Origin of the sequence: Nakamurella sp. UYEF19 (assembly GCF_040546275.1) — a bacterium.
In the GTDB taxonomy this organism is placed as follows: Bacteria; Actinomycetota; Actinomycetes; order Mycobacteriales; family Nakamurellaceae; genus Nakamurella.
This window is the reverse complement of record NZ_JBEPNO010000021.1, coordinates 57,672-100,473: the sequence shown is the minus strand read 5'-3', so window position 1 is coordinate 100,473 and position 42,802 is coordinate 57,672. Positions and strand designations below refer to the sequence as shown.

General features: G+C 67.9%; 40 protein-coding genes (1 of these 40 running past the window's edge). 26 read left to right on the top strand and 14 right to left on the bottom strand.

Features of this window, described 5'->3' with window-relative positions; all coding sequences use genetic code 11:
* Window positions 1–327: 327 nt before the first annotated feature.
* Window positions 328–531, top strand: coding sequence for a hypothetical protein (locus ABIB25_RS22455; RefSeq protein WP_354530750.1), 204 nt, complete (start codon window positions 328–330; stop codon window positions 529–531).
* Window positions 528–1,307: a hypothetical protein gene (locus ABIB25_RS22450; RefSeq protein ID WP_354530749.1), complete on the top strand. Its 780-nt coding sequence runs from the start codon at window positions 528–530 to the stop codon at window positions 1,305–1,307. Before ABIB25_RS22455 ends, ABIB25_RS22450 begins: the two co-directional genes overlap by 4 nt.
* 9 nt (window positions 1,308–1,316) lie before the next feature.
* Here the strand turns inward: ABIB25_RS22450 and ilvA are convergent, their stop codons facing one another.
* Window positions 1,317–2,657 (bottom strand): threonine ammonia-lyase IlvA, encoded by a 1,341-nt coding sequence (gene ilvA, locus ABIB25_RS22445; RefSeq protein ID WP_502919882.1) that lies wholly within the window; start codon window positions 2,655–2,657, stop codon window positions 1,317–1,319.
* 386 nt (window positions 2,658–3,043) lie between these two features.
* Here ilvA and ABIB25_RS22440 point away from each other — a divergent pair, with 386 nt between their 5' ends.
* From ABIB25_RS22440 to ABIB25_RS22415, 6 genes are all read left to right on the top strand, one after another.
* Window positions 3,044–3,859 (top strand): DeoR/GlpR family DNA-binding transcription regulator, encoded by an 816-nt coding sequence (locus ABIB25_RS22440; RefSeq protein ID WP_354530747.1) that lies wholly within the window; start codon window positions 3,044–3,046, stop codon window positions 3,857–3,859.
* 12 nt (window positions 3,860–3,871) lie between these two features.
* Entirely contained in the window at window positions 3,872–4,966 is a 1,095-nt protein-coding gene (galT, locus tag ABIB25_RS22435) for a galactose-1-phosphate uridylyltransferase (RefSeq protein WP_354530757.1), read from the top strand.
* A 16-nt stretch (window positions 4,967–4,982) separates the two neighbouring features.
* Window positions 4,983–5,966 (top strand): UDP-glucose 4-epimerase GalE, encoded by a 984-nt coding sequence (gene galE, locus ABIB25_RS22430; protein WP_354530746.1) that lies wholly within the window; start codon window positions 4,983–4,985, stop codon window positions 5,964–5,966.
* Window positions 5,963–7,105: a galactokinase gene (galK, locus tag ABIB25_RS22425; RefSeq protein ID WP_354530745.1), complete on the top strand. Its 1,143-nt coding sequence runs from the start codon at window positions 5,963–5,965 to the stop codon at window positions 7,103–7,105. The genes galE and galK overlap by 4 nt, the downstream gene beginning before the upstream one ends.
* 130 nt (window positions 7,106–7,235) lie before the next feature.
* Complete coding sequence (locus ABIB25_RS22420) at window positions 7,236–7,571, top strand: PadR family transcriptional regulator (RefSeq protein ID WP_354530744.1); 336 nt, start codon at window positions 7,236–7,238, stop codon at window positions 7,569–7,571.
* Complete coding sequence (locus tag ABIB25_RS22415) at window positions 7,568–7,966, top strand: hypothetical protein (RefSeq protein WP_354530743.1); 399 nt, start codon at window positions 7,568–7,570, stop codon at window positions 7,964–7,966. Before ABIB25_RS22420 ends, ABIB25_RS22415 begins: the two co-directional genes overlap by 4 nt.
* A 70-nt stretch (window positions 7,967–8,036) precedes the next feature.
* On the opposite strand, the gene ABIB25_RS22410 is transcribed toward ABIB25_RS22415, so the two are convergent.
* The 7 genes from ABIB25_RS22410 to deoC form a co-directional block, all read right to left on the bottom strand.
* On the bottom strand, window positions 8,037–8,423 hold the full coding sequence (locus tag ABIB25_RS22410) for a RidA family protein (protein ID WP_502919881.1): 387 nt from the start codon (window positions 8,421–8,423) through the stop codon (window positions 8,037–8,039).
* 130 nt (window positions 8,424–8,553) lie between these two features.
* A complete protein-coding gene (gene xylB, locus ABIB25_RS22405) occupies window positions 8,554–9,942 on the bottom strand; it encodes a xylulokinase (RefSeq protein ID WP_354530741.1) in 1,389 nt (462 codons plus the stop codon).
* Between the two features lie 69 nt (window positions 9,943–10,011).
* Window positions 10,012–11,286, bottom strand: coding sequence for an ROK family transcriptional regulator (locus tag ABIB25_RS22400; RefSeq protein WP_354530740.1), 1,275 nt, complete (start codon window positions 11,284–11,286; stop codon window positions 10,012–10,014).
* Between the two features lie 180 nt (window positions 11,287–11,466).
* The gene (locus ABIB25_RS22395; RefSeq protein WP_354530739.1) at window positions 11,467–12,765 is read right to left on the bottom strand and encodes a sugar ABC transporter permease; all 1,299 of its coding nucleotides are present in this window, start codon (window positions 12,763–12,765) and stop codon (window positions 11,467–11,469) included.
* Window positions 12,762–13,547, bottom strand: a complete 786-nt coding sequence (locus ABIB25_RS22390; RefSeq protein ID WP_354530738.1) for an ATP-binding cassette domain-containing protein — start codon at window positions 13,545–13,547, stop codon at window positions 12,762–12,764. Before ABIB25_RS22390 ends, ABIB25_RS22395 begins: the two co-directional genes overlap by 4 nt.
* Window positions 13,548–13,783: 236 nt before the next feature.
* Window positions 13,784–14,914: a sugar ABC transporter substrate-binding protein gene (locus ABIB25_RS22385; RefSeq protein WP_354530737.1), complete on the bottom strand. Its 1,131-nt coding sequence runs from the start codon at window positions 14,912–14,914 to the stop codon at window positions 13,784–13,786.
* Between the two features lie 520 nt (window positions 14,915–15,434).
* Window positions 15,435–16,214 carry a deoxyribose-phosphate aldolase gene (gene deoC, locus ABIB25_RS22380; RefSeq protein WP_354530736.1) on the bottom strand — a complete coding sequence of 260 codons (780 nt, stop codon included), beginning with the start codon at window positions 16,212–16,214 and terminating at the stop codon, window positions 15,435–15,437.
* 156 nt (window positions 16,215–16,370) lie between these two features.
* On the opposite strand from deoC, the gene pdxY reads away from it, so the two are divergent.
* Window positions 16,371–17,240 (top strand): pyridoxal kinase PdxY, encoded by an 870-nt coding sequence (gene pdxY / locus ABIB25_RS22375; protein WP_354530735.1) that lies wholly within the window; start codon window positions 16,371–16,373, stop codon window positions 17,238–17,240.
* A gap of 220 nt (window positions 17,241–17,460) precedes the next feature.
* Here pdxY and ABIB25_RS22370 read toward each other — a convergent pair whose 3' ends face one another.
* A complete protein-coding gene (locus ABIB25_RS22370; RefSeq protein ID WP_354530734.1) occupies window positions 17,461–18,813 on the bottom strand; it encodes a peptidoglycan-binding domain-containing protein in 1,353 nt (450 codons plus the stop codon).
* Between the two features lie 511 nt (window positions 18,814–19,324).
* On the opposite strand from ABIB25_RS22370, the gene ABIB25_RS22365 reads away from it, so the two are divergent.
* Window positions 19,325–20,782 (top strand): GGDEF domain-containing protein, encoded by a 1,458-nt coding sequence (locus ABIB25_RS22365; RefSeq protein WP_354530733.1) that lies wholly within the window; start codon window positions 19,325–19,327, stop codon window positions 20,780–20,782.
* Between the two features lie 15 nt (window positions 20,783–20,797).
* Entirely contained in the window at window positions 20,798–21,658 is an 861-nt protein-coding gene (locus ABIB25_RS22360; protein WP_354530732.1) for an acyltransferase domain-containing protein, read from the top strand.
* A gap of 17 nt (window positions 21,659–21,675) precedes the next feature.
* Here ABIB25_RS22360 and ABIB25_RS22355 read toward each other — a convergent pair whose 3' ends face one another.
* A complete protein-coding gene (locus tag ABIB25_RS22355; protein WP_354530731.1) occupies window positions 21,676–22,341 on the bottom strand; it encodes an SIMPL domain-containing protein in 666 nt (221 codons plus the stop codon).
* An 81-nt stretch (window positions 22,342–22,422) separates the two neighbouring features.
* Between ABIB25_RS22355 and ABIB25_RS22350 the strand changes: the two genes are divergently transcribed.
* The gene (locus ABIB25_RS22350) at window positions 22,423–23,241 is read left to right on the top strand and encodes a serine hydrolase domain-containing protein (RefSeq protein WP_354530730.1); all 819 of its coding nucleotides are present in this window, start codon (window positions 22,423–22,425) and stop codon (window positions 23,239–23,241) included.
* Window positions 23,242–23,243: 2 nt separating this feature from the next.
* Here the strand turns inward: ABIB25_RS22350 and ABIB25_RS22345 are convergent, their stop codons facing one another.
* Window positions 23,244–24,080, bottom strand: coding sequence for a TIGR03084 family metal-binding protein (locus tag ABIB25_RS22345; protein ID WP_354530729.1), 837 nt, complete (start codon window positions 24,078–24,080; stop codon window positions 23,244–23,246).
* Between the two features lie 226 nt (window positions 24,081–24,306).
* Between ABIB25_RS22345 and ABIB25_RS22340 the strand changes: the two genes are divergently transcribed.
* From ABIB25_RS22340 to ABIB25_RS22300, 9 genes are all read left to right on the top strand, one after another.
* On the top strand, window positions 24,307–24,441 hold the full coding sequence (locus tag ABIB25_RS22340) for a hypothetical protein (RefSeq protein WP_354530728.1): 135 nt from the start codon (window positions 24,307–24,309) through the stop codon (window positions 24,439–24,441).
* A 110-nt stretch (window positions 24,442–24,551) separates the two neighbouring features.
* Window positions 24,552–24,911, top strand: a complete 360-nt coding sequence (locus ABIB25_RS22335; protein WP_354530727.1) for a hypothetical protein — start codon at window positions 24,552–24,554, stop codon at window positions 24,909–24,911.
* A 60-nt stretch (window positions 24,912–24,971) separates the two neighbouring features.
* Window positions 24,972–25,730: a hypothetical protein gene (locus ABIB25_RS22330; RefSeq protein WP_354530726.1), complete on the top strand. Its 759-nt coding sequence runs from the start codon at window positions 24,972–24,974 to the stop codon at window positions 25,728–25,730.
* Complete coding sequence (locus tag ABIB25_RS22325; RefSeq protein WP_354530725.1) at window positions 25,727–26,590, top strand: FAD:protein FMN transferase; 864 nt, start codon at window positions 25,727–25,729, stop codon at window positions 26,588–26,590. The genes ABIB25_RS22330 and ABIB25_RS22325 overlap by 4 nt, the downstream gene beginning before the upstream one ends.
* Entirely contained in the window at window positions 26,587–28,107 is a 1,521-nt protein-coding gene (locus ABIB25_RS22320; protein WP_354530724.1) for an FAD-dependent oxidoreductase, read from the top strand. Before ABIB25_RS22325 ends, ABIB25_RS22320 begins: the two co-directional genes overlap by 4 nt.
* A gap of 92 nt (window positions 28,108–28,199) precedes the next feature.
* Complete coding sequence (locus ABIB25_RS22315) at window positions 28,200–29,585, top strand: FAD-binding oxidoreductase (RefSeq protein WP_354530756.1); 1,386 nt, start codon at window positions 28,200–28,202, stop codon at window positions 29,583–29,585.
* 3 nt (window positions 29,586–29,588) lie between these two features.
* A complete protein-coding gene (locus tag ABIB25_RS22310) occupies window positions 29,589–31,313 on the top strand; it encodes a CocE/NonD family hydrolase (RefSeq protein WP_354530723.1) in 1,725 nt (574 codons plus the stop codon).
* 66 nt (window positions 31,314–31,379) lie between these two features.
* Window positions 31,380–31,913 carry a phosphate-starvation-inducible PsiE family protein gene (locus tag ABIB25_RS22305; protein ID WP_354530722.1) on the top strand — a complete coding sequence of 178 codons (534 nt, stop codon included), beginning with the start codon at window positions 31,380–31,382 and terminating at the stop codon, window positions 31,911–31,913.
* A 161-nt stretch (window positions 31,914–32,074) separates the two neighbouring features.
* Window positions 32,075–34,498: a DUF8508 domain-containing protein gene (locus ABIB25_RS22300; protein ID WP_354530721.1), complete on the top strand. Its 2,424-nt coding sequence runs from the start codon at window positions 32,075–32,077 to the stop codon at window positions 34,496–34,498.
* A gap of 49 nt (window positions 34,499–34,547) precedes the next feature.
* Here ABIB25_RS22300 and ABIB25_RS22295 read toward each other — a convergent pair whose 3' ends face one another.
* From ABIB25_RS22295 to ABIB25_RS22285, 3 genes are all read right to left on the bottom strand, one after another.
* Window positions 34,548–35,303: a class I SAM-dependent methyltransferase gene (locus tag ABIB25_RS22295; RefSeq protein WP_354530720.1), complete on the bottom strand. Its 756-nt coding sequence runs from the start codon at window positions 35,301–35,303 to the stop codon at window positions 34,548–34,550.
* 704 nt (window positions 35,304–36,007) lie between these two features.
* A complete protein-coding gene (locus tag ABIB25_RS22290; protein ID WP_354530719.1) occupies window positions 36,008–36,175 on the bottom strand; it encodes a hypothetical protein in 168 nt (55 codons plus the stop codon).
* A gap of 378 nt (window positions 36,176–36,553) precedes the next feature.
* A complete protein-coding gene (locus ABIB25_RS22285) occupies window positions 36,554–38,125 on the bottom strand; it encodes a diguanylate cyclase domain-containing protein (protein WP_354530718.1) in 1,572 nt (523 codons plus the stop codon).
* Window positions 38,126–38,513: 388 nt separating this feature from the next.
* Here ABIB25_RS22285 and ABIB25_RS22280 point away from each other — a divergent pair, with 388 nt between their 5' ends.
* The 5 genes in view from ABIB25_RS22280 to ABIB25_RS22260 are tightly spaced (at most 31 nt apart) and all read left to right on the top strand, a layout consistent with a single transcriptional unit that may run on beyond the window.
* Window positions 38,514–40,295, top strand: a complete 1,782-nt coding sequence (locus ABIB25_RS22280; protein WP_354530717.1) for an IS1634 family transposase — start codon at window positions 38,514–38,516, stop codon at window positions 40,293–40,295.
* 31 nt (window positions 40,296–40,326) lie between these two features.
* Window positions 40,327–41,823: a circadian clock protein KaiC gene (kaiC, locus tag ABIB25_RS22275; RefSeq protein ID WP_502919884.1), complete on the top strand. Its 1,497-nt coding sequence runs from the start codon at window positions 40,327–40,329 to the stop codon at window positions 41,821–41,823.
* A 2-nt stretch (window positions 41,824–41,825) separates the two neighbouring features.
* On the top strand, window positions 41,826–42,185 hold the full coding sequence (locus ABIB25_RS22270) for a circadian clock KaiB family protein (protein WP_354530754.1): 360 nt from the start codon (window positions 41,826–41,828) through the stop codon (window positions 42,183–42,185).
* Window positions 42,182–42,535 (top strand): circadian clock KaiB family protein, encoded by a 354-nt coding sequence (locus ABIB25_RS22265; protein WP_354530716.1) that lies wholly within the window; start codon window positions 42,182–42,184, stop codon window positions 42,533–42,535. The genes ABIB25_RS22270 and ABIB25_RS22265 overlap by 4 nt, the downstream gene beginning before the upstream one ends.
* On the top strand, window positions 42,532–42,802 hold the 5' end (the start) of the coding sequence (locus tag ABIB25_RS22260) for a putative bifunctional diguanylate cyclase/phosphodiesterase (protein ID WP_354530715.1). 1,676 nt of this gene lie beyond the right edge of the window; 271 of the gene's 1,947 nt are visible here — the first part of the coding sequence; its start codon is at window positions 42,532–42,534; its stop codon lies beyond the right edge, outside the window. The genes ABIB25_RS22265 and ABIB25_RS22260 overlap by 4 nt, the downstream gene beginning before the upstream one ends.

The window sequence follows — 42,802 nt, the reverse complement described above, 5'->3', positions numbered from 1 at the left end:
AATATCGGGCACCATGCGCACCCAGAAAGGAGCCCAACACTTCGCCGATCTGCGCTCCTACCTACAAACATGCGCCAAAAACGGCATCACAGCCCTCGCCGCCCTCACCCAGCTGACCAGCAGAAACCCCTGGCTACCCGGCTACCCCTGACCAGCTACCATTTGTTTTGCATTCCTGTCGCATGGTCGTTCCTGTACCCGATGCCCGGGTACCGATGGTGCCGAGCGGTGCGGGGGGTGCCGCTCGGCACCACTTCTTGGATGCCGTCATCGCAGTTCGCCGATCATGAACTGGAAAGGGATGTCATGCGCTGCAAAGTCGATTCCATGGAGGTTTCGCCCACCGACACCGCGCACCTGAGGAACGTCGGGATGTGGGGCTGGGTGCACTCGATCAAGGGGGGTGACACCGCCACCGATTGGCACACCATCTCCGGCTCTCCACTGTCCGGCACGCTGCCGAATCTGGTGCTGGTCGGTGTCGAGGGCACACCCGCCGTCGTGGGCTTCCGGTTGGACAAGCAGTCATGACGCTGCCAGATCCGTTCACTCCGGCCCGCTATGCGACGGCTCCGGATGTGCCGGCAACGGCGCCCGGTGGGCTCCCGCCGCTCGACGGCGAGCTGTTCAAGGCCAGATACGGCGAACAGCTGGCCGGCTGGCTCGCGGATGTCGCCGCTGAGACCACGCGGAAGGCGGCGGACGTCGCGGCGGAGACGACCCGGAAAGCGGTCGAGACGGCTTTGGCCGCCGCCAGAGAAGATGCCGACCTCACGGCGGAAACCGCTTCCCTGAAAGGGATCGAGGACGCCTACATCGCGACGACCCAGGCCTCTCTCGATCGTTCGTTGACGCGGGTCAACATCGTGACCGCCTCGGTCGCCACGGTGACCACGCTGTACACGGGCCTGCTCGGCCTGGTCTACACAGCGGACTCGTCCAAGGGCAACAACCACCTGGGCGCCATCGCTCTCGTCCCCGGCCTCTTCCTCGGATTGGCTCTGTTTCTGGTGACCATCTACGCAGCGCTGATCAAAGCCAGCGTCACGGTCGGACCGCTTCTACCCACGGGGATCGGCGGTCAGATTCCTGAGCTACGCCTCATCACGTTCATGCGGTGGTGCTTCAGTGGTGTGCTGCAACGGTCTTGGGCGCTGCATGCCGGCATCGTCAGCTTCGGCGTTGGGGTCGTGACGCTGCCCGTGTCGTTCATCGCCCTGACCTCCGCGCAGCAGCAGCTGATCCTGTTCGGCGGGCTGGCGCTGGTCATCGGCACCGGCCTCGCCGGGAAATTCTTGCGGAAATGAGGCCGCCGACTACATCAGGAAGCGGTAGGCGGCGGAGCCGGGTTCGATGCGTTCCACGTCCATCGGCGCCGCGGCCATGCGCTCCAGCAGTCCCGGCAGGGATCCGGCCACCCCGAGCTCGATCCCGACGAGCGCGGCGCCGGTCTCCCGATTGTTGCGCTTGACGTACTCGAACAGCGTGATGTCGTCATCGGGGCCGAGTACGTCGTCCAGGAACCGGCGCAGCGCACCGGGTTCCTGCGGGAAGTCGACGAGGAAGTAGTGCTTGAGCCCGCTGTGCACCAAGGACCGTTCGACGATCTCGCCGTAGCGGGAAACGTCGTTGTTGCCGCCGGAGATCAGGCAGACCACCGTCGACCCGGGAGTCAGATCCAGTAGCGGCAGCGCCGTCACCGACAGGGCACCCGCCGGCTCGGAAATGATCCCCTCGTTCTGGTAGAGCGACAGCATCTCCGTGCAGATCGCGCCGGCCTCGACACTCGTCACCCCGAGAACGCCACCGGGCTGAGCGGACGGCGCCACCAGCGCATAGGTGAGGTCACCGATCCGCCGGACGGCCGCGCCGTCGACGAAGGGATCGAGGGTTTCCAGCCGCACCGGACCACCAGCCACCAGCGCTGCCGTCAGGGACGCCGCCCCGACCGGCTCGACCGCGGCGATGCGGACCTGCGGTGCATGTTCGCGCAGGTAGACGGTGAGTCCGGCGACCAGTCCGCCGCCGCCGACCGGCACCACGATGACGTCCGGCGCGCGCCCGAGATCCTCGAGGATCTCGGCGGCGATGGTGCCCTGGCCGGCGATGGTGCGCAGGTCGTCGAACGGCCGCACCATGATCGCGCCGGTGTCGACGGCGTGCTGGGCCGCAGCCTCCGCCGCGTCGTCGAAGGTATCGCCGACCAGCAGCAATTCGACCTGGTCGCCGCCGTGGGCGCGGATCCGGTCGCGCTTCTGGCGCGGGGTGGTACGGGGGAGATAGATGGTGCCGCTGATCCCGAGCGACCGGCAGGCGAAGGCCACCCCCTGTGCGTGATTGCCGGCGCTGGCACACACCACACCGGCCGCACGTTCGTCTGACGTGAGCTGCGACATCAGGTTGTAGGCGCCGCGCAGCTTGTACGAGCGAACCACCTGCAGGTCCTCGCGCTTGAGGTATACCTGGGTCCCCGTCGCCTGCGACAACCGGTCGCACGGCTGCAGCGGGGTCCGCTCGATGACGCCGGCGATCCGCCGCGCGGCCTGCTCCACATCGGCGGCGGTGAGGCCGCCCGCTGCAGTGGGGCCGCCGGCTGCAGTGGGGCCGCCGGACCCGGCGGGGACGTCGAGCTGTTCGGAGACGGACACGCTCTCCATTGTCTCCTGCTCTCGCTCCCCACCGTTCGCGGTCGGGGATCCGTCATGCGGGGGATTCTTCTGGATGGACCCCCGAGTTGCGGGGATCACATATCCGACAATTCAGACAGATGCGGGCTATTTGCTCCCCGCTCGATCAACGGACTACGCCCCGACCAGCACTCCTGCCTCACCGCAGCCACGCGCCAGTCGCAGCGGTGCCGGCAACGCTACGAGTGCTGCGTACGCGCTACGGGTCGACCCGTGAACGCTGATTCCCACGGTACACACAGAAACTCACACAGGTAGCTGATCTATGGTTGACATTGTGCGAAATTGATCAGAGAATCGACAACAACGAACCGAATGGACCTCGCCCCAACACCCGCTGATCCGGAAGGGATCCTGTGCTTGCTCAAGTCCGCCAGGCTCGCATCCTGGACGAGGTGCGTCGTTCCGGCGGTGTCCGCGTTGCCGACCTGACGGCGATCCTCGGTGTCTCGGACATGACGGTACGGCGTGACCTCGAGGTGCTCGACCGCAAGGGCCTGCTGGCCAAGGTCCACGGCGGTGCGACGGCGGTCGAGACGGCCAGCGCCATCGAGCCCGACTTCGAGGCCAAGAGCGTCCGGGAGCTGCCGGAGAAGGAAGCCATCGCCGAACGGGCCGCCACCCTGGTCCGCCCCGGCATGGCCATCGCGATCACCGCCGGCACCACCACCTGGACCCTGGCCCGGCATCTGGCCAACGTCGCCGACCTCACCGTCGTCACCAACTCCCTCAAGGTGGCCGAGGTGCTCAACCACCAACAACGGCGCGACCTGACGGTGGTGCTCACCGGCGGCCTGCGCACCCCTTCCGACGGCTTGGTCGGACCCATTGCGGTGCAGGCGATCCGGTCGCTGCGGGTGGACATGGTGATCATGGGGGTGCACGGTCTGGACGAGCATGCCGGCCTCACCACCCCGAACCTGATGGAGGCGGAGACCAACCGCGCACTGGTCGAGTCCGCCCGACGGCTGGTCGTCGTCGCCGACCACACCAAGTGGGGCGTAGTCGGTCTCGCCCAGATCGCACCACTTCGCGCAGTGAGCACGTTGATCACCGACGATCGCCTCGACCCGCACGCCGCCGCCGTCCTTGCCGACCAGGTCGGCGAGGTCATCATCATTCCCACGCCGGACGACCAGACCGATGCCGCAGACCACGAAGAGAATGCGTGACGTCCCGTGACCATGCTCCGCACCTCCGCCCGCCTGTCCGATGGACGGGAGATCATCTACTTCGACGAGAGTCCGGATGCAGTCAGGGTTCTCGAGGACCCGCGTGGTCTGGCGCCGGTCGAGTCCACCTCGACCGCACGCTACGACCGGCTGACCGGCGAGTGGGTCGGAATCGCCGGTCACCGTCAGACGCGCATCTACCAGCCGCCCGCCGACCAGTGCCCGCTGTGCCCATCGACGGCGGCCAACCACAGCGAGATCCCCTCCCCGCAATACGATGTCGTCGTCTTCGAGAACCGGTTCCCGTCATTTGCGGGAACCGGTTCGCCGGCTAGGATCGGGCGGTTCTTCACCACCGTCGAGGGCAATGGTCGTTGTGAGGTCGTGTGTTTCACCTCCGACCACAACGCCACCTTCTCCCACCTGACGCCCGAACGGGTCGGCACGGTGATCGAGGCGTGGGCGGATCGCACCGCAGCCCTCTCGGCGCAGCCGGGCATCGAGCAGGTCTTCTGCTTCGAGAACCGAGGCGCTGAAATCGGTGTCACGCTGGCGCACCCGCACGGCCAGATCTACGGCTACCCGTTCGTCACCCCGAATACGGCCGCCATGCTGCGTCAGGTCGCCGAGTACCGCACCGCCACCGGCGGCAACCTGTTCGGCGCAGTGTTGGACGCCGAGATCGCAGAGGGCGTAAGACTTGTCGCGCAGAACGAGCACTGGGTGGCGTTCGTCCCGTTCGCGGCACGCTGGCCGATCGAGGTGCAGCTGTTCCCCCGGAAACGCGTCGCCGACCTCACCGAGCTATCCCCCGAGCAGCGCCTCGCCCTGGCCCCGATCTACCTCGAGGTGCTGCGCCGGATGGAAGGGGTCTTCGACGACAGCCTCCCGGCCATCACCGCCTGGCACCAGGCGCCGGTGCACGAGGGCCGCGACGACTTCTGGCTGCACCTGCAGATCTTCACCATCCGTCGTTCGGTCGGCAAGCTCAAGTACCTGGCCGGGTCGGAGTCGGCCATGGGAGCCTTCGTCAACGACATCCCACCCGAGGTGGCCGCCGAGCGGCTGCGTCAGGTTCCGCTCGATCCGGCACAGTCCGGGCACTGAAGAAGGACTGACAAAGATGAAAACGCTCGTCGTCGGCGGTGCCGGCTACATCGGTTCGGTGGTGACGCGACTCCTGCTGGCCGACGGCCACGAAGTGGTCGTGCTGGACAACTGCTCCACCGGCCACGCCGACTCGATTCCCGAAGGCGTGCAGCACATCCAGGCGGACATCACCACCTCGAGCGAGGTGCTGGCCGGCGCGGGCTATGACGCCGTGCTGCACTTCGCCGCCAAGTCGCTGGTCGGCGAGTCCGTGCTCGAGCCCTCCCTGTACTGGCACACCAACGTACTCGGGTCACGCGCCCTGCTCGACGCGATCACCGAGCACCAGGTGCCGCGCCTCGTCTTCTCCTCCACCGCCGCGGTCTACGGCGAACCGGAGACCTTCCCGATCACCGAGGACTCACCGACCAAGCCGACCAGCACCTACGGCGCCACCAAGCTCGCCGTCGACATGATGATCACCAACGAGTGTGCCGCTAGCGAACTGGCCGCCGTCTCGCTGCGCTACTTCAACGTCGCCGGTGCGGCGTGGGGTGCCGGCGAGAGGCATACCACCGAAACGCATCTCATCCCGATTGCGTTGGACGCAGTGGCCGGCCGCCGCGACAAGCTCGACATCTACGGCGACGACTGGCCCACTCCGGACGGCACCCCGATCCGTGATTACGTGCACGTCGAGGATCTCGCCCGTGCGCATGTCCTCGCCCTGACGGCGGCCAGCCCCGGTGAGCACCTGATCTGCAACCTGGGCAACGGCAACGGTTTCAGCGTCCGCGAGGTGATCGCCGAGGTCGAGCGCGTCACCGGCCTCGAGATGCCCACGGTCACCGGTCCGCGCCGTCCCGGCGATCCGACCAGGCTCGTTGCCTCGGCCGCCCGTGCCAAGGAGCGTCTCGGCTGGGAACCGCAGCTCGACCTCGGGCGCATGGTCGCCGACGCCTGGGAGTTCAGCAACTCCCCGATCGCGCAACACGCGTTGCACACTCAAACCCCATGAGCGCAGGCGATCTGTTCCGTTCCGCGTTCGGATCCGGCGCGTTCTCGGAATTTTCAGCACCCGGCCGGGTCAACCTGATCGGCGAGCACACCGACTACAACAACGGCTTGGTGCTGCCGTTCGCCATCGACGCCCGCACGCACGTCGCTCTGTCGCGCAACGACCTCGGTGAGGTGCGGGTCGTCTCGGCCCAGCGTCCCGAGCAGATCCGGTCCCTGCGGGTCGGCGAGATCCAGCCCAGCGAGGGTGATGTGGACTGGACCGACTACGTCTACGGTGTCTTCTGGGCGCTGACCCAGTCTGGTCGGACCCTCGGCGGTGTCGACCTGGCCGTCGACTCGAACGTGCCGGTCGGGGCCGGGCTCTCGTCGTCTGCGGCTCTGGAATGCGCTGTGGGACTAGCGTTGTCGACGGTGCACGGGTACGACGTGCCGCTGCCCGAGATCGCCCGGCTGGCCCAGCGCGCCGAGAACGTCTACGTGGGCATGCCCTGCGGCCTGATGGACCAGATGGCCTCCGCCACCTGCCAGGCCGGCAGCGTGCTGTTCTTCGACGTCGGCGCCGACACATGCGAGAACATCCCGTTCGACACCGCCGCGAGCGGGCTCTCGGTGCTCGTCATCGACACCAAGGCCCACCACGAACTGGCCGACGGCGAGTACGCCAAGCGCCGTGCCTCGTGCGAGCAGGCGGCAGCGCAGCTGGGTCTGAAGTCGTTGCGGGACATCGAGTTCGACGGCCTGGCCGATGCCCTGTCCCGGCTGGACGACGACGTGCTGATCCGCCGCGTCCGCCACATCGTCACCGAGAACGAACGCGTCCGGACGGTGGTCGGGTACCTGCGTCAGGGCGCGGTGTCCTCGATCGGCCCCGATCTCACCGCCTCGCACGTCTCCTTGCGGGACGACTTCGAGGTGTCTGCCGAGGAACTGGACATCGCTGTCGACGCGGCCCTGTCCTCCGGCGCCCTGGGTGCCCGCATGACGGGCGGAGGTTTCGGCGGGTCGGTGATCGCTCTCGTTCCCGAGTCCGTCGCCGCCGCCGTGACCGACGCCGTGCTCGCCGCCTTCGCCGCCCGGTCGCTGACCACCCCGGTGGTCCGGACCGTCGCCCCCGCCACCGGCGCCCGCGCCGACTGAGCTCGAGCCGGGCCCGACCCGGGTTGCGGGCACTCGTCTGAACGCCCGTCTGCCCGCCTGGTCAGCACCGGCACCCTGTCTCACCCGTTCGGATCTCCCGTTGGCTTCTCTCCCTAGGTAGCGTACGACCATGGTGGACAGATTGCCCCGGCTGACACATTCGACGCAGGCCGTACTCCGCGCGATGGTCGAGAACCCGATGGCGCTCAAGTACGGCCTGGAAGTCGGCGCTGCCACTGGACTCCCGAGTGGGACCATCCACCCGATCCTGGCGCGGTTGGAGAACCTCGGCTGGGTCGAGAGTGACTGGGAAGCCATCGATCCCAAGATCCAAGGGCGTCCGCGGCGACGGTACTACCGGATCAGTGACGACGGCCTTTCCGCCGCCCGACAGGCCTTGGCACAGGCTGACGCCGCCACCAGCCGAATCAGGACGAGGCTGCGGCCCAGCCCAGAACCGACATGAGCGAACCGCCCGCACCACGACGACCAGGAGCACTGGCACAGATCTTGATCATCATCGCTGTCCGGGCCATACCTCGCGACCGCCGTGATCGGTACGAGGACGAATTCCGCGCTGACCTCTGGCTGTTGACGCCTCGTGGCCAGCTGGTGCACGCGGTCAGCGTGCTGGCCGGCATCATCCGACTACGCAGGAGCCTGAAGGAGAATGCCATGCGATCGATCTCGAACTGGCGGTGCCGGATCGGTCTCCACCACTACGTGGTGGTCAGCGACGACAACGCCGAGAACCAGAAGGCCTTCCACCTGGAATGTACGAGGTGCCTCAAGTTGAAGGACACCAAGGAATACGAGCCCTCCGACGGCAAGTACATGTCCGGCGGCACGATTCCCCTGTAGTCCTGCGGTGCTGTACTACCGGCCGCTCTGATATCCGAGGGCCAACCGCAGCGCTCTACAGGCCCAGCGCCTACGGGCGACGAAGCAGCGCGGTCACCTCGATCTCGATGAGCATGGCGGGGTCGAGCAGGCCGCACTGCATCATCGTCGCCGCCGGCGGAGCGTCCCCGAAGTACCGCCGCAACGTCGGCCAGCAGGCTGCGAAGTCATTGCGATCCGGGAGCAGGTAGTGCACCCGGACGACGTCGGCGACCGTCGCTCCAGCTTCGGCGAGCGCCGCGACCACATTCAGCATCGTCTGTTCCGCCTGCGCGACGACGCCCTCCGCCAGCGTCATGCTGGTGTACTCGAAGCCGGTGCAACCGGAGACGAAGACCCACTCCCCGTCGACAACGGCTCGGGCGTAACCGATCTGGGTCTCGAACGTGGACCCGGAGGTGAGGTGGCGTCTGGACATCACCCGACCCTAGCCCGACGGTTCGGTCGGCGGCTCGGATGAGCGCCCGCCCACTCTGATGACGCTCGAGTGTCATACGTCCACCCCGGAAGTCATACCAGCGCCCGCGCACCGCACCGTACCGCAGGCGTTACCAGCCGACAGTGGCGTCGCGCAGTGCGTCGTACTGCGCCCGGACGACCGGCGTCGGCACCCCGGTGAACTCCTGGAACGGGGCGGCGGCCCAGATCGGCGGCTCGGCCGCACCGGACAACGCCCACGCGGCCTGACGAGCGGCGCCCAGCGCCACGTACTCGCCGGGCTCGAGCACCTGCACCGACTGCCCGAAGACGCCCGGCGCGAGCTGCTGCACGGCCGGGTTGCGCGACCCGCCGCCGATCATCAGCACCCGGGTCGGCTTGACGTCCAACGCGTCGACGGCGTCGGCCAGCGAGCAGAGCAGGGACTCGACCGCGGCCCTGGCCAGGTTCTCCCGGGTGGCACCGGACGTCAGCCCGGCGAACACACCGGTCGCCGACGGCCGGTTCGGGGTGCGCTCGCCATCCAGGTACGGCAGCAGGGTCAGGCCGCCGGCACCCACGTCACCGGCGAAGGCGAGCCGGGCGAACTCGTCGTGGTCGACCCCGAGCAGTCCGCCGATGACGCTGAGGATCCGCGAAGCATTGATGGTGCAGACCAACGGTAGGTAGTGTCCGGTGGCATCGGCGAAGCCGGAGACCGAACCGGTCGGGTCGGCGCACTCCGTATCGGCGATGCAGAAGGCCGTCCCCGAGGTACCGATCGACACCACCACTTCACCCGACGCGATGGCCAGACCCAGTGCGGCGGCCATGTTGTCGCCGGTACCGGCGGACAGTGGAACCCCATTCGGGGTGTGGCCGGCGACGGCGCCGGGAGCCACGAGCCGAGGCAGCACCGGGGCGGTCTCGCGGCCGAGTGCCCATGCGGCCAGTTCCGGGATCCAGTCGCGTCGGGCCGGTGAGTAGTACCCGGTGCCGGAGGCATCGCCGTGGTCGGTCGTCATCCCGGTGTTGCCGGTTCCGCCACCGAGCTTCCAGGTCAGCCAGTCGTGCGGGAGCAGTACGGCGGCGGTGCGCGCGGCATTCTCCGGCTCGTGCTCGGCCATCCACCGGAGCTTCGTCACGGTGAAGGACGCTGCCGGCACCGATCCGATCGCGTCGGCGCAGGCCTGCGGCCCGCCGAGGTGCTCGACCACCGTGGAGATCTGCGGCGCGGACCGCAGGTCGTTCCAGAGCAGGGCGTCACGGACGACCTCGCCCGAGGCGTCGAGCGCCACCATGCCGTGCTGCTGCCCGCCGACGCCGATCGCCGACGCCCGCTCCAGGAGGCCGGAACCGGCCTGCTGCAACGCTTCCCACCACGCATCGGGGTGGACGGACGTCCCGTTCGGGTGCGGTGCCGAGGCCTGGTCGACGACCACGCCGTCCGACGCCCGTACCAGCAGCACCTTGGTCGACTGCGTCGAGGAATCGATTCCTGCCACAAGAGTTTCGCTCACGCCCTCATCCTTTCACTCGCCTGCCCGACCCCTCGCCCGCGCTCGCCCACCGCCCCCACGCATCCACCCTCACCCTGGCACCAGCACCAGGGTGGGGTCGTTGATCAGGGTGTCGATCCCGGCGTGGGCGGCGCCCAGGGCCGGCGCCTCGAAGCCGAGGGTCGAGAACTCGAGGCGACAGGCCATCACGGCGCCGCCGAGCACGCGTGACCGCATCTCGGTGTCCACCGCCTCGTGGATGTACTTCTGCAGCGCGGCGAAGTGCCCACCGAAGATGATCACCTCGGGGTCGAGCAGGTTCGCCAGCACGGAGGCGCCGACGCCCAGCAGCCGGCCGGTCTCGGACAGCGCGTGCAGGGTGCGGCCGTCGGCTGCCTCCGCCCGCAGGATGATCTCGTTCAGCCGGGCCGCCATGTCGCCCTTGCGCAGCCCGTCCCCGGCACCGTCGCCGGATCCGGCGCCGTCTCCGGATCCGGATCCGGCGACGGCGTCCACCACCGCGTTCATCCCGACCGCGGTCTCCCAGCAGCCCTGACGCCCGCAGCCGCACAGCACGGTCGGATCACCGATCGGCATGTGTCCGACCTCGCCGGCGAAACCCGTTGCGCCGCGGATGATCCGCCCGTCGACGATCATCCCGGCACCGACCCCGATCTCGCCGACCAGGTAGAGCAGGTTGGACGAGCCGGCGGACGGTCCCGACGCGTACTCGGCCATCGCGCCCAGATTCGCATCGTTGTCGACGGCGATCCGGGTTCCGGTCCACCCGAGACGCCCCATCAGCGTGTGCACCACATCGACCTGACGCCAGTGCAGGTTGGGACCGTAGGCGAGCACACCGGCATCGATGTCGATCAGACCGGGCAGTGACAGATGCAGCGTCTCGACCTGTTCGGGACGGGCGCCGCAGTCGAGCACCAGGGCTGCGGCCAGATCGGCCACCCGGCCCATCGCCCGGGCCGGCCCGAGCTCGAGCATGGGCAGCGAGAGCCGGCGGCGGGCCAGCACCCGGCCGGTCAGATCGGTGATCACGCCCGCGAGGTAGTCGACGTTCAATTCCAGGCCGATGCACCGGACGACCCCGGTGTTGACCTCGATGGTGCGACCAGGGCGGCCGACCCCGCTGCGTTGGGTATTGCCTTCGATGACAAGGCCGCGGTCGACCAGTTCGGTGACCAGGCTGGACACGGTGGCCTTGTTGAGTCCGGTGTCGTCCGCCAGTCGGGCGCGTGATCGCGGCCCGCCCGCAGACAGGCTGCGCATCAGCAGCCCGAGGTTCAACCGTCGGACGGTGGCCTGGTCGGCGGGCGAACCGGCGTCGCCGGTGGCCGGGATGGTACGCATGCCGGCCTCCGTTTCTGCTGCGGGACAATGTTTTCCAGGACAACGGTGCATGTCGGGGTACGGGAAGCAGTGGCCCGGCGACACTGCCGCCGGGCCACTCCTGTTGTTGATCGGAACGTGTGTTGATCGGAACGTGCGTCTGATCGACCGGGCTGATCGGAAGAACGCGGTAACCGAGCGCTAGCGGGCAGAACCGGCCCGGCGACGACGCGACAGCGCGTCCACCGAGGCGGCCAGCAGGAGCACGATGCCGGTGATGATGTAGTTGATCTTCGTCTCGACCCCGAGCAGGCCGAGTCCGTTGTTGATGACGCCGATCACCAGGCCGCCAAGGATGGCATCCCGGGCCTTGCCCTTGCCACCGAACAGCGAGGTACCGCCGATGACGGCCGCCGCGACGGCGAACAGCAGCACATTGCCGCCGCCGGAGCTGGACGACACCGACCCGATGCGCGAGGCATCGATGATGCCGGAGAAGGCGGCCAGCGCCGAACTCAGCACGAAGCAGTAGATCGTCATCCGACCGACCCGGATACCGGCCCGTCGTGCCGCTTCGGCGTTGCCACCGACGGCGTAGACGTACCGTCCGAAGGCGGTGCGGTTCTGCACGAAGGTCAGGATCACCAGCAGCACCCCGACGATCGGCGCGATCCACGGGATCCCGGCGAGGTCGGAGTTGTTCAGCCCGCGGTTGGTGGACAGCGCGATGGTGCCGAGGATCAGCAGGACGGCGATGACGGCGATGCGGATGCTGACCACGACCAGCGGCGTGGTGATCAGATTCTGTGCCGTCCGGCGCTGCCAGACGATGAGGTTGACGGCCGCGTAGGCGACGATCGAGAGGATCACCACGACCCAGCCGACACCGACGGACATGTTGCCGCCGTCGATGGCGACGATGACCGAATCGCCGACCGAGACGGTTCCACTCTGGCCCATGATGACCAGCAGCAGGCCCTGCCAGGCCAGGAAGAAGGCCAGCGTCACGACGAAGCTGGGGATACCGACGACGGTGACCAGCCAGCCGGTGAGCAGACCCATCAGCACGCCGACGACGAGCGCCGCGACAGTCGCGGTGTACCACTGCCAGTTGTGCAGCACGAGCAGCTGAGCCATCACGCCGGCGGCCACACCGCCGATCACACCGGCCGACAGGTCGATGTGGCCGAGCAGCAGCACGAACCCGATCCCCATGGCCAGCACGCAGATGGAACCGCTCTGCTGCAACAGGTTTCCGAGGTTGTAGACCGTCATGAAGTCGCTGGGCTTGGCGATCCAGAAGACGATGATCAGCACGACGAGGCCGAGCACCGCCGGCAATGCCCCGACATCACCTCCCCTGACCTTGTTCACATATCCCTGGAAGTACCCACCAAGGCTCGTCGGGCCGGAACTGTCGCCCGAGAACGACGTCCTGGCCTCCAGACTCGCCTCGTCGGCCGTCTTCTTGCCCAACTTGGGCTTGCTGGGACTCGTCATGCGGACACCTCTGCGACGGCGCGGGGCAGACCGATGTCGCCGGTCCGCCCGGTGGTGATCAGTTCGATGATCTGGGGGGTGGTGACGTCCTTTGCCGCCACGTCGGCCGCGACCCGGCCGAGGTAGAGCGGGGTGATCCGGTCGGAGACCTCTTTGACGTCATTCATGTTGTGGCTGATCAGCATCACGGCAAGACCGTTGTCGGCCAGCCGGCGGACCAGGTCGAGGACCTGGCGCGTCTGCGCGACACCCAGGGCCGCGGTCGGCTCGTCGAGCATGACGACCTTGGAGTTCCACAGCACCGACTTGGCGATGGCCACGGATTGGCGCTGCCCACCGGACAGACTCGAGACGAGTTGGCGGACCGAAGAAATGGTCCGGACGGACAGGGAAGCGAGCGTCTCCTTGGCGCGCTTCTCCATCGTCGCCTCGTCGAGCACCATGCCGGCCTTGGGCTCGCGGCCGAGGAACATGTTCTGCACGATGTCGAGGTTGTCGCAGAGCGCGAGGTCCTGGTAGACGATCTCGATGCCGAGGGCGGCGGCGTCACGGGGACCGCTGACGCTGACGTCGTTGCCCTCGAACAGGTACTGCCCGGAGTCGATCGAGTTGATCCCGGCGACACACTTGACCAGGGTTGACTTCCCGGCGCCGTTGTCACCGACCAGTGCGGTCACCTGGCCGGGATACAGCGACAGGTTGACGTCGTGCAGGACCTGGACGGCGCCGAAACTCTTGTTCACCCCCAGCAACTGGAGGATGGGCGTCTGCGTCTGGGTCATCGGCATCTCGTCTCTGGGCTCGGGATCTAGGTTCGGTGTCGAGCCTCGGGGCTCGGTTGATCTGTCGCGCGAAAGTTGTTGGACCGCTTGCGTTTCAGGATTGCTCGTCCGAGGACACCCGACGCCGACGCAGAACCGGGCGGTGACACAGGATGCCTGCGCCACCGCCCGGTCGATTCAGCTGACTGCGGTCGAGCTCGCCGCGGTTGACATCACAGCGGTTGACATCACAGCGGTCAGGAGGTGATACCGGCAGCCGTGCACTTGGCCACGAAGGCCGCGGTGCACAGATCCTTGTAGGTCACCAGACCACCCTCGAGAACGGTCTTGATGTTCGTCTTGGTGATGGCCTCCGGCGTCAGGAGCACGGCCGGGATGACCTTCTTGGTGGTGCTGTCGGTGACGGTCCCGGTGGTGGCCGGCGTTCCGCCCTTGGCCAGCGCGACAGCGGCAGCGGCGAGTCCGGCCGCTTCCTTGTCGACGGCCTTGTAGACCGTCATGCACTGGGTGCCGTCGAGGATGTTCTGCAGGCCCTGGGCCGTGGCATCCTGCCCGGTGACCGGGATGGTCAGCTTGTTCTTCTTCAGGATCGAGATCGCGGCGTTGCCGAGACCGTCGTTGGCGGCGAGGACGCCGTCGACCTTGCCGCCGGCGGCGGTGAAGAGCTGCTCGAAGACGGTGGCGGCAACGGCGTTGTCCCAGTCCTTGACGGCCTGCTCGCCGACCTTCTTGTAGGTGGTGATCTTGTCGAGCACGGAGTGCGCGCCGGCTGCGAAGAGGGTCGCGTTGTTGTCCGTCGGCGAACCGTTCAAGTAGATGATGTTCTTGGCGCCGGCGCCCATGCAGTCAGCCAGACCCTTGCCCTGCAGCTCGCCGACCTTGGTGTTGTCGAAGGACACGTAGGCAGAGGCGCTGCCGCCGAGGGTCAGCCGATCGTAGTCGAGGGTCTTGACGCCGGACTTGGCTGCCTTCGCCTCGATGGCCGCACCGGACGCGCTGTCCAGGTTGACGATGGCCAGGACCGTGACGCCGCTGGCCAGCATCTGGTCGGCGATGGTCGCCATCTGGGTGGCGCTGCCCTGGGCGTTCTGGATGTCCGAGGCGATCCCGGCCGCGTCGAACGCCTTCTTGAGCAGCGGAGCGTCGAAAGAGGCCCAACGGGCGGAGGACTTCGTATCGGGAAGGATGACGCCGACCTTGCCCTTGCTCGAGCCGCCACCGGACGCAGGCGCCGAGGAAGGAGCGGATCCGCTGGAGGCGGCCGACGTCGTCGGGGCCGCAGCCGTCGTGCTGGAACTACCACATGCTGCAACCACGAGCGTCCCGGCGACCATCAGGCCGAGAGCAGCGGAAGTTTTGAGCCGCATGTACTTTCCTCTCTGTTGAAACACCGGCGGTCGGACGACCGGGCGGCGTGAATGCCGGACCGGGTCGGGGGCGACCGTGGTCCGTCGAGCAGGGGATGGGAATACACCCAGGGGGAGAAGGTGCCGAGCGATCGGCGAAGCGGGCTAGGTGCCCGCAGGGCAGGTGGTGCCGAACACCGAGGCAGCTGGGGACAGACGGGGCCTGTGGAGCGGGTCGGAAAGATACTTCGACTCAGACATCGGTGTCCTTCGCTGTACGGCCACCGCGACGCCATACGTCGGGTGTCAGGGACCGAGGCCGTGATGTAGTTCACGAGCAAGGTCAGCCGTCCAACAAACTATGGACAGGTGTTGGTGCTTGTCAACTAGGCAGAAGGTCACCTTTAGGTCACTGCCCATCCAAATTGGTCACGATTGTGACACCAAGGATGACCAAGTTCCCCCAGCACCTGCGAAGACACTGCCTCGGCGGGTGTCCGGCAGGCGGGCCGTGCCCTGGCCGAGGAGCGAGGACAAAGCGTCAGTACGAGTACAGCGATCCGCGGACCTGACCGCCGCCGGTCACGATTCGGACACCGGCGGACGTACCGACCAGATCGGCGCCGGCCACCAGGACGGCACGGACCTGCTCGATGGTCTTGATGCCGCCGGCCGCCTTGACACCGACCGAGTCGGGGACGGCGGCGCGCAGGTACGAGATGGTCGACGGGTCCGCGATTCCGACGGCGCCTCGTGACGCGTTCTTGACGAAGGCGACCCCGGCGTCGATCGCGGCCTTGACACACCGTTCACGTTGACGGGCGTTCAGCAGCGGCAGTTCGAGCATGACCTTGACGCCGACCGGTGAGGCCGCCTCGACCACAGCCTCGAGGTCCGCGGCGAACTCGTCATACCGACTGGAGAGCAGATAACCGATGTTCACGGTGGAGTCGAGCTCGTCGACCCCGGCGTCCACCAGGGCCTTCGCCTCGGCCACCCGGCCCGCCGTTGTCCCGTTGCCGTGCGGGTAGTCGATGAACGCACCGACCCGCCCGGCAGTCCCGCGCATCTCGTCCTTTGCGGCCCAGATCCAGGAGGGCGGGACGATCGCCGCGTCGAACCCGTAGGTCAGACACTCCTGGACGTGCAGGCGCACCTGGCGTTCGGTGATCGCCTGCCCGACGAGGGTGTGCTGGATGCGCCCGGCCAGCTGGGCCGGCGGCAGCACGAGCGCCGGATGCGGCGCCGATACTGGCTGGTCCTGGAGGTACTGGGTGACATCGAGCGGCTTGAAACCGTGCGGCGCAGTAGGTGCGGCCATGATTGATCTCCCTTGAACCGATCGGCACCAGCGAACTGATCGACCCGGATCCGGTGTGTTCGTGCAACGACATGCGTGAGCATCGTCTCATGACCAGCGGGTCACCGGCCCACGGGTCGTCCCGGGTCGTTCGGGCGTCTCCTAGGCTGAGCGACCATGCGCATCCTGTCGATCCAGTCCTCGGTCGCCTACGGGCACGTCGGCAACAGCGCCGCGACGTTCCCGCTCCAGCGCCTCGGACACGAGGTCTGGCCGGTGCTCACCGTCCACTTCTCCAACCACACGGGGTACGGATCGTGGCGCGGCCAGGTGCTCGATCCCGGAGTGGTGGCCGAGGTGATCGAGGGTATCGCCGACCGCGACGTGCTCGGGACCGTCGACGCGGTGCTGACCGGCTATCAGGGGTCGCCCGGGGTGGCCGAGGTCGTGCTCCAGACGGTCGCCCGCATCCGTGCGCTGAACCCGGCCGTCGTCTATTGCTGCGACCCGGTGCTCGGCGACGTCGACCGCGGCATGTTCGTGCTGCCGGGAGTGCCCGAGCTGATGCGTGATCGGGTCGTTCCGGTCGCAGATGTGGTGACGCCCAACGCTTTCGAGCTGGCCTACCTCGCCGGTGTCTCGCTCGACGACATCTCCGAGATGACGGGGCTTCTCGCCGCCGTCGAACGCGTGCGGGCAATGGGACCGTCGACCGTGCTCGTGACATCGGTGGAAGGTTTGTGGGGCAACGGTTCCGACGTTTCTGGCGCTGAGATCGCGATGCTGGCCGTCGATCCCACCGGAGCCTTCCTCGTCCGCACTCCGCGGCTGCCGATCTCGGTCAACGGCGCCGGGGACGTCACGGCTGCCTTGTTCCTGGCGCACCTGCCCTCCGGGATCCAGAGCGCCCTCGCCAAGGTCGCCTCGTCCGTGCACGCGATCCTCCGGCGCACCGCCGACAGCGGGTCGCGGGAGATCCAGCTCATCCAGTCCCAGCACGAGATCGCCCACCCGGCCTGCGAATTCGAGGTGGTCCGCATCGGCTGAGCACTGTCCGCCGACGGGTGCGAGACACGCTCATGTTGCCCCCCGACACCAGGTCACGCGTTCCGAACCATGCCCGATCCGGGGCCTGCTGTGCTCACCCGCTCACCCGCTCACCCGCGGTCGGCCGTGGGCCCAGGGCAACTTGCGGGGAGCATAAGTCCGGCAAATCGGACGTAGATCAGAAATATGCTCCCCGCTCGATGCCGCCGAACACACCCGGTCAGCACTCAGCGCGCTGGATCGCCTGCCAGGTGCGTCCGTCGAGCACGCCGTTGGCGGGCAGCTTGACCGATTGCTGGAACCTCAGCACCGCGGCTTTGGTCCCGGCGGTGAAGGTGCCCCAGTTGCCGCTCAGGTCGGACACGTTGAAGTTGAGGCGGTTGCCCAACACCCGCTGCACCTCGCCGATCCAGACGCCCTGCTGACCCACCGCGCTGTACTGGGGCAGGGCGTTGATGGAGGTCGGGCAGAGGCAGGAGACGTACTGGCCGGACGTATCCGGATTGCTGCCCTTGATGTAGGCGTCCGCCGGTCCGGAAAGCCGAGCGGCGCACCCGGCGTACGGCGAGGAGAAGGGACCTGCGTAGAGCACCAGGGTGTTGGTCTGGCTGGTGAAGATCTTGCACGACCCGGCCGAGTCGGCCGCGAGGGCGCCCGTCGGTACCTGGCCCGCCGCCTTCAGTCGGGCGACGTGTGCGGCGAAGGTCGCGGCGTCGAACTCCGAGGCCAACTGCACGATGTAGCCGGCATTGCAGGTGATGTTCTTCTGCGGCACGCCCAACACCACCGCCGGGGTGGTCGGCGTCGGTGGCGCGGTCGTCTTCGGCGCCGTCTTCGGCGGCGTCGTCGTCTTCGGCGGGGTGGGTGTGGGCGTCGCCTTCGGTGGGGTCGTCCGGGGCAGCGTGGTCCTGGCCGTACCCGCGCCCGGTTTCGTGGCGACCGTACGGGTCGGGGCCTGGGTCACCGTCACCGTTCGGGCCGGCGTCGGTGTCACCGGCACCACACTGCTCGGCGGGCCGCTGGTTGCTCCGTCATTCGGGGCGGGGGCGGGGGCGACCGAATTCGGCGCGCTGACGCTCGGACTGCTGGCCACCGCCGTCGGCTGGCCGTCCTTGTCGGCGACATTGCCGGCGCCGCCGAGATGGGGCGCGATGAGAATGGCTGCCACCAGCACGATCACGGTGGCGGCCGCGATGGCCAACACGGCGTAGATCGCCTTGCGTCGACGGACCGGCCGGGGCGCCAACGCTCCGCCGGCACCCTCGGTCGCGACGACCGGGTACATGCCGGTCCAGCCGGGGAACAGTCCGGTCTGCGGGCCGATCGGCGCCGCCCCGGGCTCTGGGGCCTGCGACCACGCCTGCGACGCGCCGGCACCTGCGGTTGGCACCATCTCGGTGGGGAACATCTCCGGGGTGGCCCGCAGCGGTCCGTCGGACCGGGGCACTGCGGGGAGCGACGGGATCGTCGGCAACTCGGCATCGGCATACGCCTGACGGCTCGCTCCGGTCCAGACGGGTTCACCCGACGAGATCGTTCTGGTGCCACAGTGCGGGCAGAACTGGCTGTCCACAACCGAACCGCATCCGGGACAGGGACGCGCGCCCCGAGCTTCCGCCATTGCGTTGCACCTCCTCGTCGAGCCCGATGATCGGGGTTCATTCTGCCGGTGAGGTCGTGCTCCCGCGGTCCGAGCGGGCCGACCCGTCCACCCGGGCTTCCCTCAGCGCAGGCATCACCGCAGGTGGAGAGGGATCATCCGCAGATGGGTGGACTTTGACCACTTCGCCCTCCGATCGGTCACAACAGGCCCGGAGCAGATCGGGCGTCGGTCATCCGATCAGACCAGCAATTACTTCCCCGACCGACAATGCTCTGCGCCGATGCCACGTTTCCCGGCCGGAAAATCCATCCTCCAGTAGAAAACTACTTGGTGTGACCGCACAAACGGTGGAACGGCCACCTCGAAGTGGTGGCTCCCCCACGTTCTGTTGCCCCGCGCGGTCCGGACTCGCCACACTTCATACGAGCAGAGGTCGTTTCGCCGATGCTGGACGTTCGGCTGGCCGATGCGAGAAGGTGACATGGTACGGGCAGCATCGACCTCTTCTCGTGGCCCGCTCGTGGTGTCGGCCCTCGTCGCGTTCGCTGGCGTCGTCGTCGCTCTCTGGCTCTGCCAGCTGTCTGTCCCCCATGCGTGGCAGATCACCGCGGTGTTGTGCGCCGTGGCGATCGTCGGATTCATCGCCGGCGAATACGCACAGACTCCCATTCCCGAGGCCGCGCAGCCGTGGAACGTCCATGCGATCTGGCTGGTGCCCTCCGTCCTGCTCACCGGACCTCGCCAGTTCCTCCCGCTGCTGCTGCTCTCCCTGGCGGCGACGCTCTGGCCGTCCTCGCGGCAGGCGCTCCGCAGCCGACTCCCGGTCGCGGCCAACACGGTCGTCGGGTGCGCGGTGCTCTACGGCGTCAGCCGGATCACCGGCAGATGGCAGTGGGGGCTCGCCGTCGGGCTGCCCGTGCTGCTGGTGCTGGCGGGCGCGATGGCGGTGCTCGGCCCGCGGTGGACCGGCGTGGCCACCCGCTCGGGATTCGTCCGCGAATGGCACTGGACGGCCATCGAAGTCTGCTCGGCGTGCACCGCCTGCCTCGTCACGGTGGCCATGTCGGATCAACCGGTGGTCGGGCTGACCGCCATCCCGCCGATGGTTCTCGCCGTCTTCGCGCTTCGCTGGCCGGAGCTGACCAGCCGTGCCCGCACCGACGACAAGACCGGACTGCCCAACGCCGGACGCTGGGAGGATCTGTCCCGCCGCGCACTGCAGACCAGCATGCTGACCGGCCGGCCGGTATCGCTGCTGATCATCGACATCGATCACTTCAAGGCCGTCAACGACACCTACGGCCATCTCGCCGGTGACGGCATCCTGATTTCTGTGGCGGAGTGCATCCGGACGGCGTTGGGCCCCGGTGATCTGGTCGGTCGATTCGGCGGCGAGGAGTTCGTGGTCACCACCGTCGACCTGCACGAGTCGGCGTCACTGGCCCTCGCCGAGCGAATTCGTCGCCGGATCGCCTCGACCAGTCACCAGGTGGTCACCCGTGAGGGCGTTGCGGTGGTGGCCGCTCCGGTGACGTGCACCATCGGCGTGGCGAGCAGCGAAACGCTCGGCCACGAACACACGACCCTGCTGCGCCGCGCGGACGCGGCGTTGTCCACCGGCAAGCGCTCGGGTCGTGACCAGGTCGTCCGCGCGACGGCAGTCGGCCGTCCGGCCTTGCCTTCGGCCGGCGCGGACCACCCACGGCTCACCCAGCTGTCCCATCCGGGCGGGATCGTGCCCGTCCAGTTGACGCCCCAGCAACATCCGGTCGGCAGCCGGTCCGTCAACCGCGCGGGGCTGCCGGCCCGTCCTGCGTCCCGCCCCGCCCCGCTGGTCACCAGGAACTCCGAAACCGGCGCACTCGGGGCGCTACCCGTCCAGCGATCTCGTGTCACGACGACCAGGCCGATCCCCCGGAGCCACGAGACCGAGGCCTGAGGCAGACTCACCCGCATGCCCGAGTCCAGCAGGAGTGCTCAACCGCAGATCATCTCGGACGACGTCGCCACCCTGCTGGATCTCGATCCGCTCGATCGGCAGGGCGCCGAGGCTCTCCTGCAGCAGTCGATCGGGTCGCCCGGCGTCGCAGAAGCGCTCGGGGTGCTGGAGGCGCGACTGGGGACTTTTCCGTCGGGCCCGCCGACATCCGAACTGGCACAGGACGTCTGGATCTGCGCCATGGTCCTGTTCGCCCCCCGTGTCCAGCAGTGGCACCTCGGGCAATCAGTTGATGACGAGATCAGTCGCGCCACGCTGGCGGATGTCGGGCGGCAGTTCCGCCTGCACCGCATCACGCACGGGGAGTTCGGGCTCGAGACCTGGTGGTGGTTGAGCAACCATCTGGCCGGCGGATGCTTCGAGCTGGGGCGGCTGCACGTCATCCTGCGCCGCCTGAGCCCGGGCGAGCCTTCCCCGCCCCGTAACCCGCAGTGGATCCTCGATGTGCACATCCCGCCGACCGGGCCGCTGACCCACGCAGCTGTCGAAAGCTCCTTCGCACAGGCGATCCCGTTCTTCCGGCGACACTTCCCGGACCGTCCCGCCGACACGGCGGTCTGCTTCTCCTGGTTGCTGGACCCGTATCTCGCCGAGCACCTGCCGACCAGCAACATCGCCCGGTTCCAACAGCTGTTCCATCGGCACGGCGAAGACCGCCCGAGTCAGAAAGACGCCATCTACTTCGTCTTCCGGACCAGGAACCTCGATGACCTCGACCGTCTACCGCGCGACACGGCGTTGCAGCGACTGGTGCTGGACCGGATCGCTGCCGGTGGGACCTGGCAGTGCTGTCACGGCTTCCGGCACCTCGCCTGACGACGCAACACCACCCATCAGCCCGATTCGGCGAACAACCACCGAGCGGTGAGCGAGGCGCTCAGCGCCATGTCGCCGGTGGCGACCGGCATCTTCGCCGCGGCCCGGAAACCGGCGCTGCCCGAGATGGGTTGCGCTCCATCACCTTGGCGCTCCTCGATCCAGCTCAGCTCGCCGAGCAGCCGGCCCGCCAGACCGGCAAGGTGCGAGGCTTTGGCCATCGCATCTGCGAAGGCGATCTCCCGAGCCTCACGAAGCGCCGATTCCGGGTTCGACGGAGTCAGCGCGACGCTGTCGATTCGCACGCCCTCACCGCCGCCCACTGCGACGTCGGTGAGCATCCGTTCGAGTCCGGCCAGACCGGGGAGGTGGACGATCAGCCGCTGGCCCGCCTGATAACCCATCAGGAACTCGCGGTTGTCACGCCATTCGATCTGCGGTCCGAGGGTCAGATCCGCGGTCCGCACCGAACGCGAGTCGGCGCCGTCATCCGCAAGGATCGCCATCACCCTGGTGGCGGTGTGGGCTGCCGCCTGGAAGGCCGCACCGGCATCCGGTCTGACGACGCTCACCCCCAGCGTCACCGTGACCTGGTCGACCGCGGCGGCGGCCGATCCGTTGCCGGTCACCGTCACGCCTGCGCGCCGACGGCCCTGCGAGTTACCTCGGTCCCGATGATCCATGCCTGCAGTCTGCCCCGCCGGGCCCGACGGTGCGCGGTGTCGGTGTCCGTGGAACCCTTCCGGAACTGCTTGACTAGCCGGATGGATCTGCAAGCCGAGATCGACACGTGGCCGGTCGGCCGGGGTGCCGTCGCAGTGATCGGGCCGACCGGAGTTCTGGATCGTCATGAGACCGACGATGCATCAGACCTTTTCGAGTGGGCGTCGGTCACCAAACTGCTCACTTCCCTGACGGTGCTGGACGCCTGCGCCGACGGCACCGTGTCGCTGGATGATCCGGCCGGCCCGCCTGGCTCGACCGTCGCCCATCTGCTGGCCCACGCCGCCGGGCTCAGGTTCGAGGCGGGCGAGCCGGTCGCGCTGCCCGGACTCCGCCGGACCTACTCGAACCATGGGTACGAGTTGCTCGCCGCGCATCTGGAGACGGCCGCCGGGGGTCCGTTCGCGGACGAGCTCGTCGGCCGGGTCCTGACCCCGCTCGGCCTGACCCGAACCGTCCTCGAAGGTTCTTCGGCAAGTGGCGCGGTCGGACCGCTCGACGACCTGATCCTGCTGGCGCTGGAGTTCCTCGACCCGGTACACCTCGGTGCGGAGATCATCGGCTGGGCGAGCACTCTCGCGTTTCCCGGCCTGGCCGGGATCCTGCCGGGATTCGGCCGGCAGACGCCCAACGACTGGGGCCTGGGCTGCGAGATCCGCGACCACAAGAGCCCGCACTGGACCAGCCCCGACAACAGCCCGCGCACCTTCGGCCACTTCGGTCAGTCCGGCAGCTTCCTGTGGATCGATCCGGAGGCACGCCTGGCCTGTGTGAGCCTGTGCGACACCAGGTTCGGTCCGTGGGCGACCACCGCCTGGCCGGCACTGTCGACCGCCGTCCTCCGGAACTACGCCACCTGATCTCAGGATGCGGTGCGGATGAAGGAGTCCGGACCTCCACCAGGATTGGCCACGACGGAATTCGGACCGTCACTGGGTCGGCCGGCGAAAGTCTGGGCGATCGAGAGCCACTCGGCAGCCGGCCCAGGGGTGGCGCTCACATTGACCTCGGCCAGCGAACGCCGCTGGGTGACGACCAGGCCGAAATCCCAGGCGTCACCGACGATCCGGGCCGGCGACTGCTCGTCACCCCAGGTCCAGACCTGACCGGCCGGGGCGACGAGTTCGACCCTGACGTCCACCTCGGGCATCACCAGACCACGGTTGTCGTAGGAGAACCGGCGGGTCAGCACCCCGAGATGGCACACGTGCCGGACCCGCTGGCTGGGCAGGCGCATCAGACCGAGCGCGTCGTGGATGTCCTGGCTGTGGGCCCACGTCTCCATCAGACGCGCGCTCGCCGAGGACGCCGCGCTCATGGACGGCCCGAACCAAGGCCGTCTGGCCTCCGGACCGACCTCCACCAATGCGCCAATCACGGCGCCCCTGGTCTTCACGAACCAGTCGAGAACCTTCGGGGCTGGTAGAGCACGCCGCTCCCGGCTGATCACGTCGACCCAATCGATTCCGGCCGCGGTGACAGATTCCGCGGTCGCGGTGAACTCCTCGGGACGGGTGAGTGCCAGGCTCGTCATCTGGTCGAAGAACGCGAGGTGCACGACCTGGTCGTGGATGTCCCAGCCAACCGCAGGGGTGGCGAGCGACCACGCCGGATCGTCCAGCTCGAAGAGGGTGGAGAGCAGTTCTTCTCCTTCAGCGCGCAGATCGTCGAGGAGGGCGCGATAGCTGTCCTGATTCATCGCCATCATCCACCGTCCGATCCTCGATCGACACGCCTGCCCGCGCGGGAACACCCTCGATCCACCGACCCGCCGCGATGGGGAAACCCTGTCGTCGACCGGGAGCCGGTTGCTCCACAGTATGTTCCGAAAGCCCCGAAAACGCACCCGTTTTCGACCGGTTCGCGATTGCTCGTCTCCCGACCCGGTGTGTCGTTCGCCTGCCGACGCGTGATGGGCATGGGCAATGACCTCGGCGACGACTCGGCTGATCGGCTACACGTTCCTCGCCGCCGCGGGTACGGACACGAACACGCTGCCCGACACGCTCGAGTTGGTGCAGAAGGCAACGGCAAAGATGCTGGCCCGGGGCCTGGGCTGATCGCCAGGGCGACACCGTCGACCTCCGCGCGGTCGCACCCTGCCTGTTCCACAACGCCTGCGCGAGTGGGGTTCGAGTTCGCAGGAACTCGGCGCCGAGCAGGTCGGCCCATGGCCTGGGCCGGTACTTTCGTCTCGGTCACTGGGACGAAAGGCGTTGCGTTCGTGACCTACCCCATTCCACCGGATGGCCGCTCGCTGGACGACCTGCCGCTCGCCGCCCCGCCACTCGATCCTGCCTCCCACCATCGGGCGCAGGCGGCGACGTTGTTGGAAGCTGCCATCCACGCGGTGGGGAACCAGGCCACGGTCGCCGTGGCCGCGGCCCAGGCCCACGCCAACCTGGCGATGGCCGAGGAGATGCGCACCGCCAATCTCATCGAGGCGTTCCGCATCCCCAAGGTCACCGACGAGAGTTCCAAGGCGACCCTGCAGATCGTCGCAGCACGACTGGCGCTCGAGCTCGACTGAGCTCCGCGCCAATCCGAGAGGCCTTCCGCGGCGTACTCCTTGCGACGAGAGGAGCACAGCATGCGTACCAACCGCACCGGATACCTGATGGCCATGCTGGCGGGCCTCGCGATCGTCGGCGCGTCGACCGGCGGAGTGGTCGCCGCCACCTCGCACCACAACGACACCTTGGCCGCTGACGCCAGTGCGTCGGCAGCCGCCCAGAGCTCAACGGCCGCAGCCAGTTCAGCCGCCTCCAGTTCGACCACCTCCGGTTCGACCGCCTCCAGCTCGGCCGCCTCCAGCTCGGCCACCTCCAGTTCGGCCGAATCCAGTTCGGCCGAAGTCGCTCCCTCTAGCGCGGCCGCGAGCAGCGCACCCCGAGCCACCACGGCGAGGACCCCCGCCTCCAGGACTCCGGCCTCCACCACCACCGCGCCGAAGACCACCGCACCGCCGACGACGAGCAAGCCCAGCACCAGCGCACCAACCACCAGCAAGCCCAGCATCAGCACCAGCACCGCCGCCGCGGCATCGCAGTTCAAGGACGGCACGTACTCGGCCACCGGCTCGTACAACAGCCCCGGCGGGACCGAGAAGCTCGGCGTGACGCTGACGATCGCCTCCGACAAGGTCACCAAGTCCGAACTGGACCTACTCGGAGGTGCGGGCCTGAGCCATTCCTTCCAGGCGGCCTTCGCCGCCGGCTACTCCGATCTCGTCATCGGCAAGGACATCTCCGGCATCACGCTGGGTGCGGTGTCCGGATCCTCGCTCACCGGAATGGGTTTCAACGATGCACTGAAGCAGATCGAATCCCAAGCACGCAGCCAGCAATGAGTCCGTCGCGCGAGGTCTTCGACGCCATCGGGACGTCGTGGTCGATCGAGACTGCTACCGCACTTCCCACGCCGTTGCTGGTCACCATCCACCAGCGTATCGAGCAGTTCGACCGCACCTACTCCCGGTTCCGCCCCGATTCTTTGGTCAGCGCCTTCGCGGCGACCGGCGGATCGTGCGAGTTCCCACCCGATGCCATTGCGCTGCTTCATCTCTACCGAGAGTTGTACGAACTCACCGGTGGCCGTGTCAGCCCGCTGGTCGGCTCGGCACTGGAGCATCTCGGGTACGACGCCGGCTATTCGCTCCGCCGCCGACCGGGTTCGGCAACCGTCCCCCGGTGGACCGACGTGCTGACGGTGGAAGGGACCACCGTGTCGGCACGGAAGCCGGTACTGCTCGACTTCGGCGCAGCCGGAAAAGGTTACCTGATCGATCTTCTCGCCTTGATCCTGCGGGAGCACGACGTCGGGGACTATCTCGTCGACGGCAGCGGAGATCTCGCGCGGCGCGGGCAGGACGTCTTCCGGGTCGGCCTGGAACATCCCGCCGATCCGACGAAGGTGATCGGAGTGGCGAACGTGACCTCCGGAGCTCTCTGCGGATCGGCCGGCAATCGCCGCGCGTGGGGCGACGGGCTGCACCACATCGTCGATCCGCGGACCGGCGAGCCGGCCACCGAGATCCTGGCCACCTGGGTGGTCGCGGAATCCGCCTTGATCGCCGACGGACTGGCTACCGCCCTGTTCTTCGCCGAACCCCGCGATCTCGCAGCACGATTCAGCTTCAGCTATGTCCGGATGCCCGCCACCGGCGGTGTCGAGTACTCGACCAACTTCGACGGAGAACTGTTCACATGACGGTGTCAGCACTCAAGACGAACTTCGACACGGTGATCGGCAAGGTCACCATGTACCGCCTCGTCTCGCTGTGTCTGGCGGTCCTGGCCGTGCTGGCCTTCCTGTTCAGCGCGACGAACAAGATCGCCTACACCCCAGGGGCCATGGGCGCGACACTTGGCCTGCTGCTGATCGTCACGATCGTCAGCGGCCGCCTGTTCGCAGTGCTCTTCCGGGCCAGGGCGCACACCGAGTCCTCGATCATCACCGCTCTGCTGCTGTTCTTCATCCTGCAACCGACCAACGACCTCACCACGCTCGGTCAAGTAGCCCTCGCAGCCGTGTTCGCCTCCGCCTCCAAGTACCTCCTGGCGGTCCGCGGGCGGCACATCTTCAACCCTGCCGCCGTCGGGGCCGTCTGGCTGGCCGTCTTCCACTTCTATCTGGCCTTCTGGTGGATCGCCAGCCCGATCATGTTGCCCGGCACCGTCATCCTGGCGTTCGTCGTCCTCTACCGGACCAGGCGGCTGCCACTGGGGGCCGTCTTCGCGCTGGTTGCCGCGGTGATCCTGATGAGCCGCAGCCTGTCGAGCGGCACGGATTTCGCGGACGCGCTGAAGTTCACCTTCGCGCAGACGCCGCTGGTGTTCTTCGCCGGATTCATGCTGAGCGAGCCGCTCACCCTGCCGCCCGCCCGCTGGCAGCAGCTCACCGTCGCAGCGGCGGTCGGCGTGCTGTTCTCCGTCCCGATCACGATCGGCACGTTCTCCGTCGGCCCGGAGACGGCGCTGATCGTCGGCAACGCCCTGGCTTTCGCCTTCGGGCAACGCAAGGCCGTCGAACTCGTCCTGACGGCCAAGAAGGCGCTGTCCCCCACCGCGATGGAGTTCGTCTTCGCCCCGCGCAGTGGGATCGCCTTCAAGGCCGGTCAGTACCTGGAGCTCTCGCTCCCCCACGCCAAGACCGATTCACGAGGTAGTAGAAGAGCTTTCAGCATCGCCTCGGCCCCCCAGGAGGCCGGCGCCGTCCGGATCGGGATCAAGGTGCCGGAACGGGCCAGCTCGTTCAAGTCCGCGCTGCGTGATCTGCCGATCGGCGAGACCGTTCGTGCCACCGGCGTTTCGGGCGACTTCCTGCTGCCCCGGAACACCAGCACCCCGATCCTGCTGGTGGCGGGCGGGATCGGGATCACCCCGTTCATCAGCCAGCTGGGTTCGTTGCCCGGCGACCACCGACGCGACGTCGTCCTGGTCTATGCGGCCGGCGACGCCGCGGAGGTCAGCTACCTCGATGAACTGCAGGCCGCCGGCGTCCGGTCCGTCGTCATCACCAAGGACGGAAGCGCCCAGCTTCCGGCCGGCTTCGAATCCGTCACCGCCGCGAGGCTGGACCGGGAGCTGCTGGCCCGGCTCGTCCCGGACATCGACAAACGGCACGTGTACATCTCCGGGCCGCCGTCGCTGGTCGGATCCATCGGCGACGCCGCCCGTGCGCTCAAGGCCAGGAAGATCGAGAAGGACTACTTCAGCGGGTACTGACGCCACCGGTCGTACGCTCGGGTCATGACGCAGCAGGGGGCGCACGCATGACCACCACCGTGGCATCACCGCAGGGACGTGGGGCGGCCGCGATGTCGACCGTGGTCGAACTCCTCGGCCGGGAGCTGCCCGCCGACCGATTGGTGGTCGATCCGGAGGTCCTGGCGAGCCTGTCCCACGACGAGGCCGAATGGGCGGAGGTCGGAACCGCGGCCGTCGCTCTGCGCGCTCGCAGCGAGTCCGACGTGCAGATCGCCGTCCGGGTCGCTGCCGCCCTCGGCGTCCCGCTGGTGGCCCGCGGCGCGGGAACCGGCCTGTCCGGCGGCGCCAACGCAGTCGACGGATGCATCGTGCTCGACCTCTCGCAGATGACGTCGATCCTGGAGATCGACGCCGACAACCTGATCGCCCGGGTGCAGCCCGGCGTCGTCAACAACGACCTGAAGGCCGCGGTCGCGCAGGCGGGCCTCTGGTATCCGCCGGACCCGGCGAGCGCGCCGTGGTCGACGATCGGCGGCAACGTCGCCACCAACGCCGGGGGTCTGTGCTGCCTCAAGTACGGCGTGACCCGCGACTACGTCCTCGGCCTGCGGGCTGTCGTCGGCGGCGACGCGGGTTACGGGACTGCGGTTCCCCTCGGCCGACAGACCAGCAAAGGTGTTGCCGGGTACGACATGACGGCCCTGATGGTCGGCTCCGAGGGCACCCTGGGGATCGTCACCGAGGTGACCCTGCGGCTCCGACCCGCGCTGACCGGCACTCCCCGCACGGTGGTCGGTGCCTTCGGATCCCTCGTCGACGCGGGCCGCGCCGTCGCCCTGACCACCAGGCGCGGACTGATCCCGTCGGCGCTGGAACTCCTGGACCGCATGTGCCTGCGGGCCGTCGAGGACTGGAAGCACCTGGGAATCGAGGCCGACGCCGCCGGGCTGCTGCTCGCGCGGATCGACACTCCCGGCGACGCGGGCGAGGCCGAGGCTCGGGCCCTGGCCGAGACCTTCGAATCCGCCGGCGCACTCTGGGCGACCCAGTCGACCGACGCGCTCGAGGCCGAGGCGCTCTTCGAGGCCCGCCGTTTGGCGTACCCGGCGCTGGAGCGACTCGGCCCGGTCCTGACCGAGGACATCTGCGTGCCGCGATCCCGCATCCCGGAGATGCTGGGGCGCATCGAACAGATCGCTACCACCCACGAACTGACCATCTCCACCATCGCCCACGCGGGTGACGGCAACCTGCACCCGCTGATCCTGACGCCCGTCGGCGACGACGCCGCCCGAGCCAGGGCGCAACTGGGATTCGAGGAGATGCTGGACGCCGCCCTGGGTTTCGGTGGAACTGTCACCGGCGAGCACGGCGTCGGACTGCTCAAGCGCGGTGGCCTGGAGCGGGAACTGGAGCCCGGTTCGATGTCGATGCAGCGCTCCGTGCGCCGAGCCCTCGACCCGCTCGGCATCTTCAACCCGGGAAAGGTGCTGTGACGCGTGCTGCTGGACCCCCTGCTGGACACGATGTTCGACAAAGTTGTTCACCTTCCGCCCACCCGGACCCGCAAAGTGCAGGTGGACAAGAACATCGGCGTCCCGATGGACGACGGTGCGGTCCTGGTGGCCGACCACTACTGGCCGGGTGACAGCCGTTCCACCGGCAGTGCCGACGACCCGGTGGTGTTGATGCGCACCCCGTACGGCCGCGCCTCGTTCATGCCGCTGCTCGCCAGGGCGTTCGCCGCCCGCGGCGCGCAGGTCGTGATGGTGAGCTGCCGCGGTACTTTCGGCTCCGCCGGGGAGTGGATGCCCATGCGGGACGAAGCGCCCGACAGCCTGGCGACCTACCGCTGGCTGGAGGCGCAGCCGTGGTTCGGCGGGCAGGTGGTCCTCGCCGGGTACAGCTACCTCGGATACACCCAGTGGGCGCTGGCCACCCAGATCCCCGATCGGATCGCGGCGATGGTCCCGCACGTCACGTCGTCGCGGCTGACGATGCCGTTCGTCCGGGAGGATGCCCTGGACTGGGACCTGCTGGTGCGGTGGCATTTTGGACTCGAGCACCAGGAGGACTCCCGCGCCGCCCTACGATCGGCGCTCAAGCTCGACGAGAAGAGAGTGCAGCAGGCTCTCCTCACCCTGCCCCGCGAGACAGTCGACCAGGACCTGGCCGGGCATCGGTGGCAGTTCTTCCAGGACTGCCTGCGGCACAGCACCTCTGATCCGCACTGGCGTCCGGTCGATCACAGTGGCGCCGTCGCCACCACGACGACACCGGCGAGCTACGTCGCCGGCTGGTACGACATCTTCCTGCAGGACCAGCTCCGCGACCACGCTGCGACGATGGCGGCCGGCACCCCGCACCGCCTGACGATCGGGCCCTGGGTGCACGGATCGTCCGCCGGGCTGGGCGCCGCTGCCGCGGAGACGCTGTACTTCGCGCTGCCCTTGGCCAAGGGCCGCTCCCCCGGCGAGCGGGCGCTGGTGCGCCTCTACATCATGGGAACGGGCGAGAAGGGTTCTCCCGCCCCGGGAATCGCGGTCCGGCCGCCCGAGCCGTGGCGCGATTTCGACAGGTGGCCACCGGGTGGCTACCGGCCGACCCGACTACATCTGACGCCCACCGCCGGCCTGACGGTTCCCGCACCCACCGAGGGTGGCCCAGACGCACCAGGCCCGTCGCACTTCCGCTACGACCCGGCCGATCCGACTCCGTCCTGCGGAGGTCCGTTCCTGGGCGCGGCAGCAGGTCCGAAGGACAACCGCCCACTGGAGAAGCGCGACGACGTGCTGACTTTCACCACCGAGCCACTGACCGCGGACGTGGAGGTGATCGGCGAGGTGTCGGCCGAGATCTGGTTCGCCTCCGACCTGGGCTCCGCCGACGTCTTCGTCCGGCTCTGCGACGTCGAGCCGTCCGGCCGCTCGACGAACATCTGCGACGGCATCGTCGGCATCGCGAGCGGGTCCGACACGGAGACCGCTGTCATGGTGCCGGTCACGCTCTGGCCGACGGCCTACCGCTTCCGCCGTGGCCACCGGATCCGGGTGCAGGTCTCCAGCGGTTCGCACCCCCGCTACGCCCTGAACCCCGGGACGGGCGAACCGCGGGCGAGCGCGACCCGGATGCTCATCGCCGACCAACGGGTGTGGCACGACGCCGACCATCCGTCGGCCATCGTCCTGCCGGTCGCTGACGCGCACCGCGCGACCCTGACCTGATGCCCGGCGAGGAGACGAAAGTAAAGGATTGCCCAGGTCGCCCTTGAAATCGGGCATGATCGCATGATGCCGGATCCGCAGATGCAGCAGAAGCAGCCGCCGAAGAAGACCGCCAGGCCGGGCTACCTCCGGGCCGGAGATCGGGCACTGGAATGGGTCGAGGCCATCCTGTATCTCGGCATCGCGATCTTCCTGCTGATCACCGCCATTTCGCTGCTGGTCGTCGCCGGGCGCGAGACCGGAAGCCTGTTCAGCTCCGCGGCGGCCACCGGCGATGCCGCGGTCAAGGTGCTCGACATCCTGCTGCTGGTCTTCATCGTCGTCGAGCTGCTGTTCGCCGTCCGGACGACCGTCGTCAAACGTGAACTCGTGGCCGAGCCGTTTCTGCTGGTCGGGATCATCGCGTCGATCAAAGAAATCGTCGTGCTGTCGGTGAAGGCCGCCGACCAGGTCGGCAAAGGCCCGGAGTTCTCCGACTCGGTGCGCGAGATCGCGATCCTCGGCGCGCTCGTCCTGGTGCTGGGCGTCACCGCCTACCTGCTGCGCCGCAAGGAACGCGAGCCGGTCGAGGGTGATGATCTGGACAAGCAGCCAGAATAGAGACAATGAGGTTCAGAAAGAACATCCCGGTGTGAACAGGCTGGTCGAATCGAGTATTTAACCTGATTGCCACCGAATATTTGACGTTGCGCCGCAGGAAATCGGCGGGCAGGCAGAGACAATGAGCCCGGCACAGCCCACACCCACCGGAGGCACAGGACATGAGCCGACAGCGCTCACCACGTTCACCACTGCGGATCGCACTCGTCACGGCCCTGGCGGCGGCAACGATCGTCATCGTCGGTCAGCCGGCCTCCGCCGTCCCGTCGAGCACGGTGGTGGTGAGCGAGGCCTACGGCGGGGGCGGCAACAGCGGCGCCACCCTGACGAACGACTTCATCGAGTTGCAGAACCGCAGCGGAGCCGCCGTCGACGTCACCGGATGGTCGGTCCAGTACCACCCCGCAGGCTCGGGCTCGTGGCAGAGCACGCCGCTGACCGGCACGATCGCACCCGGCGCCTTCTACGTCGTCACCGAGGCCAAGGGGACGGGTGGCACCGTTCCGGTCCCCGGTCAGGCCACCGGGACCATCGCGATGAGCGGTACCGGCGGGACCGTCGCCCTCGTCACCAACGCCACAGCGTTGAACTGCCAGGATTCTTCCGCCTGCCAGACCGCCGCACTGGACCTCATCGGGTACGGCGCGGCCGCGATCGCCGAGGGCGCCCCGGTGCCGGGTGCGAGCAACACAGCGTCGGTCGCGCGCAAGACCACGGCGGACACGGACTCCAATGTCGCGGACTTCGCAGCGGGCGATCCGACCCCCGGGGCGGCCGGTACCGTCGTCGACCCTCCCCCGCCGACCGAGCCACCGGTCCCCGGACCCTTGCGGATCCACGACCTGCAGGGCGCATCCTTCGTCTCGCCGCTGAACGGGCAGAGCGTCACGAACGTGCCGGGGATCGTCACCGCCGTCCGTGCGGCAGGTAGCAGCCGCGGCTTCTACCTGCAGGATCCGACCCCGGACATGAACCCGGCCACCAGCGAGGGCATCTTCGTCTTCACCTCGACACCTGCTGTCGCAGTGGGCGACTCGGTCGTGGTGTCCGGTACCGTGCAGGACTTCTACGCCGGCGGGACGCCGGACGTCGCCACCACGCTGTCGACCACCGAGATCACCCGCCCGACGGTTGCGAAGATCAGCAGCGGGAATGCCCTGCCGGCACCGGAAGTCATCACCCCGACGACGGTCCCGGAGCTCTACGCGCCGGATCTCGGTGGCGCGAACATCGAGACCACACCCATCACGCCGACCCGGTCGGCGCTGGACTTCTGGGAGTCACGCGAGGGCATGCGCGTGGAGGTCGACGACGCCAGGGTGATCGGACCGACCAGCTCCTTCGGCGAGCAGTTCATCACCACCAAGCCGGCCAAGAAGGCCAGCTACCGCGGCGGCAGTGTCCTGACCGCGGAGAACGCCACCCCGTCCGGTCGCGTGCAGATCGTCCCGGTGATCCCGAACGTCCAGGTCAGCGTCGGTGACGTCTACAGCGGCGCCACGGTCGGCCCGGTCGACTACTCGCAGTTCGGCGGCTACCTGATCGCCGCCACGCAGCTCGGCACCGTCAGCCCGGGCGGCATCGCCCCGGTGGTCGCCACCACGCCGGCGGCCCGTCAGCTCTCGATCGCCACCTACAACGTGGAGAACCTGGCCCCGGGCGACGCACCCTCCAAGTACGCCGCGCTGGCCAAGGGCATCGTCACCAACCTCGCCGCGCCGGACATCATCGCGGTCGAGGAGATCCAGGACAACGACGGGGCGAGCAACACCCCGGTCGTGGGTGCGGACGCCACCATCTTGAAACTGACCGACGCCGTCGTCGCGGCCGGCGGACCCCGGTACTCCTCGCGGGAGATCGACCCGGCCGACGACAAGGACGGCGGCCAGCCGGGCGGCAACATCCGGAACGTCTTCCTGTTCAACCCGGCCAGGGTGACCTTCGTCGACCGCGGCGCGGCCACGGCGGATCGCACCAACACCGCTACCGGGGTGACGGGCTACTTCGGCAACCCGTCGCTGACGCTCTCGCCCGGACGGATCGACCCGACGAATACCGCCTGGACCACGAGCCGCAAGCCGCTGGTCGGTGAGTTCCGATTCCGCGGCCTCCCGGTGTTCTTGGTGGCCAACCACTTCAACTCCAAGGGTGGCGACGGCAACGCCGACGGCCGGTACCAGTACCCGGTACGATCCTCCGAGGTCCAGCGGCAGCAGCAGGCGTTGCTGGTGCACAACTTCGTGCAGAGCATCCTGAAGAAGAACCCGCTCGCGCAGACCGTCGTGCTCGGCGACCTGAACGACTACCAGTTCAGCCCCGCGCTGAAGGTGCTCAAGACCGGCAAGGCCGACGGCACCGGGCGCCCACTGCTGATCGACCTGATCGCCACGTTGCCCAACTCCCAGCAGTACACCTATGTCTACCAAGGGATCTCGCAGGTGCTGGACCACATCCTGGTCACCCCCGGCACCTATCTGACGGGGTCGGTCGACTACCAGGTGATCCACATCAACAGCGAGTTCGCAAACCAGACCAGCGACCACGACCCCCAGGTCGTCCGGCTGTTCGGCTCCTACCGACGGTAGCCCGGGTGCGGGCCTCGTCCGACCGGGGACCATCGCGGGGCGACGATGCTCAGGCGGGACGTGCCACGTGGTCGTTCTTTGCGGTGCTCGCCAGGATGATCCACTCGGGCGATCGCTCGGTGATAGGGCTCTCATCCCAGTCGCCCCAAGTACTCTCGAGTTCGAAGCCTGCGCTCTGCAGTCCGTCAGCGACGCTGTGCCAGTCCGGGAACCGCAACGTCTCCGACGTGATCCAACGGGTGCCGTCCAGCAGGTACTCGTCGACATGGGTCACCAGATCGCCGGTCTGCCGGACCGACTGCTCGATGGTGCCTCGTGAAGTCGGGCGCGGCTTGGACGTTGCCCAGCTGCGCCAGCTCTCGGTGGCCCGGTTGCGGATCTCGAAGCCGAGGCGGCCGCCAGGTCTGAGAACACGCCGGACGTTCGTCAGGAGATCCAGCCATGCCGCGTCGTCGAGGAAGTACTGGGCGACATGCCCGGTCATCAGGACCAGGTCCGCACAGAGGGGCGCGAGATCCGCTGCCGTCCCGTGGACCCAGGTGACGTCGTCGGCGTGTGGTTGCCGGTCGGCGATCTTCAGCATGGTCGCCTGCGGTTCCACAGCGATGACTTCGAAACCGGTCTCGGCGAGCATGCTCGCCAGCAGACCCGTTCCGGCGCCAAGATCGATGATCGTGCGTGGATTCAGCCTGCGCGCGAGCGCAACGTAGAAGCCCAGGTCTCGACGCCCGGCGCAGTCGTCGTCGTAGACGGCAGCCAGTTCGACGGTGCCGTAGTAGTTCTGCGCCGCACGCTGTTCCCTCATCCCCTGATTCTCCGATCCAGACCACCAGGGCAAGGTGCAAGACCATTTCCCCGTCGACGTCGGGCGGAACGCTGGCGGCAAGCAATGTCGCGTGCGGGATCGCGATGTCGTGATTGACGGTGGAGACGTCGGAGCGAAACGACGCCGTCAGCCCGGTCCGAAATGGGGGCGCGGTGAGTTACCCATGACGACAGCAACGCTGGGGCAGTCGTCGGCAGGGTCTGCACGAGAACCAGATCGCTCGCCGGATCGATGTGTGCGGTCACGCCTGGCCGTTCGGCCACCTGAAGATCCTCGCACTCGATCGATGCCTGCTGCCGCCCTGCAGCGAACGAGGCGAGCCGCCGTGTCGGTGGACTGCTGGTTCTACCTGCGCCACCGGCGTGGTGGGTCGGTCTTCGGAGCCACTCCCACCCGGCCTGACCAGGTCTGACAGCCCCGACCGGTGTCCGTTTCGGGGGACTGTCGGTGCTACCTGTGACACCGGCGCGGTGGGTCGGCCCTGCGAGCCGCCCTCGCCCAGCAGCACCATCCTGACGACGCCCCCGACCCGCCGATTCCTACTGGGAACCCGGCCCGGCGCAGACCGCGATCGACGCCGTCGCCACCGCGGTGGACGGCCTGCTCGAAGTGGACCTGACCGCCCCCGGCACCGGCGCCACCCTGGACCTGCTGCGCGCCGTCGAAATGCAGACCCGCCGTCTCTACGGCATGTCGGTGTCCGTCATCTCCCAGATGGACCACCGCGGCCTCGCCGCCGCCGCCGGGCAACTGTCCACCACCTCCCTGATCCGGCAGATCATCAACATCAGCCGCACCGACGCCGCCGCCCGCGTCCGCCGCTCCGCAGCGACCAGCGCACGGCGGACCATCCAACTACACCAACGGGTGCCTGCTGTGCCGACGACACCACACCCTCATCCACCACAGCGACTGGGAAGTCCGCCCGGCCCCCGACGGCCACCCCGAAATCATCCCACCCGCCACCCACGACCCCACCCGAAAACCGTTGCGCAACACCCTCAACCACCAACCACAATTCAGCTGGCCACAACCAGCCTGACCGACCACGCGGTGGATACGGCGCAGCGCGGTGGGTACGGCGCAGCGAACGGCCCAAGGTCTCCCTCGGCCGCAGCCGGCCTGACCGAGCCCAGAGTCACCCAGCCGGCTGCAGCCGGAATTACTACCGAGCCCGCTGCGCCCAGCGAGATCGCCCTGACTGCTCAGAGAACGGTGTTGCGGAGGCGCTATTCCGGGGAGAGGGCGCCGTCGGCCCGGCGCGGGAACGGCATGTCGAAGGCACCGTCGTGGCCGGCGAGGGCGGTGAGTTCCTCGGCGGCGGCGGCGCGCAGACCCGGCGTGAAGACGGCGACGGAACTGCGACCGGCCCGCTTGGCGGCATACATGGCCAGATCGGCGTCGCTGACCAGATCGAAGAATTCGCCGGCATCCTGCTGTCGGCGCATCGCAATGCCGATGCTCGCCGAGACGGACAACGTGCGGCCGGCGATCGTCATCGGGTGGCAGAGCGCCTCCACCATGCTGTGCGCCAACGCTTCTGCGTCCGCCAGGACCTCGCAAACCGGGCAGAGCACGACGAATTCGTCGCCTCCGAATCGAGCAACGGTGTCGGCCGGGCCGGCGCACCCGGTCAGCCGGCGTGCGACCACCTGCAGCACCTGGTCGCCGGCCGCATGGCCGAGGGTGTCATTGACCAGCTTGAACTGGTCGAGGTCGACGAACAGGATCGCCGGACACGCCAGCGAAAGCGCCTGGGCGGCAACGATCCTCCGGAGGATCTCGGCACGGTTCACCAAACCGGTGAGCGGGTCGAGCGTCGCGGCCTCGCGCAGACCGATGATGTCGCGGGCCCGGCTGATCGCTACCTCTGCCAGGTTGACCCAGCGGGCCAGCCGGTCGAGTTCGTCCTGCTCGGGCACCCTCACCTCGCGGTAGTACAGCGCGAACGTGCCGAGCACCTGGCCGCCCGGTCGCCGGATCGGGACCGACCAGCAGGCCCGCAACCCATGGGGCAGGACCAGATCCCGATAGAGCTCCCACCGTGGATCGGTGGCGATGTCCGACACGATGACGGTTCGCCCGGTGTAAGCCGCCGTTCCGCAGGACCCGGCCAGCGGGCCGATCTCGGCGCCGTCGATGGCACGTCGCGACGATTCGGGAAGGTGCGGGCTGGAACCCTCCCGGAGCACCGTCCCGTCGAGCAGATTGATCGAGCAGACGGTGCCGGGAATGGCATCCTCGGCAGCCAGTGCGAGCGAGTCCAGCACCGTCGGGAGTTCGGCACCTTCGACGATCATCTCGAGGAGATGACCGGTGGCCACCAACACCTCTCGCTCGATCTCCAGCTCCCGGCCGACCCGATGGAGGTCGATCATCGTGAGCGCGTGTCGTGCGTACTGCTCCAGGTTCGCCACGTCGTCCGGAGTGGTGTGGCGCGGGTGGCTGTCCCAGGCGCACAGGGCCCCCAGCGCCGATCCGTCCATTCCCACCAGCGGTACGCCGAGGAAGAACTCCAGACCGACGTCCGCGCCCAATTCCGGATGGCCCTCGACGGTCCGGTCGGCGGCATCGATGACGACCGGCGTTGATCCGGCGGCGACCGCGGTAGCGAGCGCGTGAACGGAGGCGAGTGTGGACTCCGTCGCAACGGCCGGCGGGCGACCGAGAAAGCGATCCGAGCCGAGGAGGAGCACAAAAGCGTCGTCGACCGCCAGACGCTGGGTGGCAAGTCCGAGCAGTTCGTCGAAGACCGCCTCGGGCAGGAACGACCCGCGGAAGGAACTCCGTTCGACGTCCATGGCAAAGGGTACGGCCGCCACCGGTGATGAGGCCAGATGGAACGCGGGAAGGCACCCGACCTGGTGGTTCAACCCCGCCACCCCGAACAGTGGAGCCGGCGCCTGGCATGCAGACCATTGGATGGAAATGCGCCGCACCATCGAGTGACGGAGCGAGGGGGGGCGGGTCCGAGGGCTACTCTTCGTATCGGCACCGCTACTTTGCGCATGACAGCCAGAGGAAAGAAGACCTTGGCACCCCACGCCGTTGCACCGCGTCCGCCCCTAGCCGGACCTTCCTGGATAAGTTGATCATGTGAGGTCGGCGGAGCCGACCAGAACATTCTGATCTGCAACTACTCGGCGTGTCGGAGCGGTTTCGAACCTCGATTACAGTATGACCTAAACCATGGCGAGTGTGTATTCGAAGAAGGTCAACGGGAGCACGTACTACTACCTGCGGCAGATGGCCCGGATCGAGGGGAAACCGAAGATGGTTTCCGAGCGGTACCTGGGCTCGGCCGCCGACATCGAAGCCGCCCTGGACCGCACCGCGGCCGGGACGATGCCGGACCGGACCCGGCATCTGCGGTTCGGTGACGTCGCCGCCGCGTGGTCGATGCTGACCGAACTGGATGTCGCGGGGATTATCGACTCGGTCCTCGGGCCGCGTCGGCGTGACGCGGGCGCCTCCGTCGGCACGTATCTGGCGTTGGCTGCGTTGGGTCGGCTGGTCGCACCGGGTTCCAAGAGTGGTTTCGCCGACTTCTGGGCCGCCACCGCCGGGGACCGGTTCACCAAGATCAGCCCCGGCGTGCTGGATCACCGGAAGTTCTGGGACGCGATGCACCTGGTGACACCGCAAGCTTTGCAGGATATCTCGACCAGAATCGCCGCGAAGATGATCGAGGTGTTCGCATTGGACACCTCCAGCGTCGCATTGGACATGACCAACTTCGCCACCTACATCGACACCACCAATGACAAAGCGCCGCTCGCGCAACGCGGCAAGGCGAAACAAAAACGCACCGATCTTCGCCTGATCGGGCTGGGTATGGTCGTCACCCGCACCGGCGGGATCCCGCTGGTCTGGCACGCCTACCCCGGGAACCGACCCGACGTCACCCAATTTCCCACCCTCATCGACCACCTCGTCCGCAACTACACCGCCGCCACCGCCGACAACATCGGTAACGCCGGCAACATCGGTGACGCCGGCGACGATCAGGCCCGCGGCGACACCGCGGCGATGACCGTCGTGTTCGACGCCGGACAAAACTCCGCCGCGAACTTCGCGCACCTGGCCGATGCTGGGCTGCATTTCGTCGGGTCCGTCCCACCCAGTGACTGCCCGGACCTGCTCGCCCTCCCCGCGTCCCGCCGCCGGAAGGTCGACGACCAGCAGTATCCCGGCGTCACCGCGATCGACACCCACCGCGTTGTTTACGGCGCGGACCGGCGGGTCGTGCTCACCCACTCCCCAAACCTGCACGACGACCAAGCCCGCTCCTTCACCGGCACCACCCTGAACAAAGTCGGTCGGCAGCTCGACGAACTGGCCGCGACCTTGGAACGAGGAAAAACCCGCCGCAGCCGCGAACAGGTCACAGCCGAAATCGACAAGATCACCCACGACCCGTGGGTCCGTGAAGTCACCGACTGGAACCTGACCGGCGACACCCCCACCGAGCACCGACTGACCTGGACCATCAACCCAGAACGGCGGGAAGTGTTGGAACAACGAGTCTTCGGCAAACGGATCCTCATCACCGACCACCCCACACTCACCGCCACCACCCCCGACGGCTGGCCGGTCGTCGACGTCGTCGCCGGCTACCGCTCCCAATCAGAAATCGAATTCGGCTTCCGACAACTCAAAGACCCCCACCAAGTCTCCTTCTCACCAATGTTTCACTGGACCGACCACAACATCGCCGTCCACACCTTCACCTGCGTCCTGGCCCTACAACTCGCCCACCTCCTGCGACTACGAGCCGAACGCGCCGGACACCACCAATCCGTCCGCAACATCCTCGACACTCTCGCCGGCATCCAGGAAACCGTGCTGATCTACCCCTCTACCGGCGGCCGACCCAAAGCCCGCCGCATCACCACCGACATGACCCCCGAACAGAAAACCCTCTACGACCTGTTCCACCTCGAGCAACTAGCAGCCCCCACACCGACTTAGGTCATACACCCCACCACCCACCGCACCACCCCTGACCAGCAACAACACCACCAAGATCAAAATAGCCGGGAAAGTCCCGCTAGCGCAGCGCAATGGTTCGCGCACTCTGGTCGACTCCACCCTCAAGAAGGCGCCTACCGGCATCAGCGGGCTCGACGAAGTGACCGGCGGAGGCCTGCCCGACGGCCGCCCGACCCTCGTCTGCGGACCAGCCGGTTGCGGAAAGACCCTGCTGGCCATGGAGTTCCTGGTCCGCGGGATCGTGGAGTTCGGCGAACCCGGGGTGTTCCTGGCTTTCGAGGAGACCGTCGATGAACTTGTCGAGAACGTGGCATCGATGGGGTTCGACCTCCGGCAACTCCAGGCGGACGGACTGCTCGTGGTCGACCACGTCAGCGTGCCGTACGGCGGAGCGCATGAGACCGGCGCCTGGGACCTGGAAGGGCTGTTCATCCGGCTGGGCGCGGCAATCGACGCGGTCAAGGCCAAGCGGGTGGTTCTGGATACCATCGAAACACTGTTCGGCGCCTTCACGGACATCGCGATCCTCCGCTCCGAGCTGCGGCGCCTGCTGGGTTGGCTGAAGGCCCGGGGGGTCACGGCGGTCATCACCGGCGAGCGGGGGGACGGAACCCTCACCCGCCACGGGATCGAGGAGTACGTCTCGGACTGCGTCATCGTGCTGGATCACCGGGTCAGCGCGCAGACCTCCACCCGTCGGTTGCGGGTGCTGAAGTACCGCGGCACCCTGCACGGCACCAACGAGTACCCGTTCCTGATCGGCGAGCAGGGCGTCTCGGTGCTCCCGATCACCTCGCTCGGGCTGCAGCACTCGGCCTCCATGGAGCGGGTCTCGAGCGGCGTACCCAGCCTGGACGTGATGCTCGGTGGGGCTGGGCTCTACCGCGGCAGCTCCGTCCTGATCAGCGGAACCGCCGGTACCGGGAAATCGACCATCGCGGCGCAATTCTGCGCCGCGGCGTGCAGTCGGGGCGAGCGCGCGCTGTACTTCGCCTTCGAGGAATCCGCAGCCCAGATCGTCCGCAACATGGCTTCGGTCGGCATCGACCTCGCACGCTGGGTGGACAGCGGCCTGCTGCAGTTCCGTTGCGTCCGGCCGAGCCTGCTCGGACTCGAAGCCCACCTGGCCACCATGCAGCAGGTGGTCTCGGACTTCGAACCCGACGTGGTGGTGATGGACCCCATCTCCGACCTCCTGCACGTCGGCGCCGGCGAGGAGGTGGCCGCCATGCTGACCCGACAGGTCGACTACCTCAAGAGCCGCGGCGTGACAGCGGTTTTCACCAGTCTGAACACCATCCGGGACGCAGAGAACTCCGAGCAGCAGATCGGTTCGCTGATCGACACGTGGATCATCGCCAAGCTCGAGGAAGGGGACGGTCAGCGCAGTCGCGTGCTCTACGTCCTCAAATCGCGGGGAATGCCCCATTCGCAGGAGATCCGCAACTTCATCCTGTCCAGCCATGGCCTGGAGCTCACCGACGTGTTTCACCGTCGGGGCCGGTGAACATGACCGGGCCGGACGCGACCGGAGGCCGGGCCGGTGACGGCGCCTATGGCGAGATCGTCGGCAGCACCGGCAATCCCGAAACGTGGCAGCTCCGGCTGTACGTGGCCGGCGAGTCACCGAAGTCGGTAGAGGCCTTCTACAACCTGAAGAAGCTGTGCGAGGAGCACCTTCCCGGCCGCTACCAGATCGAGATCATCGATCTCGCCGAGTTTCCGTCCCTCGCCCGCAGCCACGAGATCCTGGCCATTCCCACCCTGGTGCGTCAGGTTCCTCGCCCCTTCCGCAAGATCATCGGCGACTTGTCCGATACCGACGGTGTTCTCGACGGTCTACAACTGAAACCGAGACCAACCCGGTGACCGGCGAGCATGATGCGGCCCTGGCGCGCTACGAACAGCAGCTGGTGGCGGCCGCTGTCGCGGAGTACGTCTTCACCCTCTTCGTCAGCGGTGCGTCGGAGATGTCGGCGGTGGCCATCGGCAATGCCCGGTCCTTCTGCGAACGCCATCTGGCCGGCCGGTACCGATTGCAGGTGGTCGACGTCCATCGGGATCTGGCGACCATGATGGCCGCCGACGTACTGGCCGCACCCACGCTGCTGCGCGAGGCGCCGCTGCCCCGGCGCAAGCTGGTCGGTGACCTGTCCGATACCGCGAGAGTGCTCGCTGCACTGAACATCCACGAGTCCAGTGGACCGATCGCCTCGTGACCCACCCGGCAACCCAGGGCACACAGGCACCACCGGGCGGGCAGACAGCGCAGGACGATCAGGCGCAGGACCTAGCGCTGGAGCTGGCCGCGACACGGGCGGAGCTGGCGGAACTGCGGGAGAAACTCGACGAGTACGAGCAGACCCTGCGGGCGATCCGGCTCGGTGAGGTCGATGCCCTGCTGGTCGCGGCCGTTCCGGGCCAGGAGCAGGTGTTCACCCTCTCGAGCGCCGATCGGCCCTACCGCAACTTCGTCGAGAGCATGT

Bases quoted from the DNA above. Each gene is read 5' to 3' on its own strand.
- ABIB25_RS22455 (WP_354530750.1), top strand. From the start codon at position 328: ATGGAGGTTTCGCCCACCGACACCGCGCACCTGAGGAACGTCGGGATG.
- ABIB25_RS22450 (WP_354530749.1), top strand. From the start codon at position 528: ATGACGCTGCCAGATCCGTTCACTCCGGCCCGCTATGCGACGGCTCCG.
- ilvA (WP_502919882.1), bottom strand. From the start codon at position 2,657: ATGGAGAGCGTGTCCGTCTCCGAACAGCTCGACGTCCCCGCCGGGTCC.
- galT (WP_354530757.1), top strand. From the start codon at position 3,872: ATGCTCCGCACCTCCGCCCGCCTGTCCGATGGACGGGAGATCATCTAC.
- galE (WP_354530746.1), top strand. From the start codon at position 4,983: ATGAAAACGCTCGTCGTCGGCGGTGCCGGCTACATCGGTTCGGTGGTG.
- galK (WP_354530745.1), top strand. From the start codon at position 5,963: ATGAGCGCAGGCGATCTGTTCCGTTCCGCGTTCGGATCCGGCGCGTTC.
- ABIB25_RS22420 (WP_354530744.1), top strand. From the start codon at position 7,236: ATGGTGGACAGATTGCCCCGGCTGACACATTCGACGCAGGCCGTACTC.
- ABIB25_RS22415 (WP_354530743.1), top strand. From the start codon at position 7,568: ATGAGCGAACCGCCCGCACCACGACGACCAGGAGCACTGGCACAGATC.
- ABIB25_RS22410 (WP_502919881.1), bottom strand. From the start codon at position 8,423: ATGTCCAGACGCCACCTCACCTCCGGGTCCACGTTCGAGACCCAGATC.
- ABIB25_RS22400 (WP_354530740.1), bottom strand. From the start codon at position 11,286: ATGCGTACCATCCCGGCCACCGGCGACGCCGGTTCGCCCGCCGACCAG.
- ABIB25_RS22395 (WP_354530739.1), bottom strand. From the start codon at position 12,765: ATGACGAGTCCCAGCAAGCCCAAGTTGGGCAAGAAGACGGCCGACGAG.
- ABIB25_RS22390 (WP_354530738.1), bottom strand. From the start codon at position 13,547: ATGACCCAGACGCAGACGCCCATCCTCCAGTTGCTGGGGGTGAACAAG.
- ABIB25_RS22385 (WP_354530737.1), bottom strand. From the start codon at position 14,914: ATGCGGCTCAAAACTTCCGCTGCTCTCGGCCTGATGGTCGCCGGGACG.
- deoC (WP_354530736.1), bottom strand. From the start codon at position 16,214: ATGGCCGCACCTACTGCGCCGCACGGTTTCAAGCCGCTCGATGTCACC.
- pdxY (WP_354530735.1), top strand. From the start codon at position 16,371: ATGCGCATCCTGTCGATCCAGTCCTCGGTCGCCTACGGGCACGTCGGC.
- ABIB25_RS22365 (WP_354530733.1), top strand. From the start codon at position 19,325: ATGGTACGGGCAGCATCGACCTCTTCTCGTGGCCCGCTCGTGGTGTCG.
- ABIB25_RS22360 (WP_354530732.1), top strand. From the start codon at position 20,798: ATGCCCGAGTCCAGCAGGAGTGCTCAACCGCAGATCATCTCGGACGAC.
- ABIB25_RS22355 (WP_354530731.1), bottom strand. From the start codon at position 22,341: ATGGATCATCGGGACCGAGGTAACTCGCAGGGCCGTCGGCGCGCAGGC.
- ABIB25_RS22350 (WP_354530730.1), top strand. From the start codon at position 22,423: ATGGATCTGCAAGCCGAGATCGACACGTGGCCGGTCGGCCGGGGTGCC.
- ABIB25_RS22345 (WP_354530729.1), bottom strand. From the start codon at position 24,080: ATGAATCAGGACAGCTATCGCGCCCTCCTCGACGATCTGCGCGCTGAA.
- ABIB25_RS22340 (WP_354530728.1), top strand. From the start codon at position 24,307: ATGACCTCGGCGACGACTCGGCTGATCGGCTACACGTTCCTCGCCGCC.
- ABIB25_RS22335 (WP_354530727.1), top strand. From the start codon at position 24,552: ATGGCCTGGGCCGGTACTTTCGTCTCGGTCACTGGGACGAAAGGCGTT.
- ABIB25_RS22330 (WP_354530726.1), top strand. From the start codon at position 24,972: ATGCGTACCAACCGCACCGGATACCTGATGGCCATGCTGGCGGGCCTC.
- ABIB25_RS22325 (WP_354530725.1), top strand. From the start codon at position 25,727: ATGAGTCCGTCGCGCGAGGTCTTCGACGCCATCGGGACGTCGTGGTCG.
- ABIB25_RS22320 (WP_354530724.1), top strand. From the start codon at position 26,587: ATGACGGTGTCAGCACTCAAGACGAACTTCGACACGGTGATCGGCAAG.
- ABIB25_RS22315 (WP_354530756.1), top strand. From the start codon at position 28,200: ATGTCGACCGTGGTCGAACTCCTCGGCCGGGAGCTGCCCGCCGACCGA.
- ABIB25_RS22305 (WP_354530722.1), top strand. From the start codon at position 31,380: ATGCCGGATCCGCAGATGCAGCAGAAGCAGCCGCCGAAGAAGACCGCC.
- ABIB25_RS22300 (WP_354530721.1), top strand. From the start codon at position 32,075: ATGAGCCGACAGCGCTCACCACGTTCACCACTGCGGATCGCACTCGTC.
- ABIB25_RS22295 (WP_354530720.1), bottom strand. From the start codon at position 35,303: ATGAGGGAACAGCGTGCGGCGCAGAACTACTACGGCACCGTCGAACTG.
- ABIB25_RS22290 (WP_354530719.1), bottom strand. From the start codon at position 36,175: ATGGTCCGCCGTGCGCTGGTCGCTGCGGAGCGGCGGACGCGGGCGGCG.
- ABIB25_RS22285 (WP_354530718.1), bottom strand. From the start codon at position 38,125: ATGGACGTCGAACGGAGTTCCTTCCGCGGGTCGTTCCTGCCCGAGGCG.
- ABIB25_RS22280 (WP_354530717.1), top strand. From the start codon at position 38,514: ATGGCGAGTGTGTATTCGAAGAAGGTCAACGGGAGCACGTACTACTAC.
- ABIB25_RS22270 (WP_354530754.1), top strand. From the start codon at position 41,826: ATGACCGGGCCGGACGCGACCGGAGGCCGGGCCGGTGACGGCGCCTAT.